The organism is Pseudonocardia sp. NPDC049154 (assembly GCF_040648315.1).
In the GTDB taxonomy this organism is placed as follows: Bacteria; Actinomycetota; Actinomycetes; order Mycobacteriales; family Pseudonocardiaceae; genus Pseudonocardia.
In genome coordinates, this window is record NZ_JBEZDN010000006.1 from 1 (window position 1) to 57,384 (window position 57,384).

54 protein-coding genes, 2 tRNA genes and 2 pseudogenes (1 of these 58 only partly in view) are annotated in these 57,384 nt (G+C 69.8%); 21 read left to right on the forward strand and 37 right to left on the reverse strand.

Annotated elements, in window-relative coordinates; translation table 11 throughout:
- Positions 1-209: 209 nt before the first annotated feature.
- From AB0B41_RS05360 to AB0B41_RS05370, 3 genes are all read left to right on the forward strand, one after another.
- A complete protein-coding gene (locus AB0B41_RS05360; RefSeq protein WP_358199229.1) occupies positions 210-410 on the forward strand; it encodes a heavy-metal-associated domain-containing protein in 201 nt (66 codons plus the stop codon).
- 43 nt (positions 411-453) lie between these two features.
- Positions 454-876 carry a hypothetical protein gene (locus AB0B41_RS05365; protein WP_358199231.1) on the forward strand — a complete coding sequence of 141 codons (423 nt, stop codon included), beginning with the start codon at positions 454-456 and terminating at the stop codon, positions 874-876.
- A 63-nt stretch (positions 877-939) separates the two neighbouring features.
- On the forward strand, positions 940-1,410 hold the full coding sequence (locus AB0B41_RS05370) for a DUF6010 family protein (RefSeq protein ID WP_358199233.1): 471 nt from the start codon (positions 940-942) through the stop codon (positions 1,408-1,410).
- A 55-nt stretch (positions 1,411-1,465) separates the two neighbouring features.
- Here AB0B41_RS05370 and AB0B41_RS05375 read toward each other — a convergent pair whose 3' ends face one another.
- Positions 1,466-1,984 carry a L,D-transpeptidase gene (locus AB0B41_RS05375; RefSeq protein WP_358199235.1) on the reverse strand — a complete coding sequence of 173 codons (519 nt, stop codon included), beginning with the start codon at positions 1,982-1,984 and terminating at the stop codon, positions 1,466-1,468.
- A gap of 258 nt (positions 1,985-2,242) precedes the next feature.
- Entirely contained in the window at positions 2,243-3,001 is a 759-nt protein-coding gene (locus tag AB0B41_RS05380) for a maleylpyruvate isomerase family mycothiol-dependent enzyme (RefSeq protein ID WP_358199238.1), read from the reverse strand.
- Positions 3,002-3,105: 104 nt separating this feature from the next.
- Here AB0B41_RS05380 and AB0B41_RS05385 point away from each other — a divergent pair, with 104 nt between their 5' ends.
- Positions 3,106-3,768: a maleylpyruvate isomerase family mycothiol-dependent enzyme gene (locus AB0B41_RS05385; RefSeq protein ID WP_358199240.1), complete on the forward strand. Its 663-nt coding sequence runs from the start codon at positions 3,106-3,108 to the stop codon at positions 3,766-3,768.
- 5 nt (positions 3,769-3,773) lie between these two features.
- Here AB0B41_RS05385 and AB0B41_RS05390 read toward each other — a convergent pair whose 3' ends face one another.
- Complete coding sequence (locus AB0B41_RS05390) at positions 3,774-4,001, reverse strand: hypothetical protein (protein ID WP_358199242.1); 228 nt, start codon at positions 3,999-4,001, stop codon at positions 3,774-3,776.
- Positions 4,002-4,226: 225 nt separating this feature from the next.
- Between AB0B41_RS05390 and AB0B41_RS05395 the strand changes: the two genes are divergently transcribed.
- The 10 genes from AB0B41_RS05395 (at position 4,227) to AB0B41_RS05440 (ending at position 16,310) form a co-directional block, all read left to right on the forward strand.
- Complete coding sequence (locus AB0B41_RS05395; protein ID WP_358199244.1) at positions 4,227-5,543, forward strand: serine hydrolase domain-containing protein; 1,317 nt, start codon at positions 4,227-4,229, stop codon at positions 5,541-5,543.
- Between the two features lie 55 nt (positions 5,544-5,598).
- Entirely contained in the window at positions 5,599-6,033 is a 435-nt protein-coding gene (locus AB0B41_RS05400; RefSeq protein ID WP_358199463.1) for a Fur family transcriptional regulator, read from the forward strand.
- 82 nt (positions 6,034-6,115) lie between these two features.
- Positions 6,116-8,350, forward strand: coding sequence for a catalase/peroxidase HPI (gene katG, locus AB0B41_RS05405; RefSeq protein WP_358199246.1), 2,235 nt, complete (start codon positions 6,116-6,118; stop codon positions 8,348-8,350).
- A gap of 241 nt (positions 8,351-8,591) precedes the next feature.
- Positions 8,592-9,896: a PP2C family protein-serine/threonine phosphatase gene (locus tag AB0B41_RS05410; RefSeq protein ID WP_358199248.1), complete on the forward strand. Its 1,305-nt coding sequence runs from the start codon at positions 8,592-8,594 to the stop codon at positions 9,894-9,896.
- A gap of 308 nt (positions 9,897-10,204) precedes the next feature.
- A complete protein-coding gene (locus AB0B41_RS05415) occupies positions 10,205-11,173 on the forward strand; it encodes an acyl-CoA desaturase (protein WP_358199250.1) in 969 nt (322 codons plus the stop codon).
- Between the two features lie 591 nt (positions 11,174-11,764).
- The gene (locus AB0B41_RS05420) at positions 11,765-12,592 is read left to right on the forward strand and encodes an acylglycerol kinase family protein (RefSeq protein ID WP_358199252.1); all 828 of its coding nucleotides are present in this window, start codon (positions 11,765-11,767) and stop codon (positions 12,590-12,592) included.
- 366 nt (positions 12,593-12,958) lie between these two features.
- A complete protein-coding gene (locus tag AB0B41_RS05425) occupies positions 12,959-13,846 on the forward strand; it encodes an alpha/beta hydrolase (RefSeq protein WP_358199254.1) in 888 nt (295 codons plus the stop codon).
- 83 nt (positions 13,847-13,929) lie between these two features.
- A complete protein-coding gene (locus AB0B41_RS05430; RefSeq protein ID WP_358199256.1) occupies positions 13,930-15,132 on the forward strand; it encodes an AI-2E family transporter in 1,203 nt (400 codons plus the stop codon).
- A 544-nt stretch (positions 15,133-15,676) separates the two neighbouring features.
- Positions 15,677-16,036, forward strand: coding sequence for a MerR family transcriptional regulator (locus AB0B41_RS05435; protein ID WP_358199258.1), 360 nt, complete (start codon positions 15,677-15,679; stop codon positions 16,034-16,036).
- A gap of 151 nt (positions 16,037-16,187) precedes the next feature.
- The gene (locus AB0B41_RS05440; RefSeq protein ID WP_358199480.1) at positions 16,188-16,310 is read left to right on the forward strand and encodes a hypothetical protein; all 123 of its coding nucleotides are present in this window, start codon (positions 16,188-16,190) and stop codon (positions 16,308-16,310) included.
- A gap of 216 nt (positions 16,311-16,526) precedes the next feature.
- Here AB0B41_RS05440 and AB0B41_RS05445 read toward each other — a convergent pair whose 3' ends face one another.
- From AB0B41_RS05445 to AB0B41_RS05480, 8 genes and pseudogenes are all read right to left on the reverse strand, one after another.
- Positions 16,527-17,405: a universal stress protein gene (locus tag AB0B41_RS05445; RefSeq protein ID WP_358199259.1), complete on the reverse strand. Its 879-nt coding sequence runs from the start codon at positions 17,403-17,405 to the stop codon at positions 16,527-16,529.
- Positions 17,402-19,228 (reverse strand): amino acid permease, encoded by a 1,827-nt coding sequence (locus AB0B41_RS05450; RefSeq protein ID WP_358199260.1) that lies wholly within the window; start codon positions 19,226-19,228, stop codon positions 17,402-17,404. The genes AB0B41_RS05445 and AB0B41_RS05450 overlap by 4 nt, the downstream gene beginning before the upstream one ends.
- 270 nt (positions 19,229-19,498) lie before the next feature.
- Entirely contained in the window at positions 19,499-19,831 is a 333-nt protein-coding gene (locus AB0B41_RS05455; protein ID WP_358199262.1) for a hypothetical protein, read from the reverse strand.
- Between the two features lie 381 nt (positions 19,832-20,212).
- The gene (locus AB0B41_RS05460) at positions 20,213-20,923 is read right to left on the reverse strand and encodes a cold shock domain-containing protein (RefSeq protein WP_358199465.1); all 711 of its coding nucleotides are present in this window, start codon (positions 20,921-20,923) and stop codon (positions 20,213-20,215) included.
- A 30-nt stretch (positions 20,924-20,953) separates the two neighbouring features.
- Positions 20,954-21,151 (reverse strand): annotated as a pseudogene (locus AB0B41_RS05465) (cold shock domain-containing protein); the annotation flags it as partial.
- A 217-nt stretch (positions 21,152-21,368) separates the two neighbouring features.
- Positions 21,369-21,752: a DUF5615 family PIN-like protein gene (locus tag AB0B41_RS05470; protein ID WP_358199264.1), complete on the reverse strand. Its 384-nt coding sequence runs from the start codon at positions 21,750-21,752 to the stop codon at positions 21,369-21,371.
- Positions 21,749-21,982, reverse strand: a complete 234-nt coding sequence (locus AB0B41_RS05475; RefSeq protein WP_085914069.1) for a DUF433 domain-containing protein — start codon at positions 21,980-21,982, stop codon at positions 21,749-21,751. Before AB0B41_RS05475 ends, AB0B41_RS05470 begins: the two co-directional genes overlap by 4 nt.
- 121 nt (positions 21,983-22,103) lie before the next feature.
- Positions 22,104-23,276: pseudogene (locus AB0B41_RS05480) on the reverse strand (IS3 family transposase).
- Between the two features lie 770 nt (positions 23,277-24,046).
- Here AB0B41_RS05480 and AB0B41_RS05485 point away from each other — a divergent pair.
- Positions 24,047-24,286, forward strand: a complete 240-nt coding sequence (locus AB0B41_RS05485; RefSeq protein ID WP_358199267.1) for a DUF732 domain-containing protein — start codon at positions 24,047-24,049, stop codon at positions 24,284-24,286.
- A gap of 877 nt (positions 24,287-25,163) precedes the next feature.
- On the opposite strand, the gene AB0B41_RS05490 is transcribed toward AB0B41_RS05485, so the two are convergent.
- From AB0B41_RS05490 to AB0B41_RS05500, 3 genes are read right to left on the reverse strand one after another with little or no spacing between them, the layout of a single operon-like run.
- A complete protein-coding gene (locus tag AB0B41_RS05490) occupies positions 25,164-28,301 on the reverse strand; it encodes a DEAD/DEAH box helicase family protein (RefSeq protein ID WP_358199269.1) in 3,138 nt (1,045 codons plus the stop codon).
- Complete coding sequence (locus AB0B41_RS05495; protein ID WP_358199271.1) at positions 28,301-29,530, reverse strand: restriction endonuclease subunit S; 1,230 nt, start codon at positions 29,528-29,530, stop codon at positions 28,301-28,303. Before AB0B41_RS05495 ends, AB0B41_RS05490 begins: the two co-directional genes overlap by 1 nt.
- Positions 29,527-31,272 carry a class I SAM-dependent DNA methyltransferase gene (locus tag AB0B41_RS05500; protein ID WP_358199273.1) on the reverse strand — a complete coding sequence of 582 codons (1,746 nt, stop codon included), beginning with the start codon at positions 31,270-31,272 and terminating at the stop codon, positions 29,527-29,529. The genes AB0B41_RS05495 and AB0B41_RS05500 overlap by 4 nt, the downstream gene beginning before the upstream one ends.
- Positions 31,273-31,512: 240 nt before the next feature.
- Between AB0B41_RS05500 and AB0B41_RS05505 the strand changes: the two genes are divergently transcribed.
- Complete coding sequence (locus AB0B41_RS05505; RefSeq protein ID WP_358199276.1) at positions 31,513-31,962, forward strand: hypothetical protein; 450 nt, start codon at positions 31,513-31,515, stop codon at positions 31,960-31,962.
- Between the two features lie 11 nt (positions 31,963-31,973).
- On the opposite strand, the gene AB0B41_RS05510 is transcribed toward AB0B41_RS05505, so the two are convergent.
- From AB0B41_RS05510 to AB0B41_RS05560, 11 genes are all read right to left on the reverse strand, one after another.
- On the reverse strand, positions 31,974-32,309 hold the full coding sequence (locus AB0B41_RS05510; protein ID WP_358199278.1) for a hypothetical protein: 336 nt from the start codon (positions 32,307-32,309) through the stop codon (positions 31,974-31,976).
- Complete coding sequence (gene mobF / locus AB0B41_RS05515; RefSeq protein WP_358199467.1) at positions 32,267-36,298, reverse strand: MobF family relaxase; 4,032 nt, start codon at positions 36,296-36,298, stop codon at positions 32,267-32,269. Before mobF ends, AB0B41_RS05510 begins: the two co-directional genes overlap by 43 nt.
- Positions 36,299-36,488: 190 nt before the next feature.
- Positions 36,489-37,277, reverse strand: coding sequence for a hypothetical protein (locus AB0B41_RS05520; RefSeq protein WP_358199280.1), 789 nt, complete (start codon positions 37,275-37,277; stop codon positions 36,489-36,491).
- On the reverse strand, positions 37,274-37,921 hold the full coding sequence (locus tag AB0B41_RS05525) for a hypothetical protein (protein WP_358199282.1): 648 nt from the start codon (positions 37,919-37,921) through the stop codon (positions 37,274-37,276). The genes AB0B41_RS05520 and AB0B41_RS05525 overlap by 4 nt, the downstream gene beginning before the upstream one ends.
- Entirely contained in the window at positions 37,918-38,334 is a 417-nt protein-coding gene (locus AB0B41_RS05530) for a hypothetical protein (RefSeq protein WP_358199284.1), read from the reverse strand. Before AB0B41_RS05530 ends, AB0B41_RS05525 begins: the two co-directional genes overlap by 4 nt.
- 2 nt (positions 38,335-38,336) lie before the next feature.
- A complete protein-coding gene (locus tag AB0B41_RS05535) occupies positions 38,337-40,169 on the reverse strand; it encodes a TraM recognition domain-containing protein (protein ID WP_358199286.1) in 1,833 nt (610 codons plus the stop codon).
- Between the two features lie 13 nt (positions 40,170-40,182).
- A complete protein-coding gene (locus AB0B41_RS05540) occupies positions 40,183-40,686 on the reverse strand; it encodes a hypothetical protein (protein ID WP_358199288.1) in 504 nt (167 codons plus the stop codon).
- Positions 40,683-41,147: a WhiB family transcriptional regulator gene (locus tag AB0B41_RS05545; protein ID WP_358199290.1), complete on the reverse strand. Its 465-nt coding sequence runs from the start codon at positions 41,145-41,147 to the stop codon at positions 40,683-40,685. Before AB0B41_RS05545 ends, AB0B41_RS05540 begins: the two co-directional genes overlap by 4 nt.
- 104 nt (positions 41,148-41,251) lie before the next feature.
- The gene (locus AB0B41_RS05550) at positions 41,252-41,494 is read right to left on the reverse strand and encodes a hypothetical protein (protein ID WP_358199292.1); all 243 of its coding nucleotides are present in this window, start codon (positions 41,492-41,494) and stop codon (positions 41,252-41,254) included.
- Complete coding sequence (locus tag AB0B41_RS05555) at positions 41,491-41,724, reverse strand: hypothetical protein (RefSeq protein WP_358199294.1); 234 nt, start codon at positions 41,722-41,724, stop codon at positions 41,491-41,493. The genes AB0B41_RS05550 and AB0B41_RS05555 overlap by 4 nt, the downstream gene beginning before the upstream one ends.
- Positions 41,721-42,029 carry a helix-turn-helix domain-containing protein gene (locus AB0B41_RS05560; protein ID WP_358199296.1) on the reverse strand — a complete coding sequence of 103 codons (309 nt, stop codon included), beginning with the start codon at positions 42,027-42,029 and terminating at the stop codon, positions 41,721-41,723. The genes AB0B41_RS05555 and AB0B41_RS05560 overlap by 4 nt, the downstream gene beginning before the upstream one ends.
- Before the next feature lie 132 nt (positions 42,030-42,161).
- On the opposite strand from AB0B41_RS05560, the gene AB0B41_RS05565 reads away from it, so the two are divergent.
- From AB0B41_RS05565 to AB0B41_RS05575, 3 genes are all read left to right on the forward strand, one after another.
- A complete protein-coding gene (locus AB0B41_RS05565) occupies positions 42,162-42,503 on the forward strand; it encodes a winged helix-turn-helix domain-containing protein (RefSeq protein ID WP_358199299.1) in 342 nt (113 codons plus the stop codon).
- Between the two features lie 121 nt (positions 42,504-42,624).
- A complete protein-coding gene (locus tag AB0B41_RS05570; protein WP_358199301.1) occupies positions 42,625-43,776 on the forward strand; it encodes a hypothetical protein in 1,152 nt (383 codons plus the stop codon).
- 2 nt (positions 43,777-43,778) lie between these two features.
- Positions 43,779-44,330 carry an isochorismatase family cysteine hydrolase gene (locus AB0B41_RS05575; protein ID WP_358199303.1) on the forward strand — a complete coding sequence of 184 codons (552 nt, stop codon included), beginning with the start codon at positions 43,779-43,781 and terminating at the stop codon, positions 44,328-44,330.
- Between the two features lie 49 nt (positions 44,331-44,379).
- Here the strand turns inward: AB0B41_RS05575 and AB0B41_RS05580 are convergent, their stop codons facing one another.
- On the reverse strand, positions 44,380-45,126 hold the full coding sequence (locus AB0B41_RS05580; RefSeq protein ID WP_358199305.1) for a hypothetical protein: 747 nt from the start codon (positions 45,124-45,126) through the stop codon (positions 44,380-44,382).
- Positions 45,119-46,174: an MBL fold metallo-hydrolase gene (locus AB0B41_RS05585; protein WP_358199307.1), complete on the reverse strand. Its 1,056-nt coding sequence runs from the start codon at positions 46,172-46,174 to the stop codon at positions 45,119-45,121. The genes AB0B41_RS05580 and AB0B41_RS05585 overlap by 8 nt, the downstream gene beginning before the upstream one ends.
- A 152-nt stretch (positions 46,175-46,326) precedes the next feature.
- Between AB0B41_RS05585 and AB0B41_RS05590 the strand changes: the two genes are divergently transcribed.
- Positions 46,327-46,761, forward strand: a complete 435-nt coding sequence (locus AB0B41_RS05590) for a helix-turn-helix transcriptional regulator (protein ID WP_358199309.1) — start codon at positions 46,327-46,329, stop codon at positions 46,759-46,761.
- Complete coding sequence (locus AB0B41_RS05595) at positions 46,730-47,344, forward strand: ImmA/IrrE family metallo-endopeptidase (RefSeq protein ID WP_358199311.1); 615 nt, start codon at positions 46,730-46,732, stop codon at positions 47,342-47,344. Before AB0B41_RS05590 ends, AB0B41_RS05595 begins: the two co-directional genes overlap by 32 nt.
- Here AB0B41_RS05595 and AB0B41_RS05600 read toward each other — a convergent pair.
- The 10 genes from AB0B41_RS05600 to gnd form a co-directional block, all read right to left on the reverse strand.
- Positions 47,338-48,663 carry a tyrosine-type recombinase/integrase gene (locus AB0B41_RS05600; protein WP_358199313.1) on the reverse strand — a complete coding sequence of 442 codons (1,326 nt, stop codon included), beginning with the start codon at positions 48,661-48,663 and terminating at the stop codon, positions 47,338-47,340. The genes AB0B41_RS05595 and AB0B41_RS05600 overlap by 7 nt on opposite strands.
- An 82-nt stretch (positions 48,664-48,745) precedes the next feature.
- Positions 48,746-48,821, reverse strand: a tRNA-Ala gene (locus AB0B41_RS05605).
- 52 nt (positions 48,822-48,873) lie between these two features.
- Positions 48,874-48,981: a DLW-39 family protein gene (locus AB0B41_RS05610; protein ID WP_358199315.1), complete on the reverse strand. Its 108-nt coding sequence runs from the start codon at positions 48,979-48,981 to the stop codon at positions 48,874-48,876.
- A gap of 32 nt (positions 48,982-49,013) precedes the next feature.
- Positions 49,014-49,087 (reverse strand) — tRNA-Ile (locus tag AB0B41_RS05615).
- A 119-nt stretch (positions 49,088-49,206) separates the two neighbouring features.
- Entirely contained in the window at positions 49,207-49,851 is a 645-nt protein-coding gene (locus AB0B41_RS05620; RefSeq protein ID WP_358199469.1) for a DUF3566 domain-containing protein, read from the reverse strand.
- A gap of 475 nt (positions 49,852-50,326) precedes the next feature.
- Positions 50,327-52,843: a DNA gyrase subunit A gene (gene gyrA, locus AB0B41_RS05625; protein ID WP_358199318.1), complete on the reverse strand. Its 2,517-nt coding sequence runs from the start codon at positions 52,841-52,843 to the stop codon at positions 50,327-50,329.
- Between the two features lie 51 nt (positions 52,844-52,894).
- Positions 52,895-54,874, reverse strand: a complete 1,980-nt coding sequence (gyrB, locus tag AB0B41_RS05630) for a DNA topoisomerase (ATP-hydrolyzing) subunit B (RefSeq protein WP_358199320.1) — start codon at positions 54,872-54,874, stop codon at positions 52,895-52,897.
- A 457-nt stretch (positions 54,875-55,331) separates the two neighbouring features.
- Complete coding sequence (locus AB0B41_RS05635; RefSeq protein WP_358199322.1) at positions 55,332-56,015, reverse strand: DciA family protein; 684 nt, start codon at positions 56,013-56,015, stop codon at positions 55,332-55,334.
- Between the two features lie 60 nt (positions 56,016-56,075).
- Complete coding sequence (gene recF, locus AB0B41_RS05640) at positions 56,076-57,212, reverse strand: DNA replication/repair protein RecF (protein WP_358199324.1); 1,137 nt, start codon at positions 57,210-57,212, stop codon at positions 56,076-56,078.
- 14 nt (positions 57,213-57,226) lie between these two features.
- On the reverse strand, positions 57,227-57,384 hold the 3' portion of the coding sequence (gene gnd / locus AB0B41_RS05645) for a phosphogluconate dehydrogenase (NAD(+)-dependent, decarboxylating) (protein ID WP_358199326.1). 790 nt of this gene lie beyond the right edge of the window; only the last 158 of its 948 coding nucleotides appear in the window; the start codon falls outside the window, past its right edge; it ends in the stop codon at positions 57,227-57,229.

A 57,384-nucleotide genomic window follows, 5' to 3' on the forward strand; every position in this document is an offset into this window, starting at 1 on the left:
GGCGCTCGGCGAGCAGACCTTCGCCGAGGCCGTGACCGAAGGGCGCCGCACGGGCCCCGGCCCGCTGACCTGCGCAGACTGACCCGATCGCGGACCTGTCCCGACCTGGCCGACCCGGACAGCGCGGGGACAGCGACCGGACAGCGGGCCCGCCGACCCTTCTCCCAGGCGTCCGAACCGCGGACGCGACCGGAGGAGGGATCGTCGCCGTGGGAGTACTCGAGCTGCGGGTGCCGGACATGACCTGCGAGCACTGCGTCCGCGCCGTCTCCGCCGGGGTCGGCGACGTCGCCGGCGTCACCGCCGTCGAGGTCGACCTGCCCGCCCGGACCGTGCGCGTGTCCGGTACCGCCGCGCCGGAGCGGGTGCGCGCCGCCGTCGCCCGCGCCGGTCACCGCTGCGCGCCCTGACCGCGCCCGCCCTCCACCGCCCTCGGAAATCGGGAGTCCCCTCGTGAAGACGCTTCTCCGCCCCACCACCCCGACCGGCCACTTCGTCCGCCACTACCTGGAGATGGTCGTGGCGATGGTCGTCGGCATGGTCGCCCTCGGCCCGCTGTGGTCCCTGGCCGGCGACGCCCTCGGCTGGACCCCGGTGCTCCACGCCACCGAGCCGGCGGCCCTGATCATGGCCACGAACATGTCCGTCGCGATGTGCGCCTGGATGCGGTTCCGCGGCCACGGGTGGCGGGCGACCCTCGAGATGGCCGGCTCGATGTACCTGCCGTTCCTCGTGCTGTTCCCGCCGCTGTGGTCCGGCCTGATCTCCGCGGGCACCGTCATGGTCGGCGGCCACGTGCTGATGCTGCCCGCGATGGCCGCGGCGATGCTGCTCCGGCGCGCCGAGTACACCGGCCACTGCCCGGCGCGGTCCTGACCCTTCCCCTTCCCTCGCCGCCGGGCGCGTCACGCCCGGCCGCCACTCCCGAAAGGAACGATCATGGTGGTCGAACTGCTCGTCGAGGGTGCCGTCGGCGGCGCCTTCTGGTCGCTCGTCGGCATCGCCCTGTCCCGCTACGTCCGCGACGTCGCCGGACGCATCCTGCTCGCCGGCGTGCTGATCGCCGCGGCCGTGTTCTACGTCGTGTTCGCCGCCCAGGGCGACGCCGGCGGCGGCTGGCTGGCCGCGGAGGTCGTCGGGATCCTGATCTACGGCGGGATGGCCGTGCTCGGCATCCGGCGCTCGCCGTACTGGCTCGCGGCGGCCTGGGCGCTGCACCCGGTGTGGGACATCGTGCTGCACAACATCGGTCCGGGCCGCGCCTTCGCGCCCGAGCCGTACACGATCGCCTGTCTGAGCTGGGACCTCGTGGTGGCCGCAGCCATCGCGGTGGCCTACGGCACGGGCTTCGTCGGCGGGCGCCGCACGCGCCCCGCTCCCGCCGACGCGGTGGCGGTCGACGCGGGCTGATCCCCTGGACAGCGGCCCGGCCCGGAGAGGGCCGGGCCGCTGTCGTGTCCGGGGGTTACTGCTGCGCCGGGGCGGACTGCGGGTTGCGCGCCGCCATCTCCTCCGACGCCTTGACGACCTGGACCATGTCGCCGATCTGCAGGTAGGTGAACCAGGCCTCGGCGTCGGCGGGCTCCAGGTGGATGCAGCCGGCCGACGACCGGTCCGGGCTGCCGGAGTGGAAGGCGATGCCGCCGTCGTTGAAGAACACCGACCACGGCATGGGGGCCGGGTCGCCGTTGGGCAGCCGCGACTCCTGGCTCAGGTGGTCCTTCTCCTTGCGGTACACCCGCAGGGAGTGGCCGATCGGGGTCTCCTGGCCGTTGCCGCCGGACGAGATCCGGACCGGGCCGCGCGTGACCTTCCCGTCCTGGATCAGCCAGGCACGCTGGGACTCGAGGTCCACGCAGGCCTTCGCCGAGACCGAGCAGGGTGTGCCCGCCACCAGCGGCTCCGCGTGCGCCCGCTGGGCGGCGGGCGACTCGGCGAAGGCGGGGCCGGCGACCAGGGCGCCGCCGAGTCCGATCGCGGCCACGACGGTCGCGAGGACCGCCCGGCGTGTGCCGGTGCGTGTGCCGGTGGCTGATGCGAAGCGCCGCGTACCCAAGCCCTGCCGCTCCTCGTGTCGGTGTGGTGGCTTCCGAGAGGAAGACGTCCACACACCCTCCGGGGTTGCTCGGTCACGATGAGTAGATATCCGTCGACGACCGCGCATCGGGTCCAACGCCCGCACACCCACACGGGAAACGCCCGCGCCGCGGCCGGTCACCCGCAGGCGCCGAACGGCGGGTCCTCACCCGAACGCCACGTGGTGCAGCCAGAGGTCGAGCAGGGCGGCGTCCCCGGAGACCTCCGGGGGCGCCGCGTCGTGTCGCCGGTAGATCAGCAGGAGCAGGTCCGTGAGCGGTGCCCGGACCGTCACGGCGGCGTCCCCCGTCCCGCGCCGCCAGGTGATGACCGGGCCGGTGAGGTCGACGAACCACGCGGCGTCGCGGTCGGTGGCCTCCAGCGCGAGCGTCCGGCCGGAGGCGAGCAGGTCCCGCTTCTCCGGGCGGAGATCGAAGTGCTGCGGGAGGACGTCGAGCTCCATCCACTCGTCCACGGCGTCGAGCGCCACCTCCGGCTCCACCGCGAACGGGGTGCCCGCGGCGAGGGCGGCGTCGGCCCGGTGCATCAGCGTCTCGTGGGCGAAGCGCCGGGCCCAGAAGGTGGTGCTACGGAAGTGGAAGGGGCCCCAGACCTCGGTGCCCGGGCCGGCGGCGCGCAGGGTGGCGGCCAGCCCATCGGCGCCCTCGCGCAGGTCGTCGGCGGGCAGCGGGCCGCGGTCGTCACCCAGGACGTTCCGCACGATCGTGTCGTCGGTGAACGTCGTCGCGCGGGTCCGGACGATCTGCTCGGCCCAGCGGTGGCCGCCGTCGACGTGCCGCGCGAGTGCGCCCAGGGTCCAGCCCGGGCACGAGGGCACGGGTGCGCGCAGGTCGGCGTCGCCCGCGTCGCGGACGAGCAGGTCCGTCTGCGTGACGATCTCGCTGCAGTGGCGGTCGAAGTCCATCGGGTCCTCCCGTACCGACGTCGTGTCGGGGAGTGGTCGGAGCCGGTCGCCCGCTCTCGACATCTCCTCTCGCGCGTCCTTCGCCCGGGTGGTTGGCTCCGGGCGTGGACCCGATCGACGAGTGGACGCAGGCGCAGCAGCGGGTCGTGGCGCTGGTCTCCGCGGCACCCGATCCCGAGGTGCGGGTGCCCGCCTGCCCGGACTGGACGGTGCGCGACCTGTTCTCGCACATGGTCGGCCTCGGCGCGGACGTCGTCGCCGGCGACGAGCCCGACGACCACAACGAGACCTGGACGGCCGCGCAGGTGGAGAAGCGGCGCGGGCACACCGTCGCCGAGCTCGTCGCCGAGTGGCAGGAGGTCGCCGAGCCGCTCCGCGAATGGATGCGCGACCACGGCGCCCGACCGCTCGGTGACGTGATCATCCACGAGCAGGACCTGCGCGGCGCGCTGCACGAGCCCGGGGCCCGCGACACCCCGGGCCTGCGGGCGATCCGGGACCGCTTCGCCGGTCGGCTGGCCGGCCGGCTGCCGGACGGGCCGTCGGTCGCCCTCGTCGGCGAGACGTGGCGGTGGACCGCGGCCGGCACCGTCGACGAGGCCCCGGTGCTGATCCGCGCCTCGGACTTCGACCTGGCCCGCCTGCTGATGACCCGCCGCTCCGCCGCCCAGCTCGCCCGCTGGACCGAGCGGGGCGACGTCGGCCCCTACCGCTCGGCCTTCGAGTCCCTCGGCGCGCTCCCGGAGCACGACCTGACCGACGGGTAGCGGGCTCAGTCGCCGTCGCGCAGGGTCAGGACCACCCGCAGGACGTGCTCCACGGCGGACTCGAACAGCGCGCCGCGCAGCTCGCCGCGGGTCGCGAGGTTCTGCGAGGCGAACTGGAGCATGCGCTCGGGCCCGACCCGGCGCACCACCAGCGCCGCGATCTCCTCGAGGTCCAGACCGGGGTTGTCCAGGCGGGCGAGCGCGAACTCGACCACCAGCTCCTCCTCCGTCACGCTGCCCTCCCCTCCCCGCCGTCCATCATCCCCCGGGCCCGGTCCCGCGCCGTTCACCACGCGCAGTTCGTGGGGCCGCACCCATCGTGGCTCGGCCGTCCGGCGGCTGTGGCGGTGCCGCGGGTGCCACAGCATGGGGGATCGACGCAGTTCGGGTCCCCGGCGACTGCCGGTCGGGCGTTCGTGCACCACCGTCCGCGAGCCCCTCGAGCGTCGGAGAAGACCATGCGTCCTGGTGTCGGGCCGTGTCGATCCCTGCGTGGCCGTGCCTCGCTGGCGGCCTGCGCGGTCCTGCTGCTCGCCGGCTGTGCGGCCCACACCGCGCCGGCCTCGCCCGCCCCGGCCGCGGTGGCGGCCACCACGACGTCGGCCGGACCCTCCCCGGTGCGGACGATCGACCCCGCCGCGCTCCGGGCCGCCGTGGAGGCGACGGTCCGGGAGCTCATGATCCCGGGTGCCGTGGTCGAGGTCCGCACCCCGCAGGGCGACTTCACCACGGCCGTCGGCACGACGGAGCGGGCCACGGAGGTGCCGCCCGGCACGGACACGCACGTCCGGATCGCCTCGATCACCAAGACGCTGACCGCCGCGGTGGTCGTGCAGCTGGGCCAGGAGGGCAAGCTGCGGTTCGACGATCCGGTGTCGACGTACATCCAAGGTGTGCCCGACGGCGACCACATCACCGTCGCCCAGCTCCTGACGATGCGCAGCGGCCTCTACGGCTACACGAACGATCCCGGGTTCGCGGCCACCCTCGACGCGGATCCGGGCAAGGTCTGGACGCCGCAGGAGGTGCTGGCCATCGGATTCGCCCACCCGCCACTGTTCCCGCCCGGTGCCGGCTACGACTACAGCAACACCAACTACGCCCTCCTCGGGCTGATCGTCGAGAAGGTCGACGGCAGGCCACTGGCGCAGGCCTATCGGGACCGCCTGTTGGGTCCGCTCGGCCTTGCTCAGTCGTCGCTCCCGGCGAGCACGGACACCTCGATCCCCGACCCGTACTCCCACGGCTACATGTACGGCGGCTCCGCCTACGCGATGGTGGACAGCGAGTACCCGCCGGACGTGCAGGCCGCGGCCCGGGCCGGGACGCTGCAACCGACCGACTACACCCACCAGAACTCGTCCTACGCCACCGCGGCCGGGGGTGCGATCTCCACCGCGGACGACCTCGCCGCCTGGATCGAGGCTCTCGTCGGCGGCGAGGTGTTCGACGCCGACGTCCAGCGCCGGTGGCTCGACAGCCCGCAACCCGCCCCGGGCCAGCCGGCGACCGCGCCGCAGTACGGGTACGGCATCGAGCGGCAGACCTTCACCCCGGGCGCCACCATGTACTTCCACTTCGGCGAGATGCCCGGCTACAACCTCTTCGCCGGCCACGACCCGGGCAACGACATCACGGTCGTGATCTGGAGCAACCTCACCGTGGGGCTCGACGGTCGGCAGACGGCGAACGCCCTGCTGATCACGGCGGTCAACCAGATCTACACCCTGCCGCAGCAGGCCGAGCCGGCGGCGCCGCCGACCACGACACGGTGACGGCACGACTCTTCTGGACTTGATCCAGTCAGCTTTCCGTGGTGGGATCGACGTCGTGCCGAGCCGCGCGCAGATCGAGCGTTCACTCCGCGAGGCGGCGCTGCGTGTCACCGCACCACGCAGGGCCGTGCTGTCGGCCGTGTACGAGCACCCGCACGCCGACACCGAGACCCTGCTCGCGGCGGCCCGGGCGCGACTCGGGTCGGTGTCACACCAGGCGGTGTACGACGTCCTGCGTGCCCTGACCGACGCGGGTCTGGTCCGCCGCATCCAGCCGGCCGGATCGGTCGCCCGCTACGAGGCGCGGGTGGGCGACAACCACCACCACCTCGTGTGCCGCTCCTGCGGCACGGTGCGGGACGTCGACTGCGCCGTCGGGGAGCCCCCCTGCCTGACCGCCGTCGACGACGGAGGCTTCGCGATCGACGAGGCCGAGGTCGTCTACTGGGGCCTCTGCCCCGCCTGCCAGTCCCCGCCCGCGGGCCGCTGAGCGCGCCCTCCACCGAAGAAGACCGCACCCACCACCAGGCCGGCCCTCCGGGACCGGCGTTCCCCGTGAGGAAGGACCTGACGTGACCGACCCGAAGCCACGCGACACCTCCGCGAGCCCGCAGGGCACCGACACCACCGCGAGCCGCAGCGAGAGCGAGAACCCCGCCCTCGCCGGCCCGTCCGCGCACACCGAGCAGCGGCCGCGGTCCAACCGCGACTGGTGGCCGAACCAGGTCGACCTGTCCGTCCTGACCAGGACCTCGCGCGAGTCCGACCCGCTGGGCGACGACGACTTCGACTACAAGAAGGCCGTCTCGCAGCTGGACTTCGAGGCCGTCAAGGCCGACATCGTCCAGGTCATGCGCACCTCGCAGGACTGGTGGCCCGCGGACTGGGGCCACTACGGCCCGCTGTTCATCCGCATGTCCTGGCACGCCGCCGGCACCTACCGCCAGCACGACGGCCGCGGCGGCGCCGGCGAGGGCGCCCAGCGCTTCGCGCCGCTCAACAGCTGGCCGGACAACGGCAACCTGGACAAGGCCCGCCGCCTGCTGCTTCCGGTCAAGCAGAAGTACGGTCGCAGCCTGTCCTGGGCCGACCTGCTGGTGCTCGCCGGCAACGTCGCCCACGAGGACATGGGCTTCCAGACGTTCGGCTTCGCCTTCGGCCGCCCGGACGTGTGGCAGCCGGACGAGGTCTTCTGGGGCCCGGAGGACACCTGGCTCGGCGACGAGCGCTACAGCGGCGAGGACCCGCTCGAGCTCGAGGGCGCCCTCGGTGCCGTCACCATGGGCCTGATCTACGTCAACCCGGAGGGCCCGAAGGGCTCGGCGGACCCGGTCGCGTCTGCCCACGACATCCGCGTGACGTTCGGCCGGATGGCGATGAACGACGAGGAGACCGTCGCCCTCATCGCCGGTGGCCACACCTTCGGCAAGGCGCACGGCGCCGGGAACCCGGACCTCGTCGGCCCGGAGCCGGAGGGCTGCCCGGTGTTCTCCGGCGGCCTCGGCTGGAAGAACCAGAACGGCACCGGCAAGGGCGCCGACACCGTGACCAGCGGCCTCGAGGGCGCCTGGACCCCGAACCCCACCCAGTGGGACAACGGCTACTGGGACATGCTGTTCGGTTTCGAGTGGGAGCTCACCGAGAGCCCCGCGGGCGCCAAGCAGTGGAAGCCCAAGGAGGCCGAGGGCCAGGAACTGGTGCCCGACGCCCACATCGAGGGCAAGAAGAACCCGCCGATGATGGCGACGAGCGACCTCTCGCTGCTCGTGGACCCGGAGTACCGCAAGATCTCCGAGCGCTTCCGCGACAACCCCGAGGAGTTCGCCGAGGCCTACCGCCGGGCGTGGTTCAAGCTCCTGCACCGCGACATGGGCCCGGTCTCGCGCTACGTCGGCCCGTGGGTGCCCCAGGAGGTCCTGGTCTGGCAGGACCCGGTCCCGGCCGTCGACCACGAGCTGCTGTCGGAGTCCGACGCCGCCGAGCTCAAGAAGCAGATCCTCGCCTCCGGCCTCACGGTGTCGCAGCTCGTGCACACCGCCTGGTCGTCCGCGGCCTCCTTCCGCACCACGGACAAGCGCGGCGGCGCGAACGGCGCCCGGCTGCGCCTGGAGCCGCAGGCGAGCTGGCCGGTCAACGCCGGCACGGCCGAGGTCATCGCGAAGCTCGACGAGGTCCGCCAGGCGTTCGGCAAGCCCGTCTCGCTCGCCGACACGATCGTGCTGGCCGGCGCCGCCGCCGTCGAGAAGGCCGCCGCGGACGCGGGTGTGCCGGTCACCGTGCCGTTCGCGCCCGGTCGCACCGACGCCTCGCAGGACCAGACGGACGTCGAGACCTTCGCCTTCCTCGAGCCGCGCGCCGACGGGTTCCGCAACTGGATCTCCCCGGACGTCAAGCTGGAGCCGGAGACGCTGCTCGTCGACCGGGCCTACAACCTCGAGCTCTCCGCCAAGGAGCTGACCGTCCTGATCGGCGGCCTCCGCGTGCTGGGTGCGAACACCGGCGGCACGCAGCACGGTGTCTTCACCGACAACCCGGGCGTCCTGTCGCAGGACTTCTTCCGCAACCTGCTCGACCTCGGGGTCGAGTGGAGCACCTCGAAGGACTCCGAGGGCGTCTACGAGGCCCGCGACGCCCAGGGCACCGTGGTGCGCACCGCCACCGCGGCCGACCTGGTCTTCGGCTCGAACTCCATCCTGCGCGGCATCGTCGAGGTCTACGGCGCCGACGACGCCAAGGAGAAGTTCGTCCGTGACTTCGTGAAGACCTGGGACAAGGTCATGAACCTGGACCGGTTCGACCTGCGCTGACCCCGGCTCCGACGACGCCCCGGTCCGCCGCACCCGCGGCGGACCGGGGCGTTCGTCGTCCGGTTGGGCAGAACTTCCTTGCCGGCGTCGGTGCCAGCTGATCCAGTATGGACATGGCTACGGGGTGTCGTAGCTACGGCTCCAGCCCGGCGCTTGGTAACGGGACGCTGCTCGGCTGGCCGTCGGATACCGCATCCGTTCCCGGCCGGCACCTCCCCGATTGATCCCTATGCTCGGCGCCATGTCTGACACGGACGGGCGGGTGCCGGATCTCCGCACGCTGCTGGAGCGCGTGGAGGCAGCTACGCCCGTCGACGCGATCGACGTCGCAGCCGACGAACTCGCGACGATGCTCGGAGCGCATCAGGTCAGCCTTCTGATCGCGGACTACAGCGGCCGGCTCCTCGTCCGGCTCGGACGCACTCCGGGCGCGACGGGCGGGCGGACGCAGGGCACCGAGAATGCCGAGTCCGTGCCGCTGGCGGGGACCGTGTACGAGGAGGTGCTGCGCACGCAGCAGGTCGCGGTCCGCGAGCTCGACGAGGGTACGCAAGTGACCGCTCCCGTGACCGTCCGCGGAGACGCCATAGGCGCGATGGATCTCGTGCTCACCACCCGCCCGAGCCCCCAGCAGATGGCGGAGATCGCGGGGATCGGACACGTACTCGGCCATATTGTGGTCGTGAACCGGCGTTACACGGATCTGTTCGAGTGGGGACAACGCACCACCGCCTTCTCGCTGGCCGCCGAGATCCAGCGACGGCTCCTGCCGCCCGCATTCACCTGCGAAGCGGGCCAGTTCACCCTCGCCGGCTGGCTCGAACCCGCCAGCACCGCCGGCGGCGACACCTTCGACTACGCCTTCGACCGAACAACCCTGCACCTGTCGATCACCGACGCCGCGGGTCACGACGTGGAAGCGGCACTGCTTGCCACGGTCCTCGTCGGCGCGCTTCGAAATGCCCGACGGACGGGGATGGACCTGAGCTCGCAGGTCATCAGAGCCAACGACAAGCTCGCGGCGAACTCCTCGCCGGGCTGGTTCGTCACGGGCCAAGTCGTACGTATCGACCTGAACCAGGAGACCGCGAGCATCGTCAACGCCGGCCACCCGAAACCCCTTCGGCTGCGCCAGGGCCGGGTCGAGGAGATCGAGCTCGCCATCGACATACCGTTCGGCCTCGAGCCCGGAAGATCCTTCCAGGTGCAGCCGCTCACGCTCGAACCCGGCGACCGAATCGTGTTCGTCACGGACGGAATGCTCGAACGGAACGCCGCCGACCTGGACTTTCACACCGCTCTGCGGGACACGGCCCACCTGCACCCGCGCGAGGTCGTGCACGCGGTCGGCGAGGCCGTGCTCCGGCTCACCGGCGGCAAGCTGCGCGACGACGCCACCGTGCTCTGCCTTGACTGGTACGGCGGGTCGGCGGGTCGCGCGACCCACCACGGGGCCAGCCAGGAGCATGCCTCCACGGAAGCTGAACGGTCCGGCCAGATCGCGGTGGCCGCACCTGAGCACGTCCCGCGCACTGGAGTCTCCTGAGGGCGTGTCTCCCAAAGCCTGCAGCCAGCTGACGACGGCCTTGAGGACGGCGCCGCCGCGGAAGGTCAACGCCAACTTGTCGTACCGGCGCCAGCAAATCGGCGCCCGATGTGCGGGAGAGCGCTCCCCACGGTAGGGACCGTCACCGGCGTCACGTCGAGGCGACGCGTGAACCGCCTCAGACACGGGTAGTTATTGGTAGGTGCCGCGTCCCCGTGGGGGACCTGGCGTCACCCGCTCTTGACCTCGGCGGAAGTATGCACGGCGCACCTTGCGACCGTGGTTCGTCGACAAGGGAGCACCTCGACGTGTCCACCTCTCTCCACGTGCGCGAGCCCTCGGTTGCTGAACCGAGAAGCAGTGCGGCAGGTGCAAAGCCGCTGCACGGGGACGCCCAGCCTCGTGGGCGCGCCTGGCTGGTGTATGCCTTCACCGCGATCCCGATGCTCGCCCTCGTCACAGCTGTTCCCACTGCATGGGGATGGGGCCTGTCCTGGCTCGACGTCGCGCTCGCTGTCGGTTTCTACCTGTTGTCCTGCCTCGGGGTGACCGTCGGCTTCCACCGCTACTTCACCCACCGCGCGTTCAAGGCCAACCGTGGCCTGCGCAACGGCTTGGCGATCGCCGGGAGCATGGCCATGCAGGGCGACGTGATCACCTGGGTCGCCGACCACCGTCGCCACCACGCGTTCGCCGACAAGGAAGGCGACCCGCACTCTCCGTGGCTGCACGGCACCACACCCGCAGGCCTGGCGAGGGGCTTCTTCCACGCCCACCTCGGCTGGCTCTTCGACCGCAGTACCACCAACGCCGACCGCTTCGTCCCGGACCTGCTCGCCGACCGCGACCTCGTCCGAATCAGCCGACGATTCCCGCTCTGGACCGTGCTCACCCTGCTCGCCCCCGCCCTCATCGGGGGCCTGGCCACCCTGTCCTGGTGGGGCGCGCTGACCGCGTTCTTCTGGGCCGGGTTGGTCCGCGTCGCAGTGCTGCACCACGTCACCTGGTCGATCAACTCGATCTGCCACATGATCGGCGACCGGCCCTGGAGCGCTCCCGGTAAGGCGACGAACGTGTGGCCGTTGGCGATCCTGTCGATGGGCGAGTCCTGGCACAACCTGCACCACGCCGACCCGACCTGCGCCCGTCACGGCGTCGACCCCGGCCAGGTCGACATCTCCGCCCGCGTCATCTGGGTGTTCGAGAAGCTCGGCTGGGCCCACCATGTCCGATGGCCCTCCACCGCACGCCTCGCCCGCCTCGCCGCCCGGGCCTGATCGCGGCGACCAGCGACCACGCCCTCGCGACCTGGTCCATCGACCCGGCCGCCGGAACGCGGCCACGCGAGCAACGTTCCCTGGAGCGATCTCGCGACGGAGTTCGCAGCCTCGACGATGGCCGGCGCGCGGACGTCGAGGCCGGCCAGGGCCACAAGAGGCAACAGGCCCACGGCATCCGAATCATGCAACTGTCGGATCAGCAGCTCGCCGGGGTCCTCGAGAAGCCTGCCAAGTGGATACGCGCCGCCGCCACATCAGCCGACCTGAACAGAGCTGTGCCGCACGAGACCGGGGAGAGAATGCTGTGAAGACGTCACGAAACGGATGTCGGCCGTGAGGCCCCCGTCCCCGACATCCACCTGCAAGTACTCCGAACTCGGAACGTGGCGTATCGCCAGCGAGGCCGGGAGCCGCCGGTGAGCCGCTTTGGTTCCGTCGTGCGCCGGTATCTCCTCGACCGCGCGTTGTTCGGCCGGCGCACCCGCCGGTCCTCCTACCACGGGCTCCCGTCCTCGAGCCTTCCGAGGCGCCGCGGACGGTTCGGGATGTAGGGGCCCCTGCCCTACTACTCGACCCGTACCGGGCGCGGTGCCGACGTCTCGGTCGGCGGTTGTGGATGTTGTCTGCCGCTGCCGCTGCTGGTCGTCCTCGGCATGGGAGCGGCGCTCCGCGCGCTCTGGCGGCGGGTGCACTGAACCGCCCGCCCGGCACGTCGCCTCCACTCTCGACCGGGTGCTCCTCTTCACGAGCGACTACAGAAAGCAGTCGATGACCGCAGAAGCCGCGGGCAGTCCTCACGTGATCACCGCCTCCCCGTTCAATCGGATCGTGGTGATCTTCAATCCGCACAGCACGGGGTCCGCGGCGGAGCTGGCCGAGGGACTCTGCGCCGATCTCAGCCGAAGGCTGCCGCGGACGTGGGTCCACCTGAGTCCGACCGAGCACGCCGGCCATGCCCGGGACCTGGCCAGGAACGCTGCCCGCACTCCTCGCTCGTTGATCGTGTCGGTGAGCGGGGACGGCGGCTACAACGAGGTCATCGACGGGGTCATGCAGGCCGGCGACACCGGCACGGTCTGCGCGGTCATGGCCGCAGGCAACGCCAACGACCATCGCCGGACCACCGGCGAACAGCCCCTCGGCGACGCCATCGTCGCCGGGGATGTCCGCCGCCTCGACCTGCTGCGCCTCACTGTCGGCCACGGACCCGACGCCCTCGTCCGGTACGCGCACTCCTACATCGGGATGGGGCTGACCCCGATCGTCGCCGTAGGCGCTGATGTCGATGGGCGCCGCGGCCGCCATCTCGGCGTACTGCGGGACCTCGCGCCCGGCCGACGCGCGGCGCGATGGTCCGGTGCCCGCCCGAACCAGAGCGAGAGACCGACCAGCCCGACGACGGCCGATTCGAGGTGATCGCTCTTCACCATGTGTCCAAGTGGAAGGTCCTCGGCCTCAACCCACAGCGACCCGGTACGGGTTCGTCACCCGTGGACCGACTCCGCTGCAGCTCGATGGGGAGGTCCTCCCCCTGGACGCGGACACTCCGGTACAGATCGAGATCGCGCCGGGCGCCCTGGCGACGCTCGGCTGACGGTGAGGGCCGTCCAGCTCACCCGCCCCTCCACCTTCCACTCGTAGGACACCATGCCAGCACCAGCACTCCCCGCCTGCCAGTCGGTCCTTCCCGGAGCCTTCACGTCCCGCCCTCGCATCGGCAGCGACACGCCCGACGGTGCGGCCCCGGTCGCGCGACGCACTATCCGGCTGCACGGTCACCAGGTGACCTACCTCGAGACCGGCGAGCACAGCGGCGGCCCGGCGGTGGTATTCCTGCACGGCCTCGCCAGCAGCAGCTCCTCGACCTGGCTGCCGGCACTCGAGCTGCTCGGCCATGACGTCCATGCGGTCGCACCCGATCTGCTCGGGCACGGGGAGTCCGCGAAACCGTGTAGCGGGGACTACTCCCTCGGCGCCTACGCCACAGGACTACGCGACCTGATCGTGGCCCTGGGCCTCGACCGGGTCACCGTGGTCGGGCATTCCTTCGGTGGTGGTGTGGCGATGCAGTTCGCCTACCAGTTCTCCGAGCTCACCGAACGGCTCGTGCTGGTCGCCAGCGGCGGGCTGGGCCGCGAGGTCAGTCACGTGCTCCGGGCGGCGGGCCTGCCCGGCACCGCACTGGTCCTGCGGACGCTTCCCGCGATGACCCCGTCCTGGCTCAGAAGACTGACCCACACGATCGTCCGGCTGCTTCCGGGCGGGCCGGCCGCCGACGTCGAAGAGCTCGGCCGGGCATGGGTTTCCTTCACCGACAGCGGAGCACGAGGCGCGTTCGTCCAGACCGTGCGCAGCACTCTCGACGGGTCGGGGCAGCGCCTCGACGGCACGGGCAGGCTCTACCTGCTCGCCGACACCCCCGTGCTGCTTGTCGCGGGTGCTCGGGACGCCGTCATCCCCGTCGCCCACTCCGAAGCCGCCCACCAGCTGTTGCCCGGCAGCCGTCTGCAGATCTTCGACCGAGCCGGACACTTCCCGCACTCCGAGCAGCCCGGTCGCTTCGCAGACGTGCTGGTTACCTTCCTTGCCACCAGTAGTACGCAGCGAGCGGACCGCACCGCGTTACGTCGACGGCTGCTGGATCCGAGCACGAGCGGCTGCGGCAGGTGAAGGTCACCTCTGACGCGAACGCACAGGCGTCGACTCCGCAGCCTCGCCGGACGGACGCCGGGAGAACTCGAACCGCCGGCCCCATGGGCCGCTTCAGAGACGGCCGGGAAGCGGACGACGTCCGTCTGCTGGTCCCCCGGATGCTGCGCGTCAGCGGCGCGATCGGCTGGCGGTTGCTGGTGGTTGCGGCGGCCCTGTACGTACTCGGGCAGGTCGTGGCCTACCTCGCCGCGATCGTCGTGCCGGTGGCGATCGCGCTGCTCCTCGCCGCCCTCCTGTCCCCCGCAGTCAGCCTGCTCCAGGCGCGTCGCGTGCCCCGCGGCCTGGCCACCGCGCTGGTGGTCGTCACCGGGCTGGCCGCGCTCGGCGGGGTCCTGACCTTCGTCGTCATCACCTTCGTCCGCGGCCTCCCCGCGCTCGTCGTCCAGCTCAGCACCAGCGTCGACTCGATCGTCAGCTGGCTGGCAACCGGGCCGTTCACGATCGGCCAGGCACAGCTCGCCGGCATCCAGCAGGAGGTACTCGACACCCTCAGCGCGAACCAGGCCGCCATCACCGCCGGCGCGCTGACCACCGCGGCCACCATCGGTGAGGTGCTCACCGAGATCCTGCTCGTGGTGTTCACCCTCATCTTCTTCCTCCACGGCGGAGCAGGGATCTGGCAGTTCCTGCTCGGTGCCGCCCCCCACGACGTCCGTACCCGGGTCGATGTCGCCGGGCGCCGCGGGGTCGCCGCCCTGGTCAGCTACGTCCGGGCCACTGCCGTCGTCGCCGTCGTCGACGCGGTCGCGATCGGGATCGGGCTCGCGATCCTCGGTGTCCCGCTCGCCGTCCCCCTCGCCGCACTGGTGTTGCTCGGCGCCTTCATCCCGATCATCGGAGCGGTCGTCGCCGGCGGCGTCGCGGTCGTCGTCGCGCTCGTAGCGCAGGGCCCGATCTCCGCCGTGATCGTGCTCGCGATCATCATCGGGATCATGCAGCTGGAGAGCCACGTCCTGCAGCCCCTGCTCCTCGGCCGCGCCGTCAAACTGCACCCCTTGGCCGTCATCCTCGCCATCGCCACCGGGCTGCTCGTCGGGGGCATCGCCGGAGCGCTCCTCGCGGTCCCGCTGCTCGCCGTGCTCAACTCCGGTATTCGGTCCCTGCGCAGTGAGGCCGACCAGCACACCGAACCTCGCGACGTGCACACCAGCGAACCCGAACAGACCGGACCCGACGAACCGGGGCTCGACCGCCAGCCCGAGCTCGCCCTCGATCCTGCACGGGAGCCGCGCCGGCCCGACTGAGCACGGAGAGGAGACGGCACCTGGGCATCCAGGTGATACGGCGGTCGTCCCCCTCGGTGGAGGCGGCGTGCTCGAGGCCGCCTCGACACCTCGTGGGCGTCTCTCGGTCCCCATGAGCAGGGAGTCGGCTTCACGGCCAACGGCAGCAACACATCCTGCCGAACCCAAAAATCTCACTCCGTGGAGGTAGACATCCGTCGACGGCTGTGGGTAGTCTCTTCCACGTCCGAGGGAAGAGAAGATCAGCACGGGAGATGACGTAACTACCCGTGGCGCAACACCAGCAAGTCGCAACACCAGCAAGTCGCAACACTGAGGAGAAGGGAAGCAGCACACTGTCAGACCCACTGTTGGTCGCGTGGGTACAACCTCGTCGGAACGGAAGGTGATTCTCGGTTATCACGCGGATGCGTTTCCCCGCAGGAGTCGGTTTTCAGGTTTCTGCGGGTCGAGGAAGCCGACGTTCGAGTCGGTCGATGGTGTGAAGAGCCAACCCTGGGGCCCTGGTGCGACTGCACCGGGGCCCCTCGTCCGTAGAGGTGTAATGACCCGAGACCCACAAGCCGCAGCCGACAAGTTCGACGACGAGCACTACCCCGCCTACACGATGGGCCGAGCGGCCGAGATGCTCGGCACCACGCCCGGATTTCTCCGCAGCCTGGACGAGGTGAAACTGCTTGCGCCACAGCGCTCACCCGGGGGGCACCGTCGCTACTCCCGATATCAGCTTCGGTTGGCAGCGCGGGTCCGGGCACTGGTCGACGAGGGCACGGCCCTCGAGGCGGCGTGCCGCATCGTCGTCCTGGAAGACCAGCTCGAGGACGCCCGGCGCATGAACGCCGAGCTGAACCAGCGCGTCCAGGCCGGCGGGCTCACCATGCCCACCGCCTCCGACTCGTCCTGATCGGCCAGCGGGGAGGACCGCCCCTCTTGCCTTCGCGCCGATCGCCACGTGGCGCCCGGCAGCAGGGTGGACACCCACGGCTGAGCGGACTTTGGGCCGCTCCCGCTGCTCGTGTGCGTGGTTGCGTCCACCAGGCCTGAGCGGAACGTGGGTGCGGACCGCCACCGCGGTCGACCTGGTCTTCGGCTCGAACTCCGTCCTGCGCGGCATCGTCGAGGTGTACGGCGCCGACGACGCCGAGGAGAAGTTCGTCCGACGTCGCCGGACGAAGTAGGCCAGCCTTGTCGCCGGACAGCAGGAGGGACCGATGACGAGTGACGGCCGGCGAGCGCGGGCGGCGGGCTCACAACCCGACGAGAAGGTCTTCCACCTCCTTCGACTCCGAGTGCCTCACGGCGCACCAGCGCCTCGTGGCGCAGGCAGAATCGGGTCAGAGGGGGGCGGCCCTCGAGGCAAGGACCGTCGGGCTCGCGTCGGGAGTACGGGAGCCCTACCGCCTCGGCACGATCATGGCTGGAACGGGCGCATGGCGGAGGATTTTCGAGGCGGCCGTGCCGAGGAACACCTGGGCCAGCGGCCCGGCGGCCGCGGACCCGAGTAGCAGGACGTCGCCGGGTTCCCAGGCGATGTCGTCGACGGCCTCCCGCCACTCGGTGCCGCACCCGATCACAACCTCCACGTCGGCGTGCCCGCTCTGGGCTCGGGCCTCCTCGAGGTGCTCGACCGCCGCGGCCGTGGTCCGGTGCGTCCACTGCTGGACGACGAGCTCCTCGGCCGAGGGTTCGATCGAGCCGCCGAACATGGTGAAGGGCCGGACCGTGAACGACGCGATCCGTAGCCGAACCTTCCACTGCTTCGCCAGGTCCGCACTGGTGGAGATCAGAACCGCCGCGTCTGCGTCGCCGCGGTACGCGGCCGTCAGCCGTTGGACGGGGACCGGACTCGACGGGTAGCCGCGCGGGGCGATCGCGACCGGCACCTTCGAGGTGTGTACCAGCCGCTCGGTCACGCTCCCGAGGGCGACCCTGCCGAGCAGGCCCGAGGACGACGACCCCACCGCCACGAGATCGGCGCTGTGCTGGTTCACCAGCTCCATCAGCCCGTTGGGGATCGAGGTCGAGTGGTGGACCGCCACGGAGATGTCGAGGTCGCCGGGCAGCCGGTCGACCAGTCGTCGGAGCGACTCGCTCGCCCGTGACGCCAGGTAGCCCCGGTACTCGTCCTCGATCGGATCGACACCGGCCGGCAGCGTCCGCTCCACGACCGCGGCGGCGATGACCCTCTCGCCGGTGGTGCGGGCCAGCTGCGTCGCGAGGTTGAGCGGCGCGCTGCCCTGCCTGCTGGAGCTGAAGCCGGCGATGATCGTCATTGGAAGGCCTGCTGCATCGCCACCGGGGTCGCCACGACGTGGGTCACCGGGACGTCCGGGTGTTCCGTGCGGGCGCGGTCGACGACGTCGAACCGGTGCCAGACGGATGCCTCGAGCGGCAGGGTGGCGATGACGATCTGATCCGGGTGGAATGTGTCGACGGCGTTGGCGAGCGCTCGCAGCGGCCGGTAGTCCCCCAGCGCGCCGTCGACCTGCACGTTCTCCGAGCGCAGGGTGGACAGCGTGTGGTCCAGCCGTGCCTGGGCCGCGGCCTGGGTGGCCTCCATGACGTCGAGCGGGCCGTGCGTCGCCGCGGTACCCGTCTCCACGGGGCTGGCAGGCACCGCGACGAAGTAGTGGGTGGCCCGGTCGGCGCCGATGCGGCGCAGCTCGTCGAGCAGCTCGTCGGAGTTCGCGGTCTCGTTGGCCAGTACCAGCACTCGACGCGGCTCCACGGCCGGGGCCATCTCCTGCGGCACCGGGCGGCGGGCGATGAACCACTTGTTGGCGAAGTAGAACGCGATCACGACCGCCCAGGACAGCAGGCTCAGGACCAGTTGCGACCGCGTGTCCGGCTCGAGGCCCATCTGAGCCAGTATCGCCACGATCCCCAGCACGGTGAGGATCGACAGTCCGGGGAACAGCCACATCTTCACCCGCAGGTGCTCGGATCCGCTGCGGCGCCGCAGGACGATCTGAGATATCCCGATGAGGACGTAGACGAACAGGATGATGGCGCCGCTGGAGTTGAGCAGGAACGCGAAGATCGTGTCCGGCGACACCGCGGCGGCGATGACGCACAGGAAGCCGACGAGCGATGACGCGAGGATCGCGACGGCCGGCACGCCCCGCTTGGTCACGCTGACCAGTTGCAAGGGTGCCTCGCGGCGGGCCGCAAGGACGAACAGCATGCGTGACGCGGTGTACATGCCCGAGTTGAGGCAGCTCAGTACCGCGGTCAGCACCACGGCGTTCATCACGTCGTCGGCGTACGGGATCCCCATCTGGGTGAACGCGGCGACGAACGGCGACGCGGCCACGGTCGAGTCGTTCCACGGCAGGATGATCGTCAGCAGCAGGATCGAGCCGATGTAGAAGGTGGCGATGCGCGCGATCACCGAGTTGGCGGCCTTGGCCACCGCCCGCTCCGGGTCCTTCGACTCGGCCGCGGCGATCGTGGCGACCTCGGCGCCCGTCATCGAGAAGATCACCGTCACGACCGCGGCGGTGATCCCCCAGATTCCGAAGGGCAGGAATCCGCCGTGCGCGGTCAGGTTGGAGAAGTCCATGGACTTACCCGGCCACAGCCCGAACACGTACGCCAGACCGATCACGAGGAACACCACGATCGCAGCGACCTTGATTCCGGCGAACCAGAACTCGAACTCGCCGAACGACGAAACCGAGAACAGGTTGGTCAGGGTCATCGCGGTCAGGAGAACAAGGGAGACCAGCCACAACGGAACGCCCGGGATCCAGTACTGGACGATCTTCGCTCCGGCGATCGCCTCGAACCCGACGATGATCACCCAGAAGTACCAGTACAGCCAGCCGACCGAGAAACCCGCCCAGCCTCCCATTGCATCGCGCGCGTAGTCGGCAAACGAGCCGGTCGACGGGTTGGCCACCGCCATCTCGGCGAGCATCCGCATGACCATGATGACCAGGAACCCGCACAGCGCATACGTGATGAACGCGGCGGGCCCGGTGCTGCCGATGACCACGCCAGAGCCGACGAACAGGCCCGCTCCGATCACCCCGCCGATGGCGATCATCCTCAGCTGACGCTCACTCAGGCCCTTTTTCAGTGCCGTTGCGCTCATGAGATTTGCCCATCAATCGCGATTGCCGTGGAGGCTGTCCTCACGCTGCCGCGACCGTGCAGCGGCCGACACCTCGTCCGGTTTCCGTCGACCGACGTCATGATCAGTGTTGCGAAAGGCGCGCCGAGTTATTCGAAGGACACGGTGCACCGCCGGTGGGGACACGTCAAGAAATAACTCAGCTCACATGATGACTCGGAGATCAATCGGCCGAAACGGGACGGATTGATTGCTTTGAGTGTTTCAGGTGAAATACCCCTTTCATCCGGACTACTGCTGCCCGCCGGGCTGCCCGGTCGTGTTGCTGGTCCACGAGGAGCGTCCCTGGACGTGGGGCGGGCTGGGGAGTACACCCTCGCGGTCCCGGCGTCGCCGACCGCGCCGCCCGACCCCGTGGACCCCCTTGGACGTGCGTGGTGACCTTTCGATCGGTTCGTCGCCGAGGACCGGGCAGATGTGGCGCTCCGCGTCGCCGACGTCGTTCTTGCGGGTCGACTCCTCGAGCTCGTGGGTCTCGTGCCAGGACTCGATCGTCGTCCGCAGCGGGGCGCGGGTCTTGGCGTGGCACTGCTCGGCGACCTGCGCCCTGAACTTCCGAAGCATCTTCCGGAGTTGCCGCGGCGCCGGATCATCCCCTCGGTGCCGGGCTTCGGCGGGTTCTCGGCCACGCAGCGACGGTAGGCATAGCCACTGTCATGGCCATCACAGTCTAGCGATCTTTCCGCCAGCGTTTCCACTGGTGAGCGGTGGTGGAGACGAGGGGAATCGAACCCCCTAACCCCCGCCTTGCAAAGGAAACCGGCGATGTGAGCTGTGTTGCATTCTGCAGGTCAGGGGGTCATCGCCGTTGCATGGGCTGTCCTGAGTGATGTGAGACGGCGGTAGTTCATTGCCATCGTCAGTGCCATTTTGTCCATGGTGGACATACGCGGATAAACGAGCACTCTCGTCGGGAAGTGATCAGCCATCGGCGGGGCCGCCTCTTCAGAGGCGTTCGACGCGGTCGGCCTGCGGGCCCCGGTCGCTCTGACGCACCGCGTACCGGACCCGGTCACCCTTCTGCAGCGGCTCCGACCCCATGACCACGGACACGTGGGCGAAGAGATCGTCGCCGCCTGCGTCCGGGGTGATGAAGCCGAAGCCGCGGTCGCCGTCGTAGCGCGCGACGACGCCCTCGCCGCCTCGTACGGGCACGTCCCGCACCGCCGGCCCTGCGGCCGCAGCAGGTGCCGACCGCTGCAGCGCCGTCCGGGGCTCCCGGACCAGGTGCACGTCGCGGGCCTGCGGGCCCTTGTCTCCACTAGCCACCTCGTAGGCGACGCGGTCGCCCTCCGCGAGCCACGTCAGCCCCTCGGCCAGGGCCCGGGCGTGAACGAAGACGTCCCCGGTGCCGGAGTCGGGGTTGATGAAGCCGAAGCCCTTGTCCTCGTCGTACCAGGCGACCGTGCCGTCGGCACCGTCCGCGCCGTCCGCAGCGGGTAGGCCGGCCCCCGCTCCCAGCGGGATCACGTGCCCGGCCTGCGGGCCGCGCTCGCCTTCGACGATCAGGAAGGCCACCCGCTGCCCCTCGGTGACCACACCGCCGGTCACGATGGCGGAGCTGTGCACGAAGATGTCGGCGCCGCCGCCGTCCGGCGACGCGAAGCCGTACCCCTTGCCCGGCTCGTACCAGTTGACGGTGCCGAGCAGGCCCACGGCGCTGCCGGTGGCCGCATCGGCGGTGACGCGAACGCGCAGCGCCTGGGGTCCGCGGTCGTTCTCGCCGACCTCGAACACGACGGCCTGACCCTCGCGGAGCACTTTCGCGCCGCCGTCCCCGACGATCTCGGAGGCGTGCACGAACACATCCGGGGAGCCGTCCTCGGGCGCGAGGAAGCCGAAACCCCGTTCGGCGTCGAACCAACGGACGGTCCCCTGCGGCATCAAAGGCTCCAGGTCGAGAGGGCGGGCACTGGTCCCCAGTCTCCCTGACAGACCTCGCGGTCCTCGGGCCGGGCCCCACAGGCGGGCGGTGCGGAGCCAGGCGAGGGCCGTTGGTTCACCTCGTGCCTCGTCGCAGAAGGTTGACGTCGTAACCCTCGAAGACTGTCGCGAGCGTCGCGAGGTTGACGTGCCGCGCCGGCCGCCCGGCAGCCCGGTGTCACGAGGAGCGGTCCGGCCCGTCCTCGCGCGGGCGGTGCAGGACGAGCGCTCCCGGCCCGATCTCGACGAACGCCACCTCGTCGAGCGCAGTGAGGATCGCGTCGAGGTTCGCGGCGAACAGCGCCAACAACGCGGTGTTGGTGATGTTGCCGGTCGCGACCACGAGCAGCCGACGAGGCGACCCGGACAACAGGTGTCCGTCTCGGAAATCGCGGTCCTTGGTCACGACCACCCGACCATCCTGGTCGGCCAGGACGGCGATCTGCGCGTCCGTCGTGCGGTTGCCGTCCGGCAGATCGGTCGTGTGCAGCGCGTCATGGCCGGCGTCGGTCAAGGCCCGCGCCAGTCGCGCAGGCAGCTGCGCGTCGACGAGAAACCTCACGCGGCGCCGAGCGGGACCACCCGACGCCGACCTGCCGCCAACGCGCCGAACTCCAAGGCCGCGAGCAGATCGTCACGTTCGAGGTCGGGGTAGTCCTCGAGCACCTCGTCGATGCTCATGCCTGCCGACAACAGTTCGAGCAGGCTCTCGACGGTGTAGCGCAGACCCCGCACCGTCGGCTGGCCGTGGCACACCGCCGGATCCGAGGTGATGCGGTCCAGACGCGTCATGAGCACAGCGTACCGACGCGAAGGGGCCGGTACCGAGCTGATCCAGCTGGGCTGGCGCCCAGGCTGCACTCCGACGGCACGGGACTGCCCAGACTCTGGTTGACCCGGGTCGGGTAGGGGCTCAGGCCGCGTGAGCGGCCTGGTTGAGTATCTCGAACTCGACTGGGGTGAGCCTGCCGAGGGTGTCTTGTCGTCGGCGGCGGTGGTAGGTGCTCTCGATCCAGGACACGATCGCGAGGCGCGGCTCGGCGCGAGTGGCCCAGCGCCGGCGGTTGAGCACGTTCTTCTGCAGGAGGCTGAAGAACGACTCCATCGCGGCGTTGTCCGCGCAGGTCCCGACCCGACCCATCGACCCTTGGAGCTGCGCTTCACGCAGAACCCGCTGGTAGGCGTGGGAGCGGAACTGGCTGCCTCTGTCGGAGTGGACGATCGCGGTCGCGTCCGGCGCGCGTAGCGCGATGGCGTTGCGCAGCGCGTCGACAGCGAGCTGGGAGGTCATGCGGGTGTCGATGGAGTAGCCCACGATCCGCTTGGAACAGGCGTCCTTGACCGCGCAGAGGTAGAGCTTGCCCTCGGCGGTGGGGTGCTCGGTGATGTCGGTGAACCACAACAGGTTCGGCGCCGCGGCGGTGAACTCGCGGCCCACGAGGTCGTCGTGCACCGGTGGGCCCGGGCGGCGGTAGCGGCCCCGTCGACGGGCGTGGACCGACCACAGCTTCTGCAGTGTGCAGAGCCGGTTCACGCGGTTGCGCGAGGCCGTCCAGCCCTGAGCAGCGAGTTCGTCGGTGATGAAGCGGTAGCCGAACTCGGGGTCGTCGTGGTGCACGTCGACGGCGGCGTTGAGCAGGTGCGCGTCGTCGTAGTCCCGGTCGCAGACGGGCTTGGCCCGCCACTTGTAGAAGGCCTGCTTGCTGAAGCCCAGCACCCGGCAGGTCACCGCGACGGGGATGTTGTCGGCGGCGAGGTGCGCCGACCAGCGGGTACATCATTTTGGGAGCACGTCGCGGGCGAAGTAGGCAGTGGCGCGCCGCAGGATCTCGTTCTCCTGCTCGAGCTGCTTCGGGCGTTTGCGCAGCTCGCGGTTCTCCGCCTCGAGGTCGCCCTCGCCCGCCCTGGCCGGCGGGTCGGGTGTGTCCGGGGTGAGGCCGTCTTCGCGGTCGGCGATCTTGAGCCAGCGTGAGAGGCAGGACTCCGAGATCCCGAAGTTCCGCGCGGCCGCGGCGATGGACTGGTCGCCCTGGCGGGCGACAGCGATCACGTCGCGGCGGAACTCCTTCGGGAACGGCTTGGGCACGATGTCGATCCTTCCAGCGAGGAGCTCGTCCTCACAGGCCAGGAGTCAACCGAACCCTGGGCAGTCCCAGACCGCTGAAACCGGCCTGGAGGCCATCGTGTGGACCCTCATCGCGCTGCGCTAGGAGCGCTGGTGCACTACGTCGCGGCGTGCGCCTGGTGGCCGTTCACGGCCTGCCGGCGCTGCCTTGGAACTGGCAAGAAACGCTCGCCGAGCGGCAAGGCGTGGCGGCCGTGCCCGCGATGCGGCGGCAACGGACGGCGCGTCCGGCTCGGTCGGCGCATCTACGAAGTCTTCCGCAGCGGCACGTAGGGCCGAGGGGAGCGAGCACGATGAGAGGCGTGGCGACGTCTGTAGTTCGGCGATCTCAAATCCATATCTTCTGAGCGCCAGGCCGTAACGACGAGATCAACATGATCGACGTCAGGCGCGACAGCTCCCCTCCTACGTCCTCGGAGTCATCGGTGACGGCCCCTCCTCCTAGCTCAGGTCCGCCCGCATCTCGACCGGCGCGCACATGGCTAACCGCGATCCCCGACCGCTACTTCTGGGGGGTCCTCGGGCTATGTGCGCTTGCACTCGTCGGGTGGTACGTCTCCCCGGTCATCTACAACTCGACGCTCCCGAGCGGGAGCGGCTCGTCGTCTGCGTCGCCGTCTCCATTGCCACCCGCGCCCGGCACATTGATGAGAAATAACGAGGGGCCTTGGATCGCGACCAGCCCCGAGCAGGACGCAGAATTCGATGCACAGCTGCCCGCCATCAAAGCCATGACGATCTACGTGCCTAGACTCGATGGCACTGTGACGGTTACGAATATGCAAGATTTCAGCGATGAACATCTTGAACAGTCAGCCCGACGAGACTGCGGCTTCATGGTGCGCGACGGCTACAGCGTGAATGATTGGATCCAAAGGCAGACTCAGAACGCACCTTACTGGTACCAGTATCAGGCCGCCTTTGATGCGTTGGCGCGCGATACCTATTGCCCGTCGGTGCCCATCATCTAGTCCTGTGCGTTGCGCAGGTCCACCTGCCCGCGCTCGGCTCGGGCGGCAGGGACCTGACAAGTCAAGCCTCCGTACACAGCTCGGCCCCGGCGGCGCGTCTGCGCGTCCGGGGCCGAGGGCGCCGCTTCTGCAGGATGCTTCAGGGGGGCTGTTTCTCCCGGCAAGGTACAGCTCAGAGTGCGAGGCGCTAGAAACCTGGTCGGCCGCGACGGTCTGAGTGGAGACCGCTTGTGCAGCGGCCGGCCGGACCCGTAGCGCAGAATGGGGCTGGTCCTGCTTCCCCCGGGACGGTCCTGCTGTACACCCACGAGGGGGAAGACGTGAACCGACGCGACTACGAGGCTGCCGAGAAGTTCCGCAGAGACCGCGCGATCGTCAGCGCGGCCGCGGACCGGGTCCGTAATGGCCTCACCCCGCTGCCCGATCCCGACCGCTACCGCGGGCCGCTCGGCGAGCTGCTCAACGGCCTGGCCGACGACCTCGATCGCATGGCGCCGGCCAACCGGGAGCACCGCGCAGCGGCCGCAGGGCCTGGACCACCACCGGGTTCCCGAGCACCGTCTAGTGACGACGCGAGGAGAGACCCCGACCTGATCGGACGGCTCGACGCCAACCCCTCTGGGACACGGATCTCCCACAACCCAGGGTTGACAAAGGGCTCCAATGGTTGGCAAGCCCCGCCCAAGGGGCGTCCGCCAAGCACTTCACGGCCCGGGCGGCCTGAGTGCCCCGCCCACCCCACGCCACCGCCCCCCAGCATCGTCGCCCCGAACGCGGTCGTCTGGCTCGACGTTGACGCCGTCCTCGTTAGCGGCCTGGCGCGAGGGCGCAGGACTCGTCCGGATCGACCTGACCTGCGCCCCGGCATGGGCCGAGCTCACATGTCAGTCTGACGATCAAGCGCGGCCTCGTAGAACGCGTCGGCGAGGGCCGTGATGACGGCGCCGATGGCGGGTCCGTCGCTGAAGAAGTAGTCGGCCATGGTGTTGTGGGCGTGCTGGTTGTCGGCGACCGCCTCGGTGACCGCCGCTTGGAAGTCCTGCGACTCCATGAACTGCTTCTTCGAGTTCACCTTGGCCTGGTCGATGAGCTCCGGGACGGCGAGCAACCGTTGGACCAGGCCCTGCACGAACTCTCGGATCTGCGAGTTGGTGAACGCGTCGGCGCCGAAGAGGTCGTTCATCTTGTCGATCACGACCTGGAGCGCGACGTACTTCGGCTCCTTCCGGGCGCCGCTGCCCGCGGCGCTGATCCCCTTCAGCTGCCCGTCGCCGGTGAGCGCGATGTCGACGGCGGCCGCCTTGGTGTGTTTGACCCCGACCAGCACCACGTCGGAGAGGTCGACCTCCGCGGTCCACGCCGACTCGGCGATGACCTTCTCCAGGAGCCGCAGGAAGATCGACAGCATCTCCATGTAGGGGTCGCCGTAGTCGACGATCTGGCTCATGAAGTCATAGAGGCGGACGAAGGTGGAGACGTCCTTGCGGAAGAGGTCGAGGGCGGTGAGCTCGACGGTGTCGCCGGCGTCCCGCGCTGCCGCGTAGCGCTGCTCGAAGGCGACCTTGGCCGGGCTGATCGCGGCGGAGAGCGCGTTGTTGCCCTTCCGACCGACCCAGAGCCGGCCGACCTCCCGCACGTTGTCCTCGGTGTAGATCCCGGCCTGGGCGAGTTTGGTGGTCAGGTGGATGACGGCGTACGGGTCGGTCTCGGTCTCAAGGGTGGCGCCCGCGTAGTAGGGCTCGAACGCCGCGCGGATGTCTTCGGGCTTGTTCACGAAGTCGATGACGAACGTCTTGCGCTTCTGCTCGCCACCCGCTGTGCGGTGGGTGCGGTTGAGCCGGGAGAGCGTCTGCACGGCAGTGACGCCGGAGAGCTTCTTGTCGACGTACATCGCTGAGAGCAGCGGCTGGTCGAAGCCGGTCTGGAACTTGTTGGCGACGACCATGATCGCGTACGTCGTGCCCTTGAACGCGGCGGCCAGGTCGGAGCCGGCGCCGGGGTTGAGGTTCGCCTCGGTGAGCTCGTCGTCCTTGCCCGGCTGCGGGCCCCAGTCGGCGGCCCATTCCTCGTCCTCGGCCATCTTCACCGAGCCGGAGAAGGCGACAAGCGTGCGGTAAGTGTACGAGTCGTCCTGGGCGGCCCGCGTAGCGATGTAGGCGTCGATCGCCTTCTTGTACTTCACCGCTGCCTTGCGCGAGTCGGTGACGACCATCGCCTTCGCCCTGCCCTCCAGCAACTGGGCGACGTTGGCGTGGAAGTGCTCGACTATGATCTGCACCTTCTGGCTGATGTTCGTGGGGTGCAGCTTCACCCAGCGCATCAACCCCTTGCGCGCGGCAGCCTCCTCCACGACGACGTCACCGTCGCCGCTCTCGAGCTGCCCGGCGATCTTCAGCGCGGTATCGTAGGGCTGGTAGCCGCGGAGCACGTCGAGGATGTAGCCCTCCTCGATCGCTTGGCGCATCGAGTAGAGGTGGAACCCCGCCGGCTTGCCGTCGGGGCCCTTGCGGCCGAAGAGCTCCAGCGTCTTGTTCTTCGGGGTCGCGGTGAACGCGAGGTAGGAGATGTTGGGCGACTCGGCCCGTTCGGTCATCTCCGCGGCCAGGACCGTCTCGACGTCGAGTTCGCCGCCCTCCTCGATCTCCTTAATCTCCTCGGCAGTCAGCACGGCTTTGATCTTGTTGGAGATCTGACCCGATTGAGACGAGTGAGCTTCGTCGGCGATCATCGCGAACCGCTTGCCTTGCAGGCCTTTGTCGCGGCGGATCTCCTCCAGTGCGTGCGGAAAGGTCTGCACTGTCACCGCGATGATCAGCTCGCCGTTCTTCAGCGCTGTGGCCAGCAGCCCGGACTTCGACTTCGCCCCGGCCTTCCGGACGTCCTCGGGGCTGATCGTGGCCACGATCTTCCCCTGGCCGTCGATCTGCCGAACCGCGTCCTGGAGCTGCCCGTCGAGCACGGTGCGGTCGACGACCACGATCACTGAGTCGAAGACCTTCTTGTCCTCCACATGGAGCCGCGCCAGCCGGTGCGCGGTCCAGGCGATGGTGTTCGTCTTGCCCGAGCCTGCCGAATGCTCGATCAGGTAGCGCTGCCCCACGCCCTCCTCGCGCACCGCCGCGATGATGGCCGTGACGGCCTCCCACTGGTGGAACCGCGGGAACAGCATGCTCGTGCGCCGGACCGAGGTGCCGGTGGTGACGTCCCACTCGTCCTTGGTCTCGACGATCATCAGCCGGCCGATGATCGTGAGCCAGGCGTCCTTCTCCCAGACCCGCTCCCACAGGTAGGCCGTCGCCGACTTGCCGTCCGCGGCGGGCGGGTTGCCCGCGCCCCCCTCGTGGCCGCGGTCGAACGGCAGGAAGTGGGTCTTCTCGCCGTCGAGTCGAGTGGTCATCGCAGCCCGGTCGTTGGAGACGGCGAAGTGCACCAGCGCGCGGTGCCCGAACGTCAGCAGCGGCTCTGGCCGCCCGTTGGTCAGCGGCTTCCGGGCCTTGCGGTACTGGTTGACCGCTTCCTCGAGGGACTGGGTGAAGTCGGTCTTCAGTTCCACGGTGGCGACCGGGAGCCCGTTGACGAAGAACACCAGGTCGATGCTGCGCTGGTCGGCGGTGGAAAAGTGCACCTGCCGCATCACGCGCACCCGCATGGCCGCGTACTGCGCGGTGGTGGTCGGGTTCAGGCTATTCTCAGGCCGGAACTGCGCCATTTTCAACCGACCGCCGCCGATGTACTGCACCCCGTTGCGGAGGATATTCAACGTCCCGCCGCCGTGCTCGAGAGGCTTGTCCAGCGCCGCGGTGAGGACGTCGACCATCTTCGCCTGCGACCCCGCCGCCTTCAGCGACTTCTCGTACGCCTGCTTCTGTGTCTCCTCGAGCCACAAGAATAGGTCCTCGGGGAAAAGCGCCCGTTCTCGGTCGTAACCCTTGTCATCCTCGGAGTACAGCCATCCGTGGTTCTGCAAGTAGGTACAGATCTCGGACTCGAAGACGACCTCGTGGTGGTCAGCCATTACGCCATCTCTCGCACGTCGATCTGCCCCGTCACCGCGGCCGTAATGAGCGCCGACCGACGCTCCCGGGCGAGCTCGATGAACTTCCTGGTCTCGTCGATCATAATGTCGATCTTCGCTAACCGCCTGGTGAGTTCGTCAGCGGCGTTGGGATCGGTAGGCAGGTTGATATCGAACCGCGCGAGATCCTTCATACCGAGCGTGGGCTGAATGCTGTCGCCGCTCGTCGCCAAGTCAGCCTGATACAAGAAGCTGTTCGATCCAAGCCATGCGCACAAGAGGCGAGCCACAAGGGGTTCCTTGCAGCGTAGTACCGCAACCGCTCGCGCAACGTTTGCGCCCGCGAGCCATCGAGGTGCGAGCGCAGCCTGGCCCATCTTGCCGACAACGCCAAGAAGTACTTCACCGCCAACGATCTTCGTGCGCGAATACTCGTCCGATTGCTCCGGCGCGATCGCTGGCATGGGTCGCTGCGGGGCAAGATTCAGCAAATCTCCGGCACGAACAAGCGGAACACCCGCCTCCTCATCCACGTACCGTGGCACCAGCACGCCGTACGACGGGCGGGCCGTCAGCAACCGTCCGACCTTGGTCGTCTCAGTCGACGGGCACGCTTCGAATGCTTCGGAGAGCACTCCAGCACGACGCTCGCGGAGCAAGTCGACCAAACGTTGCTGTTCCTCGATGAGCGTGTCGATGCGAGCAGTCTCGCGGTCGAGGTAGTCAATGATGCCGCGCTGCTCCCCCTGCGGGGGAACCACGATTTGAAGCCTGGCGGCATCTTTCTGATAAATGGTCTGGTGAGTCGATCCCATGTTGAGCGATTTGAACTCGGCGCTCATCGACTTGAACTGGTAGTTCAGGTACTCAGGTAGCAGATCCGGGCCGCATACCCAGTTCCAGAAGTCCTGACTGGTCGCCATAGGCCTCGGCATGATGCCGGAGAAGCCCACGGAGGCCGTCCGCGACAGGACTACGGTGCCAGCGGGCAGCAGGTCCGCGGCAGAATTTGCGAGCCCTAGCTCGTTGATCTTGTTCGTGGTGTCACCGAGATATATCTGTTTGCCGTCGCGTAGCTGCCATACGTCGGCAAGCGTGAACCACGGTATCTCAGCGTTCTCCCAGTAAGCCGCCACCGTGCGACTCGGGGTGTGACCGCTCTTCATCTGGGCGAACCGCCGAATGTTGCCGCTTTTCCAGTGGCTAGGGACAGTGGCGGCGGACGTCACTGCTCGACCTCGTGCAGCAGCTCGAGGATCTTGGCCACTTGCTTCTCCAGGTCGGCGTCGATCTCGGCGAGAGGACGGGGCGGTATGTACTTGTAGAAGTGGCGAGTGAAGGGGATCTCGTAGCCGACCTTGACCTTGGTCCAGTCGATCCAGGCGTCGGAGGCGTGTGGCTTCACCTCAGTAGCGAAATAGGCCCGGATGACGTCGATCTTGCCTGCCGGTCCTTCCGTCGAGCCGCCGTAGGTGAAGGGGACGTTCTCAGTGTCGCGCTTCTTCGAATCAGGCTTGGGTTTGCCTTTGCGGTCCACGATCGGATTTCCGTTCTCGTCCAGCAGCGGGCGCTCGATGGTGACGGTCCAGTAACCGAACTCGTCGGTGCGCAATACCTTGGAGAAGTCGGGGTCGGCGTCGGCGAAGTCGGCGTATAGGCGCGCCACCTTCTTGCGGTCCGCCTCGCTTAGCTCACGGTTCTTGGATCCGAGGCTCTTGCGCATCTTGGTCCAGAACGAGGTGCCGTCAATGAGCTGGACGAGCCCCCTTCGTTCGGGGCGCTTGGCGTTGTCGAGGATCCATATGTAGGTGGCGATACCGGTGTTGAAGAACATGTTGGTTGGTAGCGCGACGATGGCGTCGACGAGGTCGCTCTCCAGCAGCCACTTGCGGATGTTGGAGGGGCCCGACTCGGCAGCGCCGTTGAATAGCGGCGAGCCATTCATGACGATCCCGGCGCGGCCGCCGCCGTCGCTGGGCAGCCGCATCTTGTGGGCGAGGTGGAGCAGGAAGAGCATCTGTCCGTCGGAGGTCGCTGGGAGTCCTGGCGCGAACCGGCCGTGGGGGCCGGCTTCGCTCTTCTCCTTAGTGACGGCTTTGACGTACTGCTTCCAGTCGACGCCGTACGGCGGGTTCGACATGCAGAAGTCGAACTTGCGGCCCGTGAACGCGTCGTCGGTCAGCGTATTGCCGAACGCGATGTTGCTCGCGTCGTGCCCCTTGGCCAGCAGGTCGGACTTGCAGATCGCGTACGACTGCGGGTTGTACTCCTGGCCGAAGAGGCTCAGCCGCGCGTCCTTGTTGTAGTCGAGTAGGTGTTCCTCGGCCAGCGCGAGCATGCCCCCGGTGCCTGCGGTTGGGTCGTACAAGGTCCGGACGATGCCGGCCTTGGTGAGCTCGGTGTCCTTGTCAGCGAAGAGCAGATCGACCAGCAGTCGGATGGCGTCGCGCGGGGTGTAGTGATCGCCAGAGGTTTCGTTTGCGGCCTCGTTGAACTTGCGGATGATGTACTCGAACGCATCGCCCATGTCGGCGTTGGAGACGACGTCGGGATGGAGGTCCACCCCCTTGAAGGAGGAGATGACCTCGCGCAGGAGCCCTGCCTTGTCGAGAGCGAGGATTTCCTTCTTGAAGTCGAAGTACTCGAACACATCGACGTCGGCCGAGAACCGGTCGACGTAGTCGGCGAGGTTGTCGGCTAACCCGTCGGCGTCCTGCAGAAGGTTGGCGAAGGAGTAGTTCGACGTGTTGTAGAACGGCCGCCCGGTCGCCTTCTTAACCTCGATCTTCAGTCGGACCGGGTTGTTGTACGCAGCCGCCAACTCGCGCACCTTCTCGCAGTCGGGCTCCAGGATGCAGTCGAGGCGCCGCAGGATCGTGAGCGGCAGAATGACGTTTCCGTACTGATTGGGGCGGTACGGCCCCCGGAGCTGGTCTGCGATCGACCAGATGAAGCCACCGAGGGTGCTCACAAGACTCCTCACCACGCTCACTCGACGATGGGTGTGCGGCACTCCCTACGCGAGCCCACGCGGGCCGTCCGCGCAGGGTGCACAGTCTGCCGCAAACACAGGTTCGGCAAGATCCGCGGTGCCTCTTTCGACATCCGTGACGGTCTCGGCGAGAGCCGTGCCTCGGCGGGGCCGCAGTCGTCTGCGAGCAGCGCCGTCCTTGTCCTTCAGGTCCTCTTCCCCGTGTGCGACGCTGATGCCATGCACGTCGGTGCAAGGCATCTCTCGTCCATCCCGACTGGCAACCTGCGGGTCGGGCGTGAGGCGTTCGCTGAGCTCTGGCTCGCCGCCGAGGCACAAGCCGAGCAGTCTGCCTCTCTTGGCCAGACGGACTGGGTCGCGGGCGGCGTAGCGATGACCTGCCGATGGCTTGCTGGGGCTTCGGTCGAGTTCAACGGGCGGCGCCGGCTGCCACTCTCACCGATCATGCATGGCTCGCGGCCGGCGTTTGAGGAGCTGATCGAGGCCGAGTATCTGGCCGTGGTCAGCATGGAGGCGCAGCCGCTGGAGCAGCGGCTGTACGGCGATCGGCCCGGTTACGTGGAAGCGGTCGCTGCCACGCTGCGGTGGGCCTGGCGGCGGAGCGGACCCGTGCCGGACCTGCGGCCGGCGAACACGGCGCCACCGGTGCCCACGGCTGTCCGGCCTTAGGCACCGGCGCGTCATCCCTCGTCGACGAGGGTCAGCTCCTCCTCGGCTGCCATGTCGTCTGCGCTCCAGCGGTTGAGGTCGGCCGCTCGTTCCTCGGCTTCGCGGCCGGCGTCGTAGGCGTCCCTCGTGTTGATCTCGACGAGGGCGCGATGGGCGCGGTCGAGCGAGCTGGTGACCTCTTCGGCCGAGGGAACGCGGACGGCGTCTTCTTCGAGCTGGTGCGGCTCGCGGGTGGACTCCTCGCGGACATCATCGCGTGCAGGAGGCTCGGGCTCGTCGATGCGGTCGTCGTCCCGACGGTCGCTCAGCTCGTAATCCTCGGTGATCTCACGGTGCAGGTCCTCCACAGCGTCGGCCTCGCGGTGCGCGGCGAGCCACTCGTCGGCGGTGACCTGCTGCTCGGGCTCGGCGTCCGCGCGGCGTAGCGCAAGCTCGACCTGGGCGCGGTCGCCCGCGGCGCGGGTTCCGGCGGTGTGGGCGAGCCAGCGGGAGCGGGCGTCGTCGAGCTGGGCGAGCTGCTTGGCGCGCTCGTCCAGGACCTCGGCGAGGGCTGCGGCTTCGGCAGCTTCGCGCCGGAGGTCCGACTGGGTCTCGCTGGGCGCGGTCTCGATTTCAGCGGCGCGAACGGCGGCGGTCTGGCGATGGGCGGCTGCCGCCTGGCGGGTGCCGGCGAGCTCATTGCCGACGTAGCGCGGGGCCCAGGCGGCCTCGCGCTCGGCTGCGCGGATGCGGACGCGGAGCTGGCCGTCGGAAAGCTCCAGCTCTTCGCGGTCGATCTCCGCGCGGCCGAGTGAGCGCCACGCGGCGCGGTAGGCAGCGAATTGCTCGACCTGGCCGGGCTTGGGGGCCGGGCCGAGGGCGTCGTCGTCGCTGTCGTGACCGCGGAGCTCGCGGTAGGCGGCGACGCGGCCGACGTCGTCGATCCAGAGGTCACGGGTGGTCGGGTCGTCGGGGACCTCGCCGAATTCCGCGACCGCCCAGGCGGGCGCAGCCGCGGCGGCCTCGGCGCCGAGCTCGGCGGCGCGGCGGTCCGCGGCGGTGGCGAGCTCGTCGAGGTAGTGCTGCCAGTCGGGGTCGTCGATCTGGGGGTCCAGTCGGCCCAGGTGTCGCCGGCGGGGTCGAAGCGGTGGGCCTCGGTGATGCGGTGGTAGATCACGTTGGTGGCGTTCCGTACTCCGTCGAGGGGCCGGTCGGCGATGGCGTCGTGCAGGACCTGGCGGGCGTCGTGCCCGGCAATCTCCGCGGAGCGCAGGACGCGGGTGAGGGAGGCGGCGCCGTCTTCGGCAGCGACACGGGCGCGGTCGCGGAAGGTCAGGGTGCCGTCGGCGGTGAGCTCGTCGAGCCAGGTCGCAGTGCGCTGGGTGGCTGCGAGGTTCGCGGCGTCAGCGAGTAGCTCGGCCGGGGTGCGGGCCGAGGCGGTCTCGTCGACGGACTCGGTCGCGATGGCGAGGGCCGACCGTGTGGCGGTCTGTTCGGTGTCACTGAGGACGGCGGCGAGGGCGGCGACAGGATCGCGGCGGACCTCGTGGTCCTTGGTTCCGTCCGCGAGGTCGTCGGGGCCGGTGCGGGTGGTGATGTGGGCGGTGTTGTCCTCGCGACCGCGGGACATGCCGACGTAGAGCGCGGAGTGGCTGGTGCGGGGTGTGACGACGGTGTGGCTGGTGTCGACGGTGGTGCCCTGCGCGGAGTGCACGGTCGAGGCGTAGGCGAGTGCGAGGTTCTCCCGCACGTAGGCGCTGGGCAGCACAATCCGCTGCGCCTCGACCGCGTCCGGGGCGAGGTCGGGGATGACCTCGAGGGAGCCGTCGTCGCGGGTGGCGAGGACGCGGTAGGTCTCGCGGTTGATCGGGCCGCGGCGGTTGCCCTCGATCCCGGCGAGGTCCCAGGCGTTCGCGCGTGCCTCGACGAGGTCTCCGACGCCCGCGTAGGTGCCCTGCAGCCCCAACGGGACGCCGTGTTCGGCGACGCGCCCGAGTCGGACCAGCTCGGCACGCAGGGTGGCGGAGAGGCGGGCGGCCTGGTCGTTGGTGTCGACCAGCAGCAGCGACCGCTTTCCGGCAAGGGTGTCGCCGAGCCAGGCGCGGGCCGCAGACTGCTCGGCCTCGGCGACGGTGCCGGAGTCGAGGAGCCGCCCGTGCTGGTGGTACTCGCGCAGCACCGACTCGTCGCCCGCGCGGAGCCGCAGGGACGCGGCGCGTTCCCACTCGTCGCGGAAGCGGCGGGCGTCGGCGAGCTCGTAGCGGGCGCCGGATGCGGCGAGCAGGTCCATTCCTCCGCCGGCGCCGACGGCGGCGAGCTGGCGGTGGTCGCCGACGAGCAGCAGCTTCGCCCCGGCGTTGTCCACATGGCGTTGGATGGCGGCGAGGGCGGGGGTGTCGGTCATCGCGGACTCGTCGACGACGACCAGGTCCCCGGCGCGCAGCCGCCACGTGGTGTCGTCTCCGGTGGTGCTGTGCTCGGCCTCGGGTGCGTTGAGGCGGTCCTGGGTGGCGAGCCAGCGGGCGACGTTGCGGGAGCTCAGGCCCTCGGCGGTGAGGACCTCGGTGGCGATCTGCGAGGTCGCCAGCCCGAACACCCGCCGCTCGGCTCCCGTCTCGGGGTCGGGGTGGGTGGACCAGGCGCGGGCCAAGGTGCCGACGACGAACGACTTGCCGGTCCCGGCCGGCCCGACGAGCGACTCGACGCGCGCGCCGGAGGTGAGGACCCCGCGGACCGCGGCGGCCTGGTCGACGCCGAGCTCGACCCCGGACTCCCGTAGGTTCGCCAGGAACGCATCGACCGCGGGCGCGGAGACGGTGGCCGCTCCCCCGCTGCGGGTGGCGGCCACTAGGAGTCGCTCGGTGCGGACGTGGTCGGGCGTGGCATAGAGCCGCCCGCCCGGTGCTTGGTAGGCCGACGAGCCGTCGGCGAGGCGTAGTTCGGCCGGGAGTGCGTCCTCGGCCGGGCGGGCGGCGTCGAGCGGCGTGGCGTGCTGGATCGCCTCGTCGGCGAGCTGGTCCAACAGCTTCCCGACATCGGAGCCTTCGGGGGTGCCGAGCGTGTCCGGCAGGGCAGCGTTGATCGCCCGGACCAGGTCTGACCGGGTCCAGCCGGCCTTGCGGGACTGGACGTCGGCGAGCGCGGTCTCGATCACCGCCTGCGGCGACCACTCCTGCGGGGCAGGACCCGCACCGCGGGCGTCGAGGGCCGCCTTCGCGACGCCGGCGAGCCCGTCGGCGACCTCGGCGCGTAGCTGTGCGTCGACCCGGTCGAGGACCTGCTCGCGGGTCTCCCCGTCGTGGGACTTCGCCCGACGAGTAGCGAACGTGGCCTGCCGGGAGAGGCGGTCGCGCTCCAGCCCGTTCGGTGCCCGACCGAACCGGGCTTCGAACCCTTCGATCAGCTCCGCCGCCTTGGCGGTCACGTCTCGTCGGCGCGACGAGATCAGCGCGATCGCCTCGGGTGAGACCCCGACGACCTCGCGGGCCTTGCCATCCGGGCGGGTCGCGATCGCCATCCCGAGCGCGTGGGTCAGCCGTTCCTCGGTCGTGCGTTCGGCGACCGCACTGGCGGCGCCACGCCAGCGATAGATCGAGCGGCCGTCGAGGGTGCGCCACTGCCCGTCCGGGCCCTGCACGCGGTTGAGGATCGGGTTGTGGATGTGCAGCTGCGGGTCGTGGTCGCGGGAGTCGTGCTGGAAGAACGACGTGCCGATCCAATCGTGGGCATCGACGTAGCGGCCCGCAGCGCCGCCGTGGTGCCCGACGCGGGAGTAGCCGGCCTTGTCCGAGAGGTACTCGAGGGCGGCGTTGTTGCCCGCCCAGATCGCGTCCTCCACCGCCGTCCGGAACCGACCCCACGCCTCCGCAGTTTGCACGTCGCCGGCAGTACGGGCCTTCTGCTCCTCGGCCTCGAACGCGGTATGCAGCAGTGTCACCGACTTCTGAACGCTGAACGTCACGTCGAGGAAGGCGACGTTCTGACGGACCTGCTTGCCCGCCTCGATCCGTAGTTCGGCGCGGCGTTCAGGGGAGGCATTCGGCTCCCGTTCAAGGGCCAGGCTGTACAGCTCGTCCTCGGTCTTGAACCTACGACCGGTGTGGCCCAGCGTGGCGACCGCATCCCAGCGGTCGGGGTCGCGGAAGCCGTCCTCGCGGGGGTCGAGGAAACGCTCGAACACCGCCCGCATGTCCTGAGCGTCGACCAGCCCGGTCAGGCCGAGCTGCTCGGCGCCGCGACCCCACCACCGCCCGGGCGGCTCGCCCTCGGTGACCGCGCCGGTGTAGTAGTTCTCCCGCCCGGTCGCGACTTCCTTGAGCAGGTACTCGGGGCTGTAGCCCGACGACACGGTCAGCATCCCGACCACCCAGGAACGATCTCGAAAGCGACAGTCCGAAGATCAACTCGACGAGGAAGGAGGACCGGGCGGCCGAAGGCCAGCCCGTCCCCTCGGATCGTGATGCATAGGTGTGATGGCTTTGATCTTGGTCGTTGGGTAGTTCGCTTGGAGTAGTTGCTCTGACTGTGGTCGTGGATCTCGGTCGTAGTCATGAGGTGGTCTTCTGACTGGTGTCGTCGGTCGTGCTGGTGATCAGGTGCAGGGCGATGGGCGTGGTCTCGGTGTCGCTTTCGGTGTCGCGGAGTGCTTTGAGAGCTGCGGAGGCGGTGCCGCGGGAGACCTCGGCGGCCTCCTGGAGCTCGCTGACCGTTGGCCAGGTGCGATGCCGGGCGCGATGGGCGCGGGCGAGGTCCTGAGCGCGCTCGCGCGCCGGGGCCGGAGCGGGTGTTGGCTCCTGCTCGCGCGTGGACGACGCGTCGTGTTCATTCGTGCGGTCGGCGCCCGTCGCCCCGACCGTGGCCGGGACGAGGGCGTGCGCCTCGCTGACCACGGGAACCGACGGCCCAGGCTGAACGGGAACCGCTGAACGCTGAACACCTGCGTCCGCTGTACGTCCGTCCTCGGCGAGGAGGTACAGCAGGTGCGCGACCACCGCGGCCGCGACCGCCGGCCACGCCCCGATCCCGAACCGCAGCCACGCCGGCGCCGCCAGCGCACCCGCGTCCCCGGCGAGGAACGCGGCCTGCGCGAGCCCGGACATCCCAGCCGCGACGACCACGACGGTCCAGGCGTAGCGGGCCGCAGACCCCTGCAGCCGCGCGGTCGCGGCGTAGGCGACGAGCGCGAGCCCGTCAGTAATCAGCGGGTAGAGCCACGCGAGGGGCTCTGGCACGCGGGACGCGACGGCGACCTCGTAGAGCCCGTGCGCCGTCGCGATCGCCGCGCCGATGGCGACCGCGAGCCCGGGCAGCCAGACAACGGACCGCTTCCAGCTCACCGCGCACCTCGCAAGGTCGTGGCGATCGGGCTGGTCGACTGCGGCGGCTCAGGTGCTGGCTCCTCGCGGGCAGTCGCCCACCACTGGCCGATCCGGCCGAGCTCGGCCTCGGACGGGACCGTGGGGGCGCCGGTGACCTGGTCGGGCCAGCCAGGTCGGGTCTGGTGGTTCTCGCGCGAGCACACCCCCGCTGTGGCCTTGATGCGTCGCACGACGCCGGGGCGCTGGCGGTCGTGCCAGTCCCCCGCGAGGGCCACCGATGCTGCCGAGCCCTGGTAGGCCGCGGCCCAGGCGTGCATGAGCCAGAGCAGCTCCTCGACGACGTGCGGGTGCCAGCACCAGCACTCCGGGAACGACTCGACCGCATCCGGGTAGCGCAGGTACACCTGCGCGAGCCAGCCGACGAGCTCGTCGAGTAGCCCGCCGGTCACCTCGGGGTCGGCCGGGGCCATCAGCCAGGACGGCGCCGGGGTCTGGGCCTTGCGGGCGTTGAGCGCGGCGACTGTCTCCCCCAGCTCCGCGAGCAGCTGCGAGAGGGTGTCCACCCGCGGCGGGAGCGGGGCGACCTGGCGGCGCAGGCCGTCGACCTCGCGAGCCAGCCCGGCGACGGCGGCGTCGGGAGTCTCGGGGCTCGGCGGGATCATGCTGGCCACCCGTCCTCTGTCCGCTCAGCCCACACCGCGGCCTGCTGTTCCGCCCGCGAGGCGTAGCCGGGGCTGTGGTCCCGGTCGACCTCGGCCGCCTTGGCCGCCCAGCCCGCGGCGTTGACCGCGGCCCGCGCGCGGGCGTCGGCGGGGGTCTCCCCGGCCTCGTACTCGCGCCACTCGTAGTCGCGGCGGATCTCGGCGACGTCCCCGGCGTCGAGGCCCCACCGGTGCACCGAGTAGCCCAGCCGCGCGCTGGTGTCATCGAGGTAGTCCCGGATCATCGCGTCCACGACCTCGCGGGAGCGGCCGGTGTCCGAGACGAGCTGCTCGACGGCCTCGTCGCGGGTCAACGGGACAAGGCGCGGGTCCGGCTCGGGCCAGTCGTTGGTGGCGATCGTGGTGTCGGACATCGTTACTCCTCCCCTGCGCGGGTCGGCTGGACGGGGATGACCTCGCCGTCGACGACGAGTGCGTCGCCGGGCAGCGCGGGCGAGGCGGGCTTGGTGAACTGCGGTCCTGGCCAGCCGGGCACCGCGCGGGCCGCGCTCCAGCGGGCGGGCGGGACCCGGTCGACGGTGTCGACGACCTTGCACGCCAGATGCGGGCGGCGGCGGGCGTAGCGGGTCCAGCGCACGTCGCGGCGCCGCCAGGCCATCTGTGCCCTGCCGACGACCGGGGCCATGCCGCGGCGGATCACCAGGACCTTCCCGGCGGGCAGGTTCGCGATCTGCGCCGGCGACAACACTGCTGTCTTCCGCGTGCCGCGGGCGACGGTGTGCCCGCGCGGGTCGAGGGTGTCGGCGGGCTCGTCGCGCTCCCCGGTGAGGGTGGACCAGAACTGGAGGTCGTCGCGGTCGCGGGTGCCGCCGAAGACCATCACCGCACCGGCGTTGTTCAGGATCGTCGCCGCCCCGTGCGTCCCGTAGCGGGCGAGCAGCTGCGCCCTCGACTGGACGACCACGAGGATCGACACCCCGCGTCCGCCCATGTCCGCGGTCCACGATTCGAGCGGCACGGGGCAGATCAGAGCGGCCTCGTCGAGTGCGAGCCGCAGCCCGGGATCCAGACGGCCCGAGGGCTTGGTGGCGGCGATCCGGCGGGCCTCGCGGGCGATGAACCCAGTCAGCGCGCACACCAGCGGCGCGATCGGGGACTCCTCGCCGCCGAGCAGGAACACCGTCCCCCGCACGGACAGCAGATCCGCGACGTCCAACGGGCGAGCGCCGTCCGGGCCGAGCCCGGCCGCCGCCCTCGCGGGTGCGGAGGTGAGCCAGCCGAGCGCGGGCATGATCGTGGAGGTGATCGATGTCCGGGTGCGGTCGTTGGTGGTCACGAACTGCTCGAACGAGGTCCCGAACCCCTGCTCCGGCGAGCGCCGCAATAGCGCGGTCACCTCCTTGCGGGCGGCCTCGGGGTCGGCGGTCCAGTCCATGACCTCCCTCATCGACCGATGGCCCAGAGCGGCGGCGTGCAGGAGTGCTTCGAGGACGCGTCGGCCTTGCTGTTCCCAGTACTCCCGATCCCCGCCACCGTCGGAGGAGACGGCGGACAGCAGGTCCGCCGCGCGCTCGGCGGCGGCGACCGGGTTCGCGCACCCGGTCAGCGGGTCGAACGTGACCGTGGAGGCGACCGACCCCAGACCAGCGGGGTTGAACACCACCACCGGGCCCTTGCGTTCCCGGTACGGGGTGCACAGGTCGAGGAGGTCGAGGCGGGTGCTGGTGGCCAGGACGGCGCCGGGGGCGTCGATGATCTGCCCGGCCAGCCACCCGGACTTCCCAGAGCGCGGGCCGCCGACGGTGACGACGACGTCCTCGTTGGATGACCACACCCACTGCCCGCCCGAGCGGCACAGCCGCACGGCAACCTCGGCGACAGGCAGGGACATCAGCTCCCACCTCGACCGGCCTTCCAGCGAGGGTCGGACCGTGGTGGCGCGGCGGAGCATCGCCGCGGATCCGCCGAACCGGACGATGTCCAGTGAAGACGCGACCCCGGACTTCCGCCGCGACCGCGCCCCCCACCGGGACACCACCGACGCGGAGCGGGACCACCGATAGCGCACCAGCACCAGTAGCCCGAGGGCCGGGACAATCAGCAGGGGCCATGGCAGCGCGCGCAGGATCGTGAGCGCCGGCAGCAGCGCGAGGAGCCCGAGGCCCAGGGCGATTCCTCGAGCCCGCCGGGCCCACGCCAGGACGGCCGCGGCGACCAGGGCGAGCAGGACCAGCGGGGTCGGGCTCATCAACACGTCCATCTCAGCCCTCCCAGCTGGTGCGTGCGCGCCATGCCCGCACGTCGGCGCGGTGCCGCGCGCAGTCGTCGGTGTGTCCCGACTCGTTGTCGTCGGGGAGGGACTCGAACGGGCCCCGGTCCTGGACCAGCTCGCCGCACGAAGCGCACCGCCACGACGACGAGGGCGGCCGGAACAGCTCCCGCGGGCACTGCGGCTCGCGGCCCTCGACGACGAGCCCGAACGCCACCTCACCGACCGGGTCGCCCTCGTCCGGCAGCCCGAGGGCCTCGCCGACCTCGTCCCACGACCGGCCCGCCGCCCGCGCCGCCTCGACGACATCGACCAGCACGCGCCGCGCGGCGTCGCGCAGCACCGCGGCGGCCCGTACGCCGGGCAGCGGGTCGACCAACCGTCGTCGGGTCAACATCTGGTAGCCCTCGATCGGCTCGACGACCACCTGGCCGTCGAACTGCTCGACCGCCACCTCCTCCATGAGGATCTGCAACCGCCGCGAGATCGCGCTCACCGGGCACCCCCGCAGGCCATGCCCGCCGCCCAGCGGTCGACGGTCCGTCGGGATACCCCGAACTCCGCCGCCACTCGCGGCCGCGGGACACCCGCCGCCAGCGCCCGGCGGCCGGACGCGATGACCTCGCCGCGCGCGTTCGGCGGCAGGTCCCGTGCACCCACCGGCACGACCACCGTGGGCCGCAGCTCGGCGGGCCGCACGACGTCGGCGGCGCGGCGGAGCTCGGCGCGCTCGTGCTCGTCGAGCCCGCCGGCCACGCCATGCGGCAGCGCCACGAGCGCCCACGACAGGCACGCCGCCCGGACCGGGCAGCCGGCGCAGAGCGCCTTGGCCCGCTCCACGGCGTCGTCACGAGCGGGTCCGGCCTCGGCGACCGGGAAGAACGTCTCCGGGTCCACGCCGCGGCACGCGGCCCTGGTCAACCAGGCCTGCCCCGTGTCTGTCTCTCGCCCTACCATCGGAACCTCTCCTGCCGTCTGCTGATGTGCGGTGAGAACGGCCCGGCGGCTGTGTCCCGCCAAGAACCCGTCGCCGGGCCGACCCACCTCCTGGACCTGCTGTGTCACGGGCTTCCTCCTGCCGCTCGCAGAGCGGCCTCAGCCCTCGGTGTCAGGGCGAAGCGCTCCCCCGCCGCCTCGACCGGCTCGCCGACCCGCCCGCGGCTGTCGAGGCAGAGCACGGACCCGTCGAGGTGGGAGAACTCCGGGCGTCGTCCTGCTGCGCGAGGCCAGCCGGTGGGCGGGGTCGCGGCGACCAGGTCCCCGCATCCCGGGCACACCAGCTCGGAGATGTCCACGGTCGTCATCCGCCGACTCCCGCCTGATGGGGATCACCGGTCAGCGCCGGGGTCGCCGCGCTGTCGATCGCGGTCAGGAACGACCCGATCGCGCTCGGCAGGCCCTGCCCGACCGGCGTGGCGATGAACAGCACCAGCGCGAGCAGCGAGAACGCGACCGCGCCGCCGGCCGAACGCGACTTCGCGCAGATGAACGCACCCGCGATCGCGACGAAGATGAGTAGGCCGACCGCGCTCATGCCACACCGCCGGGCAGGTCGCCGGCCTGGGCGACGGCGTCGTCGAGCAGCTGCTCGACCGCCTTCGCGGGGATGACGTACCGGCCCTGACGCCCGCCGAGCCGCATCCGGACGGCCGGGAACTCCTCGGCCTGGATAAGCCGGTAGAGGTACTCCTGCGAGATGCTCAGGAGCGCCGCGGCCTCCGGCACCGTGTATGTCGGAACGCCCTCGGCGCGCTTGCGGATCGCTCGGTCCAGTGCGGACGAGCGGACGGCTGTCCGGAGTGCCGTCCTCCCCTGCCCCTGCTCGTTGCTGTTGCTCACCCTGCTTCTCCTCTCTCTTACTACTTACTGTGTCTCACAGTGCACTCTGCCTCATAGTGCGTCAAGAGTTCCCCCTCAAATGGCCGCACGGCATGCTGGGCGACGACGAGCCCGATCGGAAGGACGTGCGAGTTGCCCGACTGGACCCGCGGGGAGCCGGCCTACCTACAGGTCGCCGAGGCCCTCCGCCAGCAGATCCGGAGCGGTCAGCTGGCGCCCGGCGAGCAGCTGCCGTCGTACTCCGCCCTGATGCGCGAGTACGACGTCTCGATCACCGTCGCGCGCTCCGCCGTCTCCGAGCTCCGCTCCGAGGGCCTCGTGAGCACCCACCAGGGCAAGGGCGCCTTCGTCCTGGAGGGCGCCGCCGAGGCCGCCGTTCCGCGTGACGCGACGATCGCCGCCCTGCGCCGCGACCTCGACGCCCTGGCCGCTCGCGTCGCCGAGCTGGAGGCCGAACGCCCAGGCCCGCGGTAGTCCGTACCTGCGACTTTCTCTGTTCATGCCACAACTGTCGTCCGCGGCGGGCATCATCAACAGACGACAGCGAGGACAACGGCGGACAGGCCCGTTGTCATCGACAGGGGGGACATGGGGGATGGACACGGGGACATCGGATGCCCTCGTCCCGAATTTGCTCCTCCTCGAGCTGCGTGAGTCGCGCTCGCTCGGACGGGGCCGGCTCGCCCGCGAGCTGCACCGCTTCTGCACCGCTCGCGGCTGGAGCTCGCCCGGCGAGCAGAGCATCGACAAGCAGATTTACCGCCTGGAGACCGGCCGCATCCGCCGGCCGGACCGCTTCTACACCCGCCTGATCTGCGAGTTCTTTGAGCGCACCGAGATCGAGCTGTTCGGCCCCTCCGGAACGCCGGGCGCTCGCGCACCGCGCTACCGGATCCGCAGCCACAAGTTCGTGCCGCTCTACGTCGGCGCCGAGGCCGTCGCCGCGCTCCGGCGCCATCCCGACGAGTCCGACGGCGACTGGCTCGACTGCTACCGCGTCGAGGGTCTGGAGCTCGACGGCTCGCCCGCCTTCTGCTGGTCCTTCGGCGTCGTCATGTTCCACATCGTCGAGGAGCTGGAACCGGACTCGATCGCCGAGGTCGCAGTGTGGCGCCGAGTCACCTACGACCTGGACATGGAACGGGCCGCGGCGGTGGTCGCCGCGCACGGCCTCGAAGTCCTCGGCGACCCGTACGTCCTGAGCGCCTACTGGGTCGACGACGTCCCCCTCGACGCCCAGCACCACGACAGCGCGCTACGACTGCTGTGCGTCCCGCGGGTCCTCGTCAGCCGCCACGAGCGCGGGACGCCGCAGGAGAAGCTCGCCCGGGCCTCGGTCGTCGAGCAGGCGTTCCTCCGCGACGGCTTCGACCACCCGGACATCTGCGACTTCGGCGTGCGCGCGATCGCCGCCGGCTACGCCTCCTGGTCCGGCATCGTCTACTCGCCCCTCGCGCCCGAGCAGTGCCTCGCCGAGCACGAGCTCGTCGCGTGCGAGCTGTCCGTGCAGGCCGCCTGGGCGTACACCGACCACATCCGCCAGGTCGTCGAGGCGGGCGAAGACCCGGACGTTCCGCCGGAGTACGGATGGCGCTACCTGCGCGGCATCCGTTCACGGTTGACTACCGAGAGGCCGCAGGAGACCTCCCAGCACCGCGCGATGCGCGAGGCGATCGTGCAGACCAGCGGCCTGCTCCGACGACTCGACCAAGCCATCGACACACTCCGAGACTGCGACAGGCGGTAAGCGTGGCAGAGATCAACCCGGTCCTGGTCGTCGTCGACGTCCAGAACGGCTTCGTCACCGAACACTCGGCCCACGTCGTGCCCGTGATCAAGGACCTCGTGCAGAAGTGGCTCGACGCCGGCCGCGACGTGGTGTTCACGCGCTACTTGAACTACGACGACAGCCCGTTCGAGAAGGTCATGGGCTGGTCGAAGCTTAAGGACTCGCCGGAGATCGACATCGTCGACGAGCTGCAGGAGCTGAGCAAGAAATCCCTCGCGATCATCGACAAGAAGATCTACACGATGTTCAACGAGGAGGGGACCGCGCTCGCGCGGGAGCGGGGGTGGACGGACATGTATGTCTGCGGGATCGACACGGAGGTCTGCGTTCTCAAGACTGCCGTCGATGCCTTCGAGCACGGCATCCGCGCGTGGCTGCTGACCGACGCGTCGGCGAGTCATTCTGGTCGGGCCCCCCATGAAGCTGGAGTGCTCGTTGCACAGAAGATGATCGGGCGCCAGCAAACGATCAGCTCGTTCGATGCCTCTCCAAGCGGGAGCACCGGTTGGTAAGTCGGCAGTCGCAACCGTGCGCGCTGTCGCACGGTTTGTCCCGCTCCTTCTAGTCCTCCTTGTGGCCACCTCCCCCTGCTGGGGCATGAGAGCCGATGGTCTCTAACGTCTCGAAGAGGCGCTCCGCGTACGTCTCTCCCTGCTGAAACACCCTCTTCGGGCTGACCGCGAGCAGGAAGCTCAAGAGGAAGCAGACGTGGATCAGCGCGGCGACTCCGACGACCTGGGGGTCACGGCCGGCGAGAAACGCGACCCCGTCGGTCGTCAAGGCTCCGGCGAGGACGATGAACGCGATCGGGCGCAACGCCAATAGGTTCCGCCAGAACCCGTACTTCGTGAGTTCCTCGCGCACGAGGGGGTAGCGGTCGCTCTGTTCACGGACCCGAGTGATGAGAACTCGCGTGGCAGCCGTGTATCGCTCGTCCGATGCTGATGGAAGCACCCGCTCCTCGTGCAGCGTCGGCAATGGTCCTCCGACCAGCTTCTCCAGCGCGGCACGCCGTCGGTCTCGAAGTACGCGGTTGCCGCCCGTCGTGGAGTTGCGCAGCAGGTGCGTCGTCGGCATCCCAGCCCACTGCCGAACCAACTTGCCCTCGAGTCGCTGGCCGCGCCCGCGGACGATGTTCATGAGGAAGAACGGGACCCCCAACGCCACAGCGCAGGTGCCGAGTTTCTCTAGCTCCAATCCGGGCCAGAGGAGCACGATTGCGGCCGCCAGCGGCAAGAACGTCAGCAGGGCTGGGTACAGCTGAGCGCGGCGGCCATACGTGTCGAACTCCTTGAAGATCTCACTCATCGGGCTCAACACCCTCGTCCAGCGCAGGGACCTCTGGCGCCGGACCCCAGCCCGCTCGCCACATTCCACTTCCGTCGGAGTGACAGACCGGAGTGCCCGCGGTGACAACCACCCTGGCGCCACGACGCTTCAGCGCGTTGACGACCTTGGCTGAGGGATGCTTCGGAGCATCCTTCGCCGCCGAGATCAGCGCCGAGACCGAGGCGAAGGCCGCGTACCGGGGTCCAAGGATCCGATCAAGCAAGGTCGGCCCGATGTTCCGTCGACTGCCATGATGAGGAACCTGGAACAGCGCCAGCGGAGAGAACTCGAACTCCCCGATGACCGCCTCGTACCTGTCAGCGGCCCGGGTCAGCGCTCGTTGGCCAGCATCACCTGTGAGCAGCATCCGGTGCCCAGCCACATCGAGGAGCGTAACGACCGAGGTCTCATTGCGCGGGTTGGTCTCGCCAGCATCGGTCAGCGTCTCCAGTGCCGGAAGGAGGGACACCGCACGCTCGAGGAGGTTGCGGGCACGGAGTCCGATGCTGGAGAGGCTGATCGACTTCGTACCAGCCGTCACCTGCGCAAGGTGCTCTCTGATCAAGTCTTCATAAAAGTCCTCATCGGGACTAAGGACCTGCAACGCACCACCAAAGCGCTCAAGCCCGGTGAAAGGCTCGGTGATCATTGTCGAGTTGTCCTTCGCCACCGCGATGAGGGCATCCACTGCCTCGATGTTGGAAAAGCTCGTAATGCCGGGGATCGCGTGGACACGAGGTTGGTGGATGAGGAGTTCGTCGACGTCCAACTGCTCGACCACAGTCGCCAGGCCGTTGATGTGGTCGGCATCAGGATGTGTCGAGATGACGAGGTCGACGTGCTGCGTCTCGTAGTAGCACCTGATGTGGTCGACGAGTTCCTGCCCGGTTGCCTGGTAGCCGCCATCGACAACGATCACACGCTGCCGTCCGTCGCCGTCGGTGAACCGACCGGTGATCGCATCGCCAGACTTGGTGCTGCCCTCAGCCGTGGAGCTCGCGACGGGCAAGAAATCGATCTCAAGCATCAAGGACCTCCGTCCTCGGGGGCCGGCCTCGGGGACGGTCGACCCAGGAAGCCCAACGAGGCTGGGGAGGACCTCGCTCTCGGGCGGCGTCCGTCGTCCGCCGCGCTGCGGCTGATCTCGAACAGGGACGAAGCTAACACGGACCTTTCGAGATGTCCAGCGGTGCGGCAGACTCGGAACACCACCCCAAACAAAGGCATGCCATGGCTAATGAACACATCGATGTGGACGCGCTATACGGCGCTCTGAACAAGGCCAGGGAGATGAAGGATACCTCTTGGCGTGAACTCTCGAGAGCGATCGGCGTGAGTGCATCCACCATGTCCCGAATGGCTCAGGGACAAAATCCAGATGTCAACGCGTTCGCCAAGATGGTCTCCTGGCTGGGAATGCCCGCGGAAAGATTCATCGTTGGCGACGAGAGTAACAGTCCAGCCAGCAAGAACGAGCCAGAGCTCGTAGCTGAGATCGCTCCGCTACTTCGCGCACGAAAAGACTTGTCAAGGCCTGACATTGAGCTACTGGAGGCTCTCATAGAGTCAGCTGTTCGGCGGTTTGCAGCTGACCGACAAGAGACGGAGACCTGACCTCGATATGGGCGAGCGCTGGACCCAGAAGAAGATGATCGATCTAGCGTCTGAAGAACGCGAGGATCTAGGTTTGTCGCCTTTCGTAGCGCTGAACCCGTTCGAACTTGCAGAGCACCACGGTATCCCTGTTTACGGCATGGACAGCCTGGCGTCGTCTCCACTGTCAAGTCGGGCTGTACAGCACTTCAGCACGTCGGGCAGCGCGCTCTGGTCTGCCGCCCTCATCCCCGCCGGTCGGTTCCGGATCATCATCGAGAACACAGCGCATACAGCTGAGCGCCGATCCTCCTCGATCGCTCACGAGTTGTCACACTTTTTCTTAGAGCACGAGTTCGACACTACACTCCTAAGCGAGGAGAAGCAGTGTCGCAACTTTGACAAGCAGAAGGAGAACCAGGCCAAGTTCCTATCAGGCGAGCTCCTAATCCCTCAAATAGCAGCCAGAAAAGCTGCATTTCGGGGTCTCACAAATGAGGAGGTCGCCGCTCGCTTTGGAGTCAGCACTCAATTCGCCCAGATGCAGATGGCGGGCGCGCGGAAATATGCTCAGCGCGCACTAGAAAAGCAGGGCCGTCAGTAGAGCTCGGCCCGCCGAATTCTTCCGCCGATAACATCCGCAGCACGACGGTCGGCTTCATGTGCCCAGGCGGCGTAGACCCGTAGGGTCGTTGCTCCGCCACCCCCGTGTCCGAGCCGGCCGGCAACAGTACGCAGATCGATGCCAGCCGAGAGCAGCTCGGTAGCGGAGTAATGCCGCAGGGCGTGGAGATGGCTGTCGATGTTGAGCCGCGTGCACATGCGGCCGTACCGGTGCGTGACGCCGCTCGGATTGCAGGGCTGGTCGTTGGTCGGCGAGTAGGAGAAGAGGTAGGCGGTCCGAAGCGGGCGCACGCGGCACTCGGCGCACCGCTGCTCGTAACGCTGGCGGTGCTCGGTGAGGACCTCGACCGTCGCCTCGTCGACCGCCACGCGGCGGGCGCGGTGGGTCTTCGTGTCCTTCTCGATGTTCTTCCCCGTGACCCGCACGTGGTTGCGGCGGACGTGGATCACACCGTTCTCCAGGTCGATGTCCGACCAGCGGAGGGCGAGGAGTTCGGCTCGACGCATGCCGGTCACCATCGCGACCCACACGAGCGTGCCCCAGTCCTCGTCCTCCTCCCACGCAGCAGCCACCAGTGCGGCTGCCTCGGCCGTTGTGGGCGGCTGAGGGTCTGGGGCCGGGAGGCGCGGGATGCGGGCGAGCTCGGCCGGGTTGGAGGTGATCCAGCCCCACCGCTGGGCCGCGGTCATCGCTCCACGGATCAGGAAGTGAATCTTGCGGATGGAGGCGGCCGCGAGCGGCTTGCAGACGTGCGGCTTGCACTCGACGACCTTGCAGCCCTTCTCGACGCAGTCGTGGGGCGGGTAGCCAGCGGCCGGCGCGCGGCCCGGAGGGCGCTTGTGCCGGACCTCGCGGCACTCGTGCAGCCCCTCGACCCGGTGCTCGACGAACGGGCGGCCAGCGCAGCGTGAGCCGCAGCGACGGAGCTCGGCGTACAGGCGCTCCAGGACGTGCGTGGTCACCTTGCCGAGCGGCTCGTCGCCGAGCACTGGGTAGATGTGGCGCTCCGCGTAGCCGACGTAGTTCTCGTAAGTCGACTCTTCGAGCTCGTGCGTCTCGAGCCAGGCCTCGATCGTCGTGCGGAGCGAGGCGCGGGTCTTGGCGTGGCGCTGCTCGGCCACCTGGGCCTTGAACTTGCGCAGGATCCTCTTGGCCTCGGCCTCATCGGTGCTAGATCCGCGCAGGTAGAGCTGCCGTCCGGTCACCGGGTCCGTACCGGCGTAGAGGATCGCCTGGAACGAGTTCTTGCGGCGCCGGATCATCCCCTCGGTGCGGGGCTTCGGCGGGTTCTTGGCCACGCAGCGACGCTAGTCATTGCCACTGTCATTGCCATCGAGGTGGTCTAGCGATCTTGAAACCAGCAAAGATGCTGGTCAGATGTGGTGGAGACGAGGGGAATCGAACCCCTAACCCCCGCCTTGCAAAGGCGGTGCTCTGCCAATTGAGCTACGTCCCCGAGGGGCCCACGCTACCGCGTGCGGCCCGAGGTGCAGGCCTTCTGCTTCGTGCTACTTCGTGGCTTCGTGCCAGGGGTCCTCGCCGGGACGGCTCTTGACCTTGAGGAGGACCAGGATCGCGGCGCCGGCTGCGGCGACGAGAGCGAGGATCTTCTTCACGTCGATCACCTTCGGAGCCGGTGCCAGAGGAGTGGGCCTAGCTGGATTTGAACCAGCGACCTCATCGTTATCAGCGATGCGCTCTAACCAACTGAGCTATAGGCCCCTGCGGCAGGAACGACTGTACATGAGCCCCCGCCGGCCTCCCGCACCGGCCCCTCGAACCGGGGCGGGAGGCGAATCCGCAGGTCGGTGGGCCGTTGCGGGGCCGCCACGGGCCGGACCTCAGTCACGCTCGGAGAGCGTGACCTCGATCCCACCGACGAGGTCGGCGGAGACGTTGTAGACGAACGCGCCCACGGTGAGGGCCACCGCGAACAGCAGGCTGTTGATCGCGCCGATGATCGCGGCGAAGCCGAAGACGCTGCCGGCGCTGATGAGCGAGCCGCCGCCGCCCTCGCCGCCGCCGGAGACCAGGTCGGCGTAGGTGCCGTTGAGCCGGTCCCAGACGCCCATGCCGTCGAGCACGCCGTACAGCACGCCGACCGCCACGAGCCAGATGAAGAACAGCACCACGGCCAGGACCAGCGCCAGCTTCAGCACCGACCACGGGTCGAACCGCTTGACCTGCAGCAGCGCCTGCCGCGGGGCCCGGCCGGCCACGTTCGGCACCTCGGCGTGCACCTCGGCCTGGGACCCGCCCGGCAGCGTCGCGGTCCCGGTCCCGGCCGCGGCAGCGGCACCCGCGGCTGCCGCGGCCCCGTCGGCGCCGGACGACCCGCCCCGGTCGATGTAGGCCGTGGGCGCCTCGCTGAGCAGCGAGTCCACCGCGGGCGAGCGCTGCGGGGCCGGACGGGGTGTGCGCACCGTCTCGGCGGCATCGGGACCGTCGTCGCCCTGCGCCCGCCGCCACGGCGGAGGCGTCGGCACCGTGCCTGGGTGGACCTCCTGGGTCTCCCCCGCCCCCGTCGCGGCCTCGGACCCCGAGGCGGCGAGGTTCGCCGCCGAGCCCGATGCGCCCTCGGGGCGCGGGCTCGGGACCGGCCGGGCCGAGGTGCCGTCGGCAGGGCCCGGCTCCGCCGCGGTGGCCGCGGACGACCCGGACCCGTTGGACGACGACCCGTTGGTCGAGGTCGCGGAACCCACGGTCCCGTTCCCGACCGACCCGGCCTCCGCGGCCGCGGGAGTGGTCCGGTCCTCGGCCGTGTCGGCCTCGGCCGGAGCCGCCGCGGCCCCGTCGGCGGGCAGCTGGGGCGAGTCGGGGCTGTCCGTGGCGACCCGCCCCTCGTCCTTGGCGCCCGGCGGCGTCGCCGGCTGTTCGTTCTCGCTCACGAGGTGGAGCACTCCTCGTCGGTCGGCGTGCAGGACAACCTGCGGGACAACGGCGTCACCCGGTGGGCCGGCCTCAGCCGGTCACCTCGGGGGCGTCCGCATCGTCCTCCGCGTTGCGCGCGACCGCCAGCAGCGTGGCGTTCTCGCCGAGGTTCATGAGGCGCACCCCCTTCGTCTGCCGGCCGGCCTTCCGCACCTCGCGGGCCGAGGTCCGGATGACGCCGCCGGTCGACGTGATCGCGTACAGCTCGTCGTCGATCCCGACGATGAGCGCGCCGACCAGCGTGCCACGCCGGCGGTCGTACTGGAGGGTCAACACTCCCTTGCCGCCGCGGCCCTGGACCGGGTAGTCCTCGATCGGGGTGCGCTTCGCGTACCCGCCGGCGGTGGCGACCAGGACGAAGCGGTCCGGCTGGACCACGCCGATCGACAGCAGCCGGTCCCCGTCGTTGAAGCGCATGCCCAGCACGCCGGACGTGGCGCGGCCCATCGGGCGCAGCACCTCGTCGCTGGCGGTGAACCGGATCGACTGGCCCTCGGCCGAGACGAGCAGCAGGTCGTCGTCCGCGGCGCAGAGCACCGCGCCGATCAGCTCGTCCTCGTCCCGCAGGTTGATGCCGATCAGGCCGCCGGAGCGGTTGGAGTCGAAGTCCTCGAGGCGGGACTTCTTCACCAGCCCGTTTCTCGTCGCCAAGACGAGATACGGGGCCGCCTGGTAGTCCTTGATCTGCATGACCTGGGCGATGTGCTCGTCCGGCTGGAAGGCCAGCAGGTTGGCGACGTGCTGGCCGCGGGCGTTGCGGTTCGCCTCGGGCAGCTCGTAGGCCTTGAGCCGGTACACGCGGCCCTTGTTCGTGAAGAACAGCATCCAGTCGTGCGTGGAGCACACGAAGAAGTGGGCGACGATGTCGTCCTGCTTCAGCGTGGCACCCTGCACTCCCTTGCCGCCGCGCTTCTGCGCCCGGTACAGGTCGGTCTTGGTGCGCTTCGCGTAGCCGGTCTCGGTGATCGTGACGACCACGTCCTCGACGGCGATGAGATCCTCGTTGGTGACGTCGCCGTCGTCGGCGACGAGGCGGGTGCGCCGCTCGTCGCCGTGCTTGTCGACGATCTCCATGAGCTCGTCGCGGACGATCTGCCGCTGCCGCTCGGGCCGGGCCAGGATGTCCTCGTAGTCGGCGATCTCGAGCTCGATCTCGGCCAGCTCGTCGACGATCTTCTGCCGCTCCAGGGCCGCCAGGCGGCGCAGCTGCATGTCCAGGATCGCCTGGGCCTGGATCTCGTCGACCTCGAGCAACTCGATGAGGCCCTGCCGCGCCACGTCGACCGTCTCCGACGCCCGGATCAGCGCGATGACCTCGTCGAGCGCGTCGAGCGCCTTGACCAGACCACGCAGGATGTGGGCCCGCTCCTCGGCCTTGCGCAGCCGGTAGCGGGTGCGCCGGACGATGACCTCGATCTGGTGCCGGATGTAGTTCCGGACGACCTGGTCCAGCCGCAGCGTGCGGGGCACGCCGTCGACGATCGCCAGCATGTTGACGCCGAAGCTGTACTGCAGCTGGCTGTGCTTGTAGAGGTTGTTGAGCACGACCTTGGCCACGGCGTCGCGCTTCAGCGTGAAGACGATCCGCATGCCGACACGGTCGGACGACTCGTCGTTGATCTCGGAGATCCCGGTGAGCTTGCCGTCCCGGATCATCGAGGCGATCGACTCGACGAGGTTGTCCGGGTTGACCTGGTACGGCAGCTCGGTGACGACGAGGGTGGTGCGCCCCTTGGCGTCCTCCTCGACCTCGACGACCGCGCGCATCCGGACCGAGCCACGGCCCGTGCGGTAAGCGGACTCGATGCCGTCCCGCCCCACGATCAGGCCGGCCGTCGGGAAGTCCGGGCCCTTGATCCGGGCCATGAGCGCGTCGAGGAGCTCCTCGTCCGAGGCCTCGTGGTTGTCCAGGGCCCAGACGACGCCCTCGCCGACCTCGCGCAGGTTGTGCGGCGGGATGTTCGTGGCCATGCCGACGGCGATGCCGACGGAGCCGTTGATCAGCAGGTTGGGCACCCGCGACGGCAGGACGACGGGCTCCTGCGTCTTGCCGTCGTAGTTGTCGATCAGGTCGACGGTGTCCTCGTTGATGTCCTGCAACATCGCGAGGGCGAGCGGCGAGAGGCGGCACTCCGTGTACCGCATGGCCGCCGCGGGGTCGTTGCCCCGCGAGCCGAAGTTGCCCTGCCCGTCGATCAGCGGGTAGCGCATCGACCACGGCTGGGCCAGCCGGACGAGCGCGTCGTAGATCGCCGAGTCGCCGTGCGGGTGGTAGTTACCCATCACCTCGCCGACGACGCGGGCGCACTTGACGTAGGAGCGGTCCGGCCGGAAGCCGTTCTCCCCCATCGAGTAGAGGACGCGCCGGTGCACCGGCTTGAGGCCGTCCTCGACCAGCGGCAGCGCGCGTCCGACGATCACGCTCATCGCGTAGTCGATGTACGAGCGCTGCATCTCGTGCTGGATGTCGACCGGCTCGATCCGGTCGCCGCCGCCGCCCTCGGCGGGCCCGGTCGGTGGGAGCGTGGGGTCCAGGGTGTCGGTCATCGTCCTTCTCTCACGTGCGATCCGTACGTACGTCTAGAACGGTCGTCTGTTCTAGACGTCCAGGAACCGCACGTCCTTCGCGTTGCGGGTGATGAAGGAACGCCGCGACTCCACGTCCTCGCCCATCAGGACGGAGAACAGCTCGTCCGCCGTGGCGGCGTCGTCGAGGGTGACGCGGGAGAGCATCCGGTGCGCCGGGTCCATGGTCGTCTCCCAGAGCTCCTTGGCGTTCATCTCACCGAGGCCCTTGTACCGCTGCACGCCCTCGTCCTTGGGCAGCTTCTTGCCGGCCTCGCGGCCGGCGGCGATCAGCCCGTCCCGCTCCGCGTCGGAGTAGGCGAACTCGGGCTCGGAGCCACGGCCGGACCACTTGATCTTGTAGAGCGGCGGGTTCGCCAGGAAGACGTGACCGGCCTCGACCAGCGGACGCATGAAGCGGAACAGCAGCGTGAGCAGCAGCGTGCGGATGTGCTGGCCGTCGACGTCCGCGTCGGCCATCAGCACGATCTTGTGGTACCGCAGCTTCGCGAGGTCGAACTCCTCGTGGATGCCGGTGCCCAGCGCCGTGATGATGGACTGGACCTCGGTGTTCTTGAGGACGCGGTCGATCCGGGCCTTCTCGACGTTGATGATCTTGCCCCGGATCGGCAGGATCGCCTGGTACATCGAGTCCCGGCCGGACTTGGCCGAGCCGCCCGCGGAGTCGCCCTCCACGATGTAGACCTCGGACTTCGTCGGGTCGGTGGAGCGGCAGTCCGCCAGCTTGCCCGGCAGGCCGCCGATGTCGCCCGCACTCTTGCGCCGGACCAGCTCGCGGGCCTTGCGGGCCGCCATCCGGGCCTGCGCCGAGGACACCGCCTTGTTCACGATGATCTTGGCCTCGGCCGGGTTGCGCTCGAACCAGTCCGCCAGCCACTCGTTGCTGATCTTCTGCACGAACGACTTGACCTCGGTGTTGCCGAGCTTGGTCTTGGTCTGGCCCTCGAACTGCGGCTCGGCGACCTTGACCGACACGATCGCGGCGAGGCCCTCGCGGATGTCGTCCCCGGAGAGCGCCGGGTCCTTCTCCTTGAGCAGCTTCTTGTCCCGCGCGTACCGGTTGACCGTGGTGGTCAGCGCCGAGCGGAAGCCCTCCTCGTGGGTGCCGCCCTCGTGCGTGTTGATCGTGTTCGCGAACGTGTAGACGGACTCGGAGTAGCCCGAGTTCCACTGCATCGCGACCTCGATCTGGTGCCCGGGGCCCTCGCCGGTGTAGCCGATGACCTTCCGGTGGATCGGGTCCTTGCTCTTGTTGAGGTGCGCGACGAAGTCCTCGAGGCCGCCCGGGTAGTGGAAGACCTGCTCCTTCACCTTGGCCACGAAGCCCTCGGCGTCGGGCTCCTCGGCCTCCTCCGAGTCCCCGTTGCGCTCGTCGCGCAGGACGATGGTCAGCCCCTTGTTGAGGAACGCCATCTCCTGCAGCCGGCGCTGGATGGTCTCGAGGTTGTAGGTCGTGGTCTCGAAGATCGAGGGGTCGGCCCAGAAGGTGATCGAGGTGCCGGTGCGCTTCGTGGCCTCGCCCTTGTGCAGCACCCCGGGCACGGAGTGGTCGTAGCGCTGGGTCCAGACGTGGCCGCTGACGTGGATCTCGACGTCGAGCCGGCTGGACAGCGCGTTCACGACGGAAACGCCGACACCGTGCAGGCCGCCGGACACCGCGTAGGACTTGCCGTCGAACTTGCCGCCCGCGTGCAGCACGGTGAGCACGACCTCGACGGCCGGCTTCTTCTCCACCGGGTGCATGTCGACCGGGATGCCGCGGCCGTCGTCCACCACCCGGACGCCGCCGTCGGCGGTCAGGGTCACCTCGACACGCGTCGCGTACCCGGCCATCGCCTCGTCGACCGCGTTGTCCACGACCTCCCAGATGAGGTGGTGCAGACCGCGCTCGCCGGTGGAGCCGATGTACATGCCGGGGCGCTTGCGGACGGCCTCCAGGCCCTCGAGGACCGTGATCGACGACGCGCTGTAGCCGCTCTTCTTCTCCGCCACGGGCTGTTGGTCTCCTCGCCACGAGAGCCGGCCCGGGGACGCGCGGGACACGCGCCGGTACCGGCGAGGACCGGGCGGGGCACGGGGACCCGCACGGCACTACTGATGATTCTACCGGTCCGGCCCGACAGGAACGCGGCTAGGACACGTCCAGAATCGTCACAGCGGCGCGATCGTGGGCCGAAACGGGTCCGGACGGCGGGAACGGGGGTCGGACGGCGCTGCTGCGGCGTCATGTGGCGCTGAGTGGGCCTCTGGCGGACGCGAACGGTCGTCCCCGTCCCGTCACCGCCGGGACGACCGAACGGCACCTTCGCCCCGTCCTCGTGAGCGCGAGCGCCGTTCGTGCTGGTCGAGGAGTGCGTCGGGGCGGGTCAGCCGTACGTGTCCCGACAGTCGGGGCTCCGCCTCCGACGGCCCCCGGATGGCCGCCCGGGTCCAGCACTCCCTCGCAGTATCAGCCGTACGTGTCCCTGGGGCCGCGGCCGCGGACGTGGCGGGGACCGTGCCGCCAGCTCGGCCCGCTCGGGCCGACCACGCGGATCCGGCGCACGACGTCCGGCCCCACCGCCCCGGCGAGCCGCTGCAGCAGCTGGCGCTGCAACGTCCGCAGCTGCGTGGCCCAGGCGGTCGACTCCGCCTGCAGGGTCAGCTCGCCGTCCCGCAGCGAGACCGGCGTGCAGTGGTCGGCGATGTCCGGGCCGACGAGCGTGTGCCAGCGGCCCAGCACCGTCGCGTCGGTCAGCCGCGAGGACCAGCCGCGGTCCATCGCCACCCGGGACACCACCCGGCCGAACGGCTGCGGGTCGCGGTTGTCCGGCCCGGGGCCGGACCAGCGCCGGCGGCGACCCCGGCCGAAGCCCTTCGGTCGCCCGCCGCGCTGCTCGGCCTCCCGCTCCTGCCGCTTCTGGGCGTTGGCCTCCCGGGCCGCCGCGAGCGCGTCCCGGGCGAGGTCGGCGCCGCGCCGCCCACCGTCGCCGACCGGTTCCTCCCCCTCGCGCCGAGCGGTACGAGCGGTTTCGTCCCCAGGGGTGTGGACAGGGTTGTGGGTTACCGGACGGTCCGACGGTCGATCGGCCGCGGCGGGCGGTGTCTTGTGACGGGAGTCACGAGAGGAGCGGGAGTTATCCACAGTATCCACAACCTTGTCCCCAGGAGCGCCCGTCCGGGGGACGCTCGACGTCTTCCGTTCCGTCGCACGTCAGGTGGTGTTCGGCGGTCGTGTGTCCGGTTCGACCCGTACCGCCGATCCACCGCCCACCGCAAAGCGCGTCCCCAGCAGCTCCGCCGGGACGTCCTCCGCGACCGCCGCCGTCACGACGACCTGTTCCGCCTCAGCGGCGACCGCGGACAACGCGCGCCGCCGCTGCGCGTCCAGCTCGGCGAACACGTCGTCGAGAATGAGGACGGGCTCGACGTCGTCGGCCTTCAGCAGGCGGTAGGAGGCCAGCCGCAGCGCGAGGGCGATCGCCCACGACTCGCCGTGGCTCGCGTATCCCTTGGCCGGGCCCTCGCCGAGGTTGAGCAGCAGGTCGTCGCGGTGCGGGCCGACCAGGCACACCCCGCGCTCGATCTCCTGCCGGCGCACCTGCGCCAGCTCGTCGAGGAGGAGCGCCTCCAGTTCCTGCGGCGAGGGGGGCAGCTCGCCGGGGATCGAGCACCGGTAAACCAGCGTCAGCGGGTCCGACGACGGCGCCACCTCGGCGAAGGCCTTCTCGGCGTGCGGCGCGATGCCCTCGACCAGGTCCAGCCGGCCGGCCAGCAGCGCGGCGCCGTGCCGGGCGAGGTGCCCGTCCCACACCTCGAGCGTGGAGAGGTCGGCGTGGCGGTTGCGTGCGGTCTTCAGCAGGGCGGACCGCTGCCGGAGCACGCGCTCGTAGTCGCTGCGCACGCCGGCGTAGCGCGGGTAGCGCGCCACGAGCAGCTCGTCGAGGAACCGCCGGCGCTCGCCGGGGTCGCCGCGGACGAGGGCGAGGTCCTCCGGCGCGAACAGGACGCTGCGCAGGATGCCGAGGATCTCGCGCGGCCGCGCCACCGGCGCGCGGTTGACCCGCGCCCGGTTGGCCTTCCCGGCGGTGATCTCCAGCTCGACGTTCAGCTCGCGGCCCTGGTGCACGACCTGGCCGCGGACGATGGCGCGCTGGGCGCCGCGCCGGATCAGCGGCGCATCGGTGGCGACCCGGTGCGAGCCGAGCGTGGCGAGGTACCCGATCGCCTCGACCAGGTTCGTCTTGCCGACGCCGTTCGACCCGACCAGGACGGTGACGCCCGGTTCCAGGAGGAGCTCCGCGCGTTCCCAGGAGCGGAAGTCCTCGACGGCGAGCCGACGGAGATGCACCTCGTAGGTCTACCTCAGCCGTGGGTGGAGCCGGTGCCCGAGCTGGGTCCCGCGACGTCCCCGGGGGCGCCGGCCGGTCCGGCGGCCTTCTTCACCGCGTGCCCGCCGAACTGGTTGCGCAGCGCCGCGACGGCCTTCATCGCGGGCGACTCGTCCTGCCGGGAGGCGAAGC

Coding starts and splice junctions, on each gene's coding strand:
- AB0B41_RS05580 (WP_358199305.1), bottom strand. CDS start 45,126: ATGAGTGAGATCTTCAAGGAGTTCGACACGTATGGCCGCCGCGCTCAG.
- gyrA (WP_358199318.1), bottom strand. CDS start 52,843: ATGACCGACACCCTGGACCCCACGCTCCCACCGACCGGGCCCGCCGAG.
- AB0B41_RS05450 (WP_358199260.1), bottom strand. CDS start 19,228: ATGAGCGCAACGGCACTGAAAAAGGGCCTGAGTGAGCGTCAGCTGAGG.
- AB0B41_RS05585 (WP_358199307.1), bottom strand. CDS start 46,174: ATGCTTGAGATCGATTTCTTGCCCGTCGCGAGCTCCACGGCTGAGGGC.
- AB0B41_RS05555 (WP_358199294.1), bottom strand. CDS start 41,724: ATGAGCGCGGTCGGCCTACTCATCTTCGTCGCGATCGCGGGTGCGTTC.
- AB0B41_RS05485 (WP_358199267.1), top strand. CDS start 24,047: ATGACGATCTACGTGCCTAGACTCGATGGCACTGTGACGGTTACGAAT.
- AB0B41_RS05435 (WP_358199258.1), top strand. CDS start 15,677: ATGACCCGAGACCCACAAGCCGCAGCCGACAAGTTCGACGACGAGCAC.
- AB0B41_RS05545 (WP_358199290.1), bottom strand. CDS start 41,147: ATGGTAGGGCGAGAGACAGACACGGGGCAGGCCTGGTTGACCAGGGCC.
- AB0B41_RS05505 (WP_358199276.1), top strand. CDS start 31,513: ATGCACGTCGGTGCAAGGCATCTCTCGTCCATCCCGACTGGCAACCTG.
- AB0B41_RS05550 (WP_358199292.1), bottom strand. CDS start 41,494: ATGACGACCGTGGACATCTCCGAGCTGGTGTGCCCGGGATGCGGGGAC.
- AB0B41_RS05530 (WP_358199284.1), bottom strand. CDS start 38,334: ATGTCCGACACCACGATCGCCACCAACGACTGGCCCGAGCCGGACCCG.
- mobF (WP_358199467.1), bottom strand. CDS start 36,298: ATGCTGACCGTGTCGTCGGGCTACAGCCCCGAGTACCTGCTCAAGGAA.
- AB0B41_RS05475 (WP_085914069.1), bottom strand. CDS start 21,982: ATGACGCGTCTGGACCGCATCACCTCGGATCCGGCGGTGTGCCACGGC.
- AB0B41_RS05525 (WP_358199282.1), bottom strand. CDS start 37,921: ATGATCCCGCCGAGCCCCGAGACTCCCGACGCCGCCGTCGCCGGGCTG.
- AB0B41_RS05570 (WP_358199301.1), top strand. CDS start 42,625: ATGGACACGGGGACATCGGATGCCCTCGTCCCGAATTTGCTCCTCCTC.
- AB0B41_RS05490 (WP_358199269.1), bottom strand. CDS start 28,301: ATGGCTGACCACCACGAGGTCGTCTTCGAGTCCGAGATCTGTACCTAC.
- AB0B41_RS05590 (WP_358199309.1), top strand. CDS start 46,327: ATGTCCAGCGGTGCGGCAGACTCGGAACACCACCCCAAACAAAGGCAT.
- AB0B41_RS05370 (WP_358199233.1), top strand. CDS start 940: ATGGTGGTCGAACTGCTCGTCGAGGGTGCCGTCGGCGGCGCCTTCTGG.
- AB0B41_RS05410 (WP_358199248.1), top strand. CDS start 8,592: ATGTCTGACACGGACGGGCGGGTGCCGGATCTCCGCACGCTGCTGGAG.
- AB0B41_RS05445 (WP_358199259.1), bottom strand. CDS start 17,405: ATGACGATCATCGCCGGCTTCAGCTCCAGCAGGCAGGGCAGCGCGCCG.
- AB0B41_RS05380 (WP_358199238.1), bottom strand. CDS start 3,001: ATGGACTTCGACCGCCACTGCAGCGAGATCGTCACGCAGACGGACCTG.
- AB0B41_RS05535 (WP_358199286.1), bottom strand. CDS start 40,169: ATGAGCCCGACCCCGCTGGTCCTGCTCGCCCTGGTCGCCGCGGCCGTC.
- AB0B41_RS05430 (WP_358199256.1), top strand. CDS start 13,930: ATGGGCCGCTTCAGAGACGGCCGGGAAGCGGACGACGTCCGTCTGCTG.
- AB0B41_RS05455 (WP_358199262.1), bottom strand. CDS start 19,831: ATGCTTCGGAAGTTCAGGGCGCAGGTCGCCGAGCAGTGCCACGCCAAG.
- AB0B41_RS05395 (WP_358199244.1), top strand. CDS start 4,227: ATGCGTCCTGGTGTCGGGCCGTGTCGATCCCTGCGTGGCCGTGCCTCG.